Annotated in this window: 39 protein-coding genes; 15 read left to right on the top strand and 24 right to left on the bottom strand. The window is 68.4% G+C overall.

The annotated features are described in order from the left end of the window. Positions 1 to 104: 104 nt before the first annotated feature. Both ASE31_RS01250 and ASE31_RS01245 read right to left on the bottom strand, forming a co-directional pair. Positions 105 to 887 carry an enoyl-CoA hydratase gene (locus ASE31_RS01250; protein ID WP_057199719.1) on the bottom strand — a complete coding sequence of 261 codons (783 nt, stop codon included), beginning with the start codon at positions 885 to 887 and terminating at the stop codon, positions 105 to 107. 23 nt (positions 888 to 910) lie between these two features. Beyond that, a complete protein-coding gene (locus ASE31_RS01245; protein WP_200961057.1) occupies positions 911 to 1,864 on the bottom strand; it encodes a histone deacetylase family protein in 954 nt (317 codons plus the stop codon). 73 nt (positions 1,865 to 1,937) lie between these two features. Between ASE31_RS01245 and ASE31_RS01240 the strand changes: the two genes are divergently transcribed. The 4 genes from ASE31_RS01240 to mltB all read left to right on the top strand — a co-directional run bounded on the left by ASE31_RS01240 (position 1,938) and on the right by mltB (position 7,113). Continuing rightward, entirely contained in the window at positions 1,938 to 2,858 is a 921-nt protein-coding gene (locus tag ASE31_RS01240) for a MoxR family ATPase (protein WP_057199763.1), read from the top strand. Between the two features lie 11 nt (positions 2,859 to 2,869). Continuing rightward, on the top strand, positions 2,870 to 3,910 hold the full coding sequence (locus tag ASE31_RS01235) for a DUF58 domain-containing protein (protein ID WP_057199718.1): 1,041 nt from the start codon (positions 2,870 to 2,872) through the stop codon (positions 3,908 to 3,910). A gap of 70 nt (positions 3,911 to 3,980) precedes the next feature. After that, complete coding sequence (locus tag ASE31_RS01230) at positions 3,981 to 6,017, top strand: DUF3488 and transglutaminase-like domain-containing protein (RefSeq protein WP_057199717.1); 2,037 nt, start codon at positions 3,981 to 3,983, stop codon at positions 6,015 to 6,017. 10 nt (positions 6,018 to 6,027) lie between these two features. Continuing rightward, positions 6,028 to 7,113: a lytic murein transglycosylase B gene (gene mltB, locus ASE31_RS01225; protein WP_057199716.1), complete on the top strand. Its 1,086-nt coding sequence runs from the start codon at positions 6,028 to 6,030 to the stop codon at positions 7,111 to 7,113. A gap of 12 nt (positions 7,114 to 7,125) precedes the next feature. Here mltB and ASE31_RS01220 read toward each other — a convergent pair whose 3' ends face one another. The 9 genes from ASE31_RS01220 to ASE31_RS01175 all read right to left on the bottom strand — a co-directional run bounded on the left by ASE31_RS01220 (position 7,126) and on the right by ASE31_RS01175 (position 17,828). After that, on the bottom strand, positions 7,126 to 8,190 hold the full coding sequence (locus tag ASE31_RS01220; protein WP_057199715.1) for an LLM class flavin-dependent oxidoreductase: 1,065 nt from the start codon (positions 8,188 to 8,190) through the stop codon (positions 7,126 to 7,128). Between the two features lie 2 nt (positions 8,191 to 8,192). Then, positions 8,193 to 9,125, bottom strand: a complete 933-nt coding sequence (locus tag ASE31_RS01215; protein WP_057199714.1) for an ABC transporter substrate-binding protein — start codon at positions 9,123 to 9,125, stop codon at positions 8,193 to 8,195. A gap of 8 nt (positions 9,126 to 9,133) precedes the next feature. Beyond that, positions 9,134 to 10,063: an ABC transporter substrate-binding protein gene (locus tag ASE31_RS01210; RefSeq protein ID WP_057199713.1), complete on the bottom strand. Its 930-nt coding sequence runs from the start codon at positions 10,061 to 10,063 to the stop codon at positions 9,134 to 9,136. A gap of 103 nt (positions 10,064 to 10,166) precedes the next feature. Further along, a complete protein-coding gene (locus ASE31_RS32990; RefSeq protein ID WP_082603974.1) occupies positions 10,167 to 12,020 on the bottom strand; it encodes an amino acid ABC transporter permease/ATP-binding protein in 1,854 nt (617 codons plus the stop codon). A gap of 34 nt (positions 12,021 to 12,054) precedes the next feature. Beyond that, complete coding sequence (locus tag ASE31_RS01195; protein ID WP_057199712.1) at positions 12,055 to 12,597, bottom strand: GNAT family N-acetyltransferase; 543 nt, start codon at positions 12,595 to 12,597, stop codon at positions 12,055 to 12,057. Between the two features lie 33 nt (positions 12,598 to 12,630). Then, positions 12,631 to 13,830, bottom strand: a complete 1,200-nt coding sequence (locus tag ASE31_RS01190; protein ID WP_057199711.1) for a M20 aminoacylase family protein — start codon at positions 13,828 to 13,830, stop codon at positions 12,631 to 12,633. Then, positions 13,830 to 15,179, bottom strand: coding sequence for an LLM class flavin-dependent oxidoreductase (locus tag ASE31_RS01185; RefSeq protein ID WP_057199710.1), 1,350 nt, complete (start codon positions 15,177 to 15,179; stop codon positions 13,830 to 13,832). Before ASE31_RS01185 ends, ASE31_RS01190 begins: the two co-directional genes overlap by 1 nt. A 21-nt stretch (positions 15,180 to 15,200) precedes the next feature. After that, positions 15,201 to 16,202 carry an LLM class flavin-dependent oxidoreductase gene (locus ASE31_RS01180; protein ID WP_057199761.1) on the bottom strand — a complete coding sequence of 334 codons (1,002 nt, stop codon included), beginning with the start codon at positions 16,200 to 16,202 and terminating at the stop codon, positions 15,201 to 15,203. Between the two features lie 279 nt (positions 16,203 to 16,481). Beyond that, positions 16,482 to 17,828 (bottom strand): branched-chain amino acid ABC transporter substrate-binding protein, encoded by a 1,347-nt coding sequence (locus ASE31_RS01175; protein ID WP_057199709.1) that lies wholly within the window; start codon positions 17,826 to 17,828, stop codon positions 16,482 to 16,484. Positions 17,829 to 17,923: 95 nt separating this feature from the next. Between ASE31_RS01175 and ASE31_RS01170 the strand changes: the two genes are divergently transcribed. Next, a complete protein-coding gene (locus tag ASE31_RS01170; protein ID WP_057199708.1) occupies positions 17,924 to 18,313 on the top strand; it encodes an Hsp20/alpha crystallin family protein in 390 nt (129 codons plus the stop codon). A gap of 139 nt (positions 18,314 to 18,452) precedes the next feature. Here ASE31_RS01170 and ASE31_RS01165 read toward each other — a convergent pair whose 3' ends face one another. From ASE31_RS01165 to ASE31_RS01125, 9 genes are all read right to left on the bottom strand, one after another. Further along, entirely contained in the window at positions 18,453 to 20,189 is a 1,737-nt protein-coding gene (locus ASE31_RS01165; RefSeq protein ID WP_057199707.1) for a bifunctional protein-serine/threonine kinase/phosphatase, read from the bottom strand. A 9-nt stretch (positions 20,190 to 20,198) separates the two neighbouring features. Then, positions 20,199 to 21,011, bottom strand: a complete 813-nt coding sequence (locus tag ASE31_RS01160) for a formate/nitrite transporter family protein (protein ID WP_057199706.1) — start codon at positions 21,009 to 21,011, stop codon at positions 20,199 to 20,201. Positions 21,012 to 21,364: 353 nt separating this feature from the next. After that, a complete protein-coding gene (locus ASE31_RS01155; RefSeq protein WP_057199705.1) occupies positions 21,365 to 22,678 on the bottom strand; it encodes a nitrate regulatory protein in 1,314 nt (437 codons plus the stop codon). Between the two features lie 65 nt (positions 22,679 to 22,743). Next, positions 22,744 to 23,103, bottom strand: coding sequence for a nitrite reductase small subunit NirD (nirD, locus tag ASE31_RS01150; RefSeq protein ID WP_200961055.1), 360 nt, complete (start codon positions 23,101 to 23,103; stop codon positions 22,744 to 22,746). 20 nt (positions 23,104 to 23,123) lie between these two features. Further along, entirely contained in the window at positions 23,124 to 25,661 is a 2,538-nt protein-coding gene (nirB, locus tag ASE31_RS01145) for a nitrite reductase large subunit NirB (RefSeq protein ID WP_057199759.1), read from the bottom strand. Positions 25,662 to 26,039: 378 nt separating this feature from the next. Then, positions 26,040 to 27,245 carry an ABC transporter permease gene (locus tag ASE31_RS01140; RefSeq protein ID WP_057199704.1) on the bottom strand — a complete coding sequence of 402 codons (1,206 nt, stop codon included), beginning with the start codon at positions 27,243 to 27,245 and terminating at the stop codon, positions 26,040 to 26,042. Next, positions 27,245 to 28,042, bottom strand: coding sequence for an ABC transporter ATP-binding protein (locus ASE31_RS01135; RefSeq protein ID WP_057199703.1), 798 nt, complete (start codon positions 28,040 to 28,042; stop codon positions 27,245 to 27,247). Before ASE31_RS01135 ends, ASE31_RS01140 begins: the two co-directional genes overlap by 1 nt. Beyond that, entirely contained in the window at positions 28,039 to 29,445 is a 1,407-nt protein-coding gene (locus ASE31_RS01130; RefSeq protein ID WP_057199702.1) for an efflux RND transporter periplasmic adaptor subunit, read from the bottom strand. The genes ASE31_RS01135 and ASE31_RS01130 overlap by 4 nt, the downstream gene beginning before the upstream one ends. A gap of 167 nt (positions 29,446 to 29,612) precedes the next feature. Beyond that, on the bottom strand, positions 29,613 to 31,061 hold the full coding sequence (locus ASE31_RS01125) for an efflux transporter outer membrane subunit (protein ID WP_255357660.1): 1,449 nt from the start codon (positions 31,059 to 31,061) through the stop codon (positions 29,613 to 29,615). 280 nt (positions 31,062 to 31,341) lie between these two features. Between ASE31_RS01125 and ASE31_RS01120 the strand changes: the two genes are divergently transcribed. From ASE31_RS01120 to ASE31_RS01105, 4 genes are read left to right on the top strand one after another with little or no spacing between them, the layout of a single operon-like run. Then, positions 31,342 to 32,931, top strand: coding sequence for an acyl-CoA synthetase (locus ASE31_RS01120; protein WP_057199701.1), 1,590 nt, complete (start codon positions 31,342 to 31,344; stop codon positions 32,929 to 32,931). Positions 32,932 to 32,957: 26 nt separating this feature from the next. Beyond that, complete coding sequence (locus tag ASE31_RS01115; protein WP_057199700.1) at positions 32,958 to 34,097, top strand: MaoC family dehydratase N-terminal domain-containing protein; 1,140 nt, start codon at positions 32,958 to 32,960, stop codon at positions 34,095 to 34,097. Positions 34,098 to 34,103: 6 nt separating this feature from the next. Then, positions 34,104 to 35,306 carry a CaiB/BaiF CoA-transferase family protein gene (locus ASE31_RS01110; protein WP_057199699.1) on the top strand — a complete coding sequence of 401 codons (1,203 nt, stop codon included), beginning with the start codon at positions 34,104 to 34,106 and terminating at the stop codon, positions 35,304 to 35,306. Positions 35,307 to 35,338: 32 nt separating this feature from the next. Next, positions 35,339 to 36,301: a tripartite tricarboxylate transporter substrate binding protein gene (locus ASE31_RS01105; RefSeq protein ID WP_057199698.1), complete on the top strand. Its 963-nt coding sequence runs from the start codon at positions 35,339 to 35,341 to the stop codon at positions 36,299 to 36,301. A 45-nt stretch (positions 36,302 to 36,346) separates the two neighbouring features. On the opposite strand, the gene ASE31_RS01100 is transcribed toward ASE31_RS01105, so the two are convergent. From ASE31_RS01100 to ASE31_RS01085, 4 genes are all read right to left on the bottom strand, one after another. Then, complete coding sequence (locus tag ASE31_RS01100) at positions 36,347 to 36,775, bottom strand: hypothetical protein (RefSeq protein ID WP_057199697.1); 429 nt, start codon at positions 36,773 to 36,775, stop codon at positions 36,347 to 36,349. A gap of 4 nt (positions 36,776 to 36,779) precedes the next feature. Continuing rightward, a complete protein-coding gene (locus ASE31_RS01095) occupies positions 36,780 to 37,598 on the bottom strand; it encodes an IclR family transcriptional regulator (RefSeq protein ID WP_057199696.1) in 819 nt (272 codons plus the stop codon). Positions 37,599 to 37,693: 95 nt separating this feature from the next. After that, positions 37,694 to 38,143 carry a PaaI family thioesterase gene (locus ASE31_RS01090; protein WP_057199757.1) on the bottom strand — a complete coding sequence of 150 codons (450 nt, stop codon included), beginning with the start codon at positions 38,141 to 38,143 and terminating at the stop codon, positions 37,694 to 37,696. 312 nt (positions 38,144 to 38,455) lie between these two features. After that, positions 38,456 to 39,436, bottom strand: coding sequence for a helix-turn-helix domain-containing protein (locus ASE31_RS01085; protein ID WP_057199695.1), 981 nt, complete (start codon positions 39,434 to 39,436; stop codon positions 38,456 to 38,458). A gap of 217 nt (positions 39,437 to 39,653) precedes the next feature. Between ASE31_RS01085 and ASE31_RS01080 the strand changes: the two genes are divergently transcribed. From ASE31_RS01080 to ASE31_RS01055, 6 genes are read left to right on the top strand one after another with little or no spacing between them, the layout of a single operon-like run. After that, positions 39,654 to 40,847 (top strand): amino acid ABC transporter substrate-binding protein, encoded by a 1,194-nt coding sequence (locus tag ASE31_RS01080; protein ID WP_057199694.1) that lies wholly within the window; start codon positions 39,654 to 39,656, stop codon positions 40,845 to 40,847. Positions 40,848 to 40,851: 4 nt separating this feature from the next. Further along, positions 40,852 to 41,730 (top strand): branched-chain amino acid ABC transporter permease, encoded by an 879-nt coding sequence (locus ASE31_RS01075; RefSeq protein WP_057199693.1) that lies wholly within the window; start codon positions 40,852 to 40,854, stop codon positions 41,728 to 41,730. Further along, the gene (locus tag ASE31_RS01070) at positions 41,727 to 42,665 is read left to right on the top strand and encodes a branched-chain amino acid ABC transporter permease (protein ID WP_057199692.1); all 939 of its coding nucleotides are present in this window, start codon (positions 41,727 to 41,729) and stop codon (positions 42,663 to 42,665) included. Before ASE31_RS01075 ends, ASE31_RS01070 begins: the two co-directional genes overlap by 4 nt. Next, positions 42,658 to 43,422 (top strand): ABC transporter ATP-binding protein, encoded by a 765-nt coding sequence (locus tag ASE31_RS01065; protein ID WP_057199691.1) that lies wholly within the window; start codon positions 42,658 to 42,660, stop codon positions 43,420 to 43,422. The genes ASE31_RS01070 and ASE31_RS01065 overlap by 8 nt, the downstream gene beginning before the upstream one ends. Further along, positions 43,419 to 44,129, top strand: coding sequence for an ABC transporter ATP-binding protein (locus tag ASE31_RS01060; RefSeq protein WP_057199690.1), 711 nt, complete (start codon positions 43,419 to 43,421; stop codon positions 44,127 to 44,129). The genes ASE31_RS01065 and ASE31_RS01060 overlap by 4 nt, the downstream gene beginning before the upstream one ends. Positions 44,130 to 44,184: 55 nt before the next feature. Beyond that, positions 44,185 to 45,636 (top strand): aldehyde dehydrogenase, encoded by a 1,452-nt coding sequence (locus tag ASE31_RS01055; protein ID WP_057199689.1) that lies wholly within the window; start codon positions 44,185 to 44,187, stop codon positions 45,634 to 45,636. The last annotated feature ends 167 nt before the right edge of the window (positions 45,637 to 45,803 follow it).

Below are 45,803 nucleotides of genomic sequence, written 5' to 3'. Positions count from 1 at the left end.
TCTTTTGGCGACGCAAAAGAAGGTGGGTGCGCCGCCGGGCGCACATCCCGGCCTCCGCCCTCAGCAAAAGAAAAGAAGCAACCACCACCCATATCGCTAAAAAATCATCTCCAAGACGGAGCACGCTTCTCAACAAACGCCCGAGCCCCTTCTTGAGCAGCCCCATCCACCATGTTCACCGCCATCACCTGCCCAGCCAACTGGTAAGCCGCATCCACTCCCAGTTCCCGCTGCTGGTACACCAGCGCCTTGCCCATGGCCACAGCAACACGCGGCTTTTGCAGGATTGACGCCACGAACTTCTCCACCTCAGCATCGAGCCCATCCACAGACACAACCCGATTCACCAGCCCCTGCTCCAAGGCGGTGGCAGCATCAATGAAATCCCCAGTCAGCAGCATCTCCATCGCCCGCTTGGCAGGCACATTGCGCACCAGCGGCACACTGGGCGTAGCGCAGAACAGGCCGTAATTGATCCCGCTGGTCGCAAACGTCGCGCTGTCAGCCGCCACCGCCAAATCGCACTGCGCGACCAGTTGGCACCCCGCCGCAGTGGCCATGCCCTGCACCCGCGCGATCACCGGCACAGGCAGCTTGTGGATGGCCAGCATCATGCGGCTGCACTGCGCAAACAGCTGCTGGTACCAGGCCAGGTCCGGGTGGGCCGCCATGTCCTTGAGGTTGTGGCCGGCGCAGAAGGCCTTGCCCTCGGCCGCCAGCACCACGACGCGCGCAGTGTCGTCGCGCGCCACGGCATCGAGCGCCTGCTGCAGGTCAGTTAGCATTTCCGAGCCCAGGGCATTGAAGCGCGCAGGGTCGTTGAGCGTGAGGGTCACCACGCCGCGAGCGTCCCGTTCCACGCGCAGAGGCTGTTGAGGTTCCGTCATGGTTGTTCGTTTCAATCCCAAAATCACAGGTCGGCCAGCACGCGCAGATGGGCTTCCACACTGCGTGCCAGGGGCCCCATCACATACCCACCCTCCAGGCAGGACACGATGCGCCCCTTGGAATAGCGCTGCGCGATGTCCTTCACCCGCTGGGTGATCCAGGCGTAATCCGATTCGGTCAGGCCCAGTTGCCCCATGTCGTCCTCGCGGTGGCCGTCGAAGCCCGCGCTCACGAAGATCATCTCGGGCTTGAAGGCCTCCAGCCGGGGGATCCACATCATCTCGATGGTCTCGCGGATGTCCATGCCGCGCGTGTAGGCTGGCACCGGCACGTTGACCATGTTGGGCGCGGGATCGTGGTCGCCGCTATAGGGGTAGAAGGGGTGCTGAAAAATGCTGACCATCAGCGCGCGCGGGTCATGGGCGAGGATGTCCTCGGTGCCGTTGCCGTGGTGCACGTCGAAATCGACCACCGCCACGCGCTGCAGGTTGTGGCGCTGCAGTGCGTACTTGGCGGCCACGGCCACGTTGTTGAAGAAGCAGAACCCCATGGCCTTGCTGCGCGTGGCATGGTGGCCTGGCGGGCGCACGGCGCAGAAGGCGTTCTCCATCTCGCCCGCCATCACCGCATCGGTGGCGGCCAGGGCGGCCCCGGCGGCGCGCAGCGAGGCGTTCCAGGTGTGGGCGTTGATGGAGGTATCAGGATCGAGCTGCGAGTAGCTCGGGCCGCCGGCCAGGATCTCCTCGTTGAGTCGGTCGGACAGGCCGCGCATGGCGGCCACGTGCAGGCGGTCGTGGGCCAGCTCGATGTCGGCCAGGGAGGCCTCGGGCGCCTCGCGGCGGTCCAGCGCATCGCCCACGCCGGTGATCAGCAGCCGGTCTTCGATGGCATCGAGCCGCTCGGGGCACTCGGGGTGCCCGGGGCCCATTTCGTGCTTCCAGCAGTCGCGGTGGGTGAAATAGCCCGTCTTGCTCACAGTCAATCCCCGTGTCTCGTCTTTTTCGGATAACGTCGCGACAAGATTTTTCGGATAACGTCGCGCTATGACCATGAATGCCCAGCACAAAATCAAATCGCTTCTGGACCAGCTTAACACGGTGATCGTGGGCAAACAGGCCCAGGTACAGGACTGCGTGGCCTGCCTGCTGGCCGGCGGCCACCTGCTGATCGAGGATGTTCCGGGCGTGGGCAAGACCACCCTGGCCCACGCCCTGTCGCGCACCTTCGGGCTGCAGTTCTCGCGCGTGCAGTTCACGGCCGACCTGATGCCCAGCGACCTCACGGGCGTCTCGGTGTACGAGCGCGGCAAGGAAGCCTTCGTGTTCCACCCCGGGCCGGTGTTCGCCCAGGTGCTGCTGGCCGATGAAATCAACCGCGCCAGCCCCAAGACGCAGAGCGCGTTGCTCGAGGCCATGGAAGAAAAGCAGGTGTCGGTGGAAGGCGAGACGCGCGCCCTGCCCCACCCCTTCTTCGTGATCGCCACGCAGAACCCGCACGACCAGCTCGGCACCTTTGCGCTGCCCGAGTCGCAGCTGGACCGCTTTCTGATGCGCATCTCCATCGGCTACCCCGACCGGGCGGCCGAGCGCGTGCTGCTGGCCGGTGCAGACCGGCGCGACATGGTGGACTCCATGCTGCCCCAGCTGTCAGATGAAGAACTGGCCGAGCTGCAGCGCCAGGTGCTGGCGGTGCACACGGCCGATCCGCTGCTCAACTACGTGCAGGACCTGATCGCGGCCACGCGCTCGGGCCGCTGGTTCCTGCAGGGGCTGTCGCCGCGCGCCGGCATTGCCCTGGTGCGCGCTGCCAAGGCGCAGGCGCTGATCAGCGGGCGCGACTATGTGGCGCCCGACGACGTGCAGGCCGTGCTGCCCCAGACCATTGCCCACCGCCTGGTGCCGGTGGGCGATGCGGGCCGGGGGGCAGTCGAGCAGGTGCGCGCCATGGCCGAGTCCGTGCCCCTGCCTTGAGCCCGAGGGACATGGCAACCGCCACATCGCCCACGCCATCGCCCGGCCGGCTGCGCGCCGCCCTGGCAGCGCTCAACCCGCTCACGCCCGTGCGCAAACGCTTCGAAAACTGGTGGATGGTGCGCCGGCCGCTGAGCGACACGCTCACGCTGACCCAGCGCAATGTCTACATCCTGCCCACGGGCGCGGGCTGGATGCTGGCGTTGACGCTGCTGATCCTGCTGGTGGCCTCCATCAACTACCAGCTCAACCTGGGCTATCTGCTGACCTTTCTGCTGGCAGGCAGCGCGGTGGTCGGCATGCACATCTGCCACGCCACGCTGCGCGGCATCACGCTGCACCTCAAGGCGCCCGAGCCGCACTTCATGGGGACCAGCGCCACCATCGAGGTCCAGGTGTCCAGCGAACGCAAGACGACGCGCTACGGCATCGGCCTGGCCGTGCATGGCGGCGGTGGCGAAGCGCACCACTGGGCCTGGACCGATGTGCCCGCACAAGGAAGCTCCACCGTGCACGTGGCCTTTGCCCCACCGCGCCGGGGCCTGCACCGCGTGCCCACGCTCACGGCGGAAACGCGTTTTCCGCTGGGCACCTTCCGCGTATGGACCTACTGGCGCCCGGCCGCCCAGGTGCTGGTGTACCCGGCGCCCGAGCTGCCCCCCCCGCCGCTGCCACCCGGCGAGCCGCGCGGCGCGGGAACGGGCAGCGCGCCCTCGCAGGGCATTGGCGAGTTCGATGGCGTGCGTGCCTACCGGCGTGGCGACCCGCTCAAGCTGGTGGTCTGGAAGAAGGCGGCCAAGACGCTGGGCACCGGCACCGACGACCTGGTGAGCCGCGATTCGCAGCAGGCCCAGCGCCACGAGCTGTGGCTCGACCCGGCCCTGGCCGCCCTGCCCGACCCCGAGGCCCGCATCTCGCGCCTGGCGGCCTGGGTGCTGCAGGCCGACCGCCTGGGCCTGGACTATGGACTGCGCCTGCCCGGCGTGGAGATCGAACCCGACACCGGCACCGCCCACCGCCGCCGCTGCCTGGAAGCGCTGGCGCTGTGCTGAACTTCTGCCGGTGACAAGCCATCCAAACGCATTGCCCTTTGCCCCTTTTTCCCCGGAAGCCCGACGCTCCATGAGCCTGCGCCAGACCCTCGCCACCCTGCCACGCGACACGCGGGACACCTTGTTCCTGCTGTTCGCCACGGCCTGGGTGATCGCGCCCCAGGTGGCCAACCTGCCCGCCTGGGCCAGTGCCATGGCCTTCGGCATGCTGCTGTGGCGCGGCTGGATGGCGTGGAAGGGCCGGCCGCTGCCCGGGCGCTGGCTGCTCACGGTGCTGGTCATCGTGGCCGTGGCGGGCACCCTGTTCACGCACCGCACCATCCTCGGGCGCGACGCGGGTGTCACGCTCATGGTGATGATGCTGGCCTTCAAGACCCTGGAGCTGCGCGCACGGCGCGACGCCATGGTGATCTTTTTCCTGGGCTTCTTCACGATGCTCAGCAACTTCTTCTTCTCGCAATCGCTGCTCACGGCTGCCGCCATGCTCGTGGCCTTGCTGGGCCTGCTCACGGCCCTGGTCAACGCCCACATGCCGGTGGGGCGCCCGCCGCTGGCGCAGACCTTCCGCATGGCGGGCACCATGGCCCTGCTGGGCGCGCCCATCATGGTGGCGCTGTTCATGCTGTTTCCGCGCATGTCGCCGCTGTGGGGCATGCCCAGCGACAACCTCACCGGGCGCAGCGGCCTGTCGGGCACCATGAAGATCGGAGACATGGCCGAGATTGCGCTCGATGAACGGGTGGCGATCCGCCTGCGCTTCGAAGGTGCGCCCACCGATGTTCCGCAGCAGTCCATGCTGTATTTCCGCGGCCCCGTCATGTCCGCCTTCGACGGCAGGCAATGGGTGGCCGAGCCGTTCCGGGAAGACAGCGAGTGGGCCGCCCGTGTGGCGGTACGGGCCAATCTGCAGACCAGCGGCCCTGCCGTGCGCTACGAAGTGACGCTGGAACCCCAGCGCCAGCCCTGGCTGATGGTGCTGGAAGCCACGCCCGAGGCACCCCAGGTGCCCAACATGCAGGCCTACATGACGCAGGACCTGCAATGGATGACCACGCGCCCCATCACCGACGTGCTGCGCTACCAGGCCGTGAGCTACCCCGAATTCCGCCACGGCCCTCAGGAGTCCGTACGCCAGCTGCGTGTGTACACCGAGCTGCCGCCCGGCTTCAACCCGCGCACCCTGGAGCTTGCCGCACAGATGCGCGCTGACCCGGCGCTGGCCAATGCCAGCACCGACGCCCTGGTCAACGCCGTGCTGCAGCGCCTGCGCACGGGCGGCTACAACTACTCGCTGGAGCCCGGCGTCTTCGGCGAGCACACGGCCGACGAGTTCTGGTTTGACCGCAAGGAAGGCTTTTGCGAGCACATTTCCTCGGCCTTCGTGATCCTGATGCGCGCGATGGACGTACCCGCGCGCATCGTCACCGGCTACCAGGGGGGCGAGCGCAACCCGGTGGACGGCTACTGGACCGTGCGCAACGCCGACGCCCACGCCTGGGCCGAAGTCTGGATGGAAAACCGTGGCTGGGTGCGCGTGGACCCCACGGGCGCAGTGTCGCCCGGCCGGGTGGGCCAGTTCCAGCGCCTCAGGGCGCCCGAGGGCGCATTTGCCAGCGCCATGGGAACCATCAGCCCCGGAATGGTGCAATCCTTGCGCGCCGTGTGGGAGGCCGTGAACAACAGCTGGAGCCAGTGGGTGCTCAACTACAGCCAGAGCAGCCAGTTCGACCTGCTCAAGGCCCTGGGCTTCGAATCCCCGAGCTGGCAGGACCTGACCACCGTGCTCGGCGCCCTCATCGTGATCGCCGCCAGCGGCGGCGGGCTGTGGACCCTGTGGGAACGCAGCCAGCACGACCCCTGGCTGCGCCTGCTGGCACGCGTACGCCAGCGCCTGGCCAAGGCGGGCCTGGTGCTGCCCGACACCTTGCCGCCCCGCTCCATGGCCCGGCAGGTGACTGCCCACTTCGGTGACAGCGCCAGCGGCCTGGCCGCCTGGCTGCTGCGGCTGGAGCAGGTACGCTATGCCCCTCTACCTGCCCAGCAGTTCGGCGCCCTGCGCCGCGAATTCAACACCCTGCCCTGGCCCCCGTCCGCACGGGGCCGATGACCCGAACGACATGCGCCTCCTGAAATCCGTTGCCATCGCCTGTGTGGCGGTGGCCTGTGCCCTGCCCGCCCTCGCCAGCCCCTCCAAGCCCCCCAAGCAGGCTGCCTCCAAAAAAGCCGCCGCGAACTCCACCGTGCAGGGCGGCGTACCCTACGCCAACCGTCCCGATGCCATGGCCTTTGCCGACGACCTGGCCACCCGGCGCGGCCTGGACCGCGAATGGGTGCGCCAGGCCATCGGCCAAGCGCGCATGCTGTCCCAGGTGCCGCGCCTCATGCTGCCGCCCCCCGTGGGCACGCCCAAGAACTGGCGCGTGTACCGCAGCCGCTTCATCGACCCGGTGCGCATCCGCGCGGGCGTGCGTTTCTGGCAGGAGCACCGGGAGGCGCTGGAACGCGCCGAGGCCGAATACGGCGTGCCGGTGGAGATCATCGTCGGCATCATCGGCGTGGAGACCATCTACGGCCAGCAGATGGGCAACTTCCGCGTGATGGATGCGCTGGCCACGCTGGCCTTCGACTTTCCCAACGCCCACCCGCGTGCCAAGGAGCGCCGCGAGTTCTTCCAGCGCGAGCTGGAGCAGTTTCTGAGCCTCACCAACCGCAGCAACATCGACCCCTTCGAGCCGCGCGGCAGCTACGCGGGCGCCATGGGGCTGGGGCAGTTCATGCCCTCCAGCTGGGTGCGCTATGCGGTGGACTTCGATGGTGATGGCCGGGTCGACCTGTTCAGGAGCCCTGTCGACGCCATAGGCTCTGTGGCCAACTACTTCAAGGGCCACAACTGGACCACGGGCATGCCCACGCACTATGCGGTGCAGTTCGACACGGCGCGGTTGCAGCTCGACACCCTGCTGGCCCCGGACATCCTGCCCACCTTCAGCGCCGCCAGCATGCAGGCCAAGGGCGTGGTGCTCGATGCCGCAGGGGCCCAGCACACGGGTCCCCTGGCGCTGGTGGAACTGCAGAACGGCGGCGACACACCGACCTATGTAGCGGGCACGGAGAACTTCTACGCCATCACGCGCTACAACTGGTCGAGCTACTACGCCATGGCCGTGATCGAGCTGGGGCGCGAGGTGGCGGCGGCGCGATAGCCCGACTGCCCTTCAGGCCATGGCGTACGCTGGCGCTCGTTCAACGCCCCATGCGTCCAGCCCCGGCCGCCACCCCAGTTCCGGCGCGATCAGCCGCGCCGTGTCCTCCAGGATCTGGCGGTACTCGTCGGGCGCGAAGTCGTAGGGCAGCTCCAGCCGCAGCTCCTGCACCAGGGGCACGATGGGGTCGTCGTGCAGCCACTGCAGGATCTGGTCGCTGCTGCCCACCAGGTCGCGCGCGAAGAGCGTGCGTCGCTCGCCCTGGGGAGCCAGGGTGCGCGCCTGCCGTGTGGCAGCCCAGGCCAGGTAGCGTGCGCGGGTGGATGCGTCGGCCCCGTCGAGCGGCACGATCACCCGCCCCAGGGCCACGCGCGGCACGCTGGCCTGCGGCTGCTGTGCACGCCAGCGGGCATGGAACAGGTCGAGTTGCGCACGCTGCGCCTCGAAGAACTGGTCCGTCTGCTCGGCCCGGTTGATGTTGCCGATGAGCAGGTGGTAGCCCTGCTCCCCCGCCCACTGGGCCGAGCGCAGCGAGCCGCCGCCGTACCACAGGCGCTGCGCCAGACCCGGCGCGTACGGCTGCAGGCGTGGCCGCTGGCGGCCTGCGGGGCTTTCGACAAAGGTGTCCTCGTCGCCGAGCAGCTCGCCCTGCAGGTTGCGGTGCAGGCGATCCACCCGGGCGTGCGAGAAGTCGATGCTGCCCGCATCGCCGTCGAACAGGCGCTCGCCCAGCAAGGCGCCAAAGTGCGGCGCACCGGCGCTCAGCCCCACATGCAGGCGCCCGCGCGCGAGCACGTCCACCGTCGCCAGGTCCTCGGCCAGGCGAAACGGGTTCTCATAGCCCATCTGCACCACGGCCGTGCCGAGGGCTATGCGCAGTGTGCGCTGGCTCGCAGCAGCGAGGAAGGTCGCGGCCGAGGACACCCCGCGCTCCAGGTGGCGCTGGCGCACCCAGGCGCTGTTGAAACCCAGGGCCTCGCCGTAGGCGAACAGCTGCAGCGTGTGCTCCAGCCCGTCGAAGGGGTCGGTGTCGGGGAAATTGCCCGGCGACAGAAAGGCAAGGTGGCGGATGGCCATGGTCAGAACTTCGGCAGGCCAGGCGGGTTGGTTTCCGAGCGCGGCAGCGCCTCTTCCGCCAGGCTCCAGCGCGCGAGCGTCTGCGTGTACTTGCCACTCTGGATGATCGCGTTGCCTGCCAGCGTCAGCGCATCGGCCAGGCCGCTGCCCTTGCGCGTGGTGATGGCCACGTCGGACTTGAGCGGCCAGCCCGCGTTCACCGTGCCGACGAGCTTGATCTTGCCGTCCTTGGCCGCATGGTAGGCCTGGGAGGCGTTGGGGTTGAAGTTGGCATCGGCCCGGCCCGAGACCACACCCAGCAGGCGCGCCGCATCGTCGTCGAAGTAGACCAGCTCCGCGGGCTTGAGGCCCGCTGCGATGTTCTTCTTGTTCCATTCGAGCAGGATGCGCTCCTGGTTGGTGCCCGAGCCGGTGATGACCTTGAGGCCGGCCACGTCCTTGGGCTCCTTGATCGACGCGATCTTGCTGTCGGCACGCACGTAGAAGCCGTGCAGGCCCAGGCGGTAGGTGGAGAAGTCGAACTTCTCCTTGCGCTGCTCGGTCACGCCCACGTTGGAAATTACCGCGTCGTACTTGCCCGAGGACAGGCCCAGCGGCCAGTCGGCCCAGGCGATGGGCACCAGCTCGAGCTTCAGGCCCAGGGCATCGGCGATGAGCTGCGCGTAGTCGGGATCGAAACCCACCACGGTCTTCGCATCGGTGGCGTAGGTGGAGATGGGCGGCGCGAACGGTGCGATCGCGACGGTGAGCACGCCTTCCTTCACGAACTTGTAGTCCTTGGGGATGGCGGCGATGGCCGCAGCGTTGCGCTCGGTGCGCGGCCGCGCCTTCTGCTCGGGGCTGAAATCGAAGGTCTGCGCCAAGGCGCCACCGCCGAATGCAGCCAATGCCAGAGCGGCCAGCCAGCGCCGAAGGGATGGGGAGGGGATGGTCATGGCGCGCCTCACTTCTTGGGCAGGCCGGGCGGGTTGGTGCGCGCAACCTGGATGGCCTCGGACTGCAGGTTCCAACGCTCCAGTGACTTGGAGTAGTTGCCGTTCTGGATCTGCGCGTTGAGTGCGGCAGTCACCGCCTCGGCAATGCCCGATCCCTTGCGCGAGGTCACGGCGATCTCGGCGTTCTGTGGCCAGCCGCCCGAGAAGGCGCCCACCAGCTTGGTCCGGCCGTCGCGCGCGTTGTGCGCGGCGATGCCGTTGGGCGCGAGGTAGGCGTCCGCCCGGCCCGAGAGGATGGCCAGGTACAGCACCACATCGTCGTCGTAGTACTGGATCTCCACGGGTTTCAGGCCCGCGGCCACGTTCTGCTGGTTCCAGCGCAGCAGGATCTGCTCCTGGTTGGTGCTGGCGCCGACGATGATCTTCAGGCCCGCCACGTCCTTGGGCTCCTTGATCGCGGTGATCTTGCTGTCGGCCTTGACGTAGATACCGAGCTGGTCGTTGCGGTAGGTGGAGAAGTCGAATTTCTCCTTGCGCTCCTCGGTCACCGTGACGTTGGAGATCACCACGTCGAACTTGCCCGACTGCAGGCCCAGCGGCCAGTCGGCCCAGGCCACGGACACCAGTTCGAGCTTGCGCCCCAGGCTGTCGGCGACCAGTTGCGCCACGTCGGGCGCATTGCCCACGGGGGTCTTGTTGTCGGTGGCATAGGCGCCGAACGGCAGGCGTCCGGTGGTGGTGCCCACGGTGAGCACGCCCTCCTTGGCGAACTTGAAGTCCTTGGCCACGAGCTTGAGCGCCTCGTCGACCTTGGCCGAGCGCGGGCGCCCCGGCTGTTCGGGGCTCAGGTCCACGGCCTGGGCCGTGGCCTGCAGCGGGGCCATGGTCGCGGCGGCCAGCGCCAGGGCAAGAAAGGTGGAGCGGCGGGTGAAGTTCATCGGATGGTTCCTGAAAAAAGCCATGAAGAAAAGACAATGCGGGCACGCTGGCGCCCAGCCGGGCGCTGCGCGTGCGAGGGAGCGAAAGAACTGCGGCGGGCTGCTAGAGCACCTTGGCCAGGAACTCTGCGGTGCGTGGGTGCGCAGGGCGGTTGAACACCTGGTCCGGCGTGCCGGTCTCCAGGATCTGCCCCTGCTCCATGAAGACCACGGTGTCGGCCACCTCGCGGGCGAAACCGATCTCGTGCGTGACAATGACCAGCGTGGTGCCCGAACGCGCCAGTTCCTTGATCACGTCGAGCACCTCGCCCACCAGCTCCGGGTCGAGCGCCGAAGTGGGCTCGTCGAACAGCAGCACCTTGGGGCGCAAGGCCAGCGCCCGCGCGATCGCCACGCGCTGCTGCTGGCCGCCCGAGAGCTGGCGCGGGTAGCTGTGCGCCTTGTCGCTCAGGCCCACCCGGGCCAGCAGCTCCTGCGCCAGGGCCTCGGCCTCGGGGCGCAGCACGCCGCGCACGCTGATGGGGGCCTCGATGATGTTTTCCAGCACCGTGAGGTGGGGGAACAGGTTGAAGTTCTGGAACACCATGCCCACGTCCACGCGGCGCGTTAGGATGTCCTTCTCGCCCAGTTCGTACAGGGTGTCAGCATCCTGGCGGTAGCCGATCAGCTCGCCATCGATGGCGATGAAGCCGCCGTCCACCCGCTCCAGGTGGTTGATGGTGCGCAGCAGCGTGGACTTGCCCGAGCCCGACTGGCCCAGCACCACCGTCACGCTGCCGGGTGGCACGGTGAGCGTCACGTCCTTGAGCACCTGCAGCGCGCCATAGTGCTTGGAGACGCCGTGGATGGTGACCTCGCCGCCGCGCGTGAGGCCGCCACTCCAGCGCGGCACGGTGCCGGCGGGCGCGGCCTGCGGTGCGGCAGCGGGCTCGGCAGACTGCGGCAAGGCCTTGGGAGCGAACCCCAGGCGCCGTACGATGGCCGTGAACAGCGAGGGCGGCGGGTTGCGCAGGGCGCCCTTGGCAAAATGCCGCTCGATGTAGTGCTGCACGATGGACAGCACGGTGAGGATCACCAGGTACCAGACGGTAGCGACCATCAGCAGCGGGATCACCTCCAGGTTGCGCCGGTAGATGATCTGGATGGTGTAGAACAGCTCGGGCAGCGCCAGGATGTAGACGTTGGACGTGCCCTTGGCCAGCCCGATGATGTCGTTGAAGCCGCTGGGCAAAATGGAGCGCATGGCCTGCGGCAGCACGATGCGAAAGGCCTGGCGCCGGCGCGGCAGGCCGAGCGCAGCGGCCGCCTCCAACTGCCCCTGGTCCACCGACAGGATGCCCCCGCGCACGATTTCCGAGGCAAAGGCCGCTTGGTTGAGCGTGAGCCCGATCAGCGCCGCCACGAAGGGGCTGATGAGCTGCGTGGTGGGGTAGGAGAAGAAGGTCCAACCCGTGAACGGCACGCCCAGGCTCACCGTCTCGTAGAGGTACCCGAGGTTGTTGATGATGAGCAGCAGCACGATCACCGGGATGGAGCGGAAGATCCAGACGAAGGTCCACGACAGCCCCGCCAGCAGCGGCGAGCGCGACACCCGGGCCAGCGCCAGCGCCGTGCCCAGTGTGAAGCCGAACAGCGCGCCCAGCGCCGTGAGCAGCAAGGTGCGGCCCAGGCCCACGAGCACCGGCTCGGCAAAGAACCATTCGGCGAATATCGCCCAGCCCCAGCGCGGGTTGGTGAGCACCGAGTACAGCACCAGCGCGATGACCACGGCGGCAAACGCCGTGCCCACGGCCCGTGCGCGGTAGCGCGCAGGCACCACTTTGTAGTGCGAGTAATCGCCCTTCACGGGGGGCACGGCAGTTGGCGCCGCTGCCGGGGGCGCGGGGTGGTGCTGCACGGCAGGCGCCGGGCCCGAAGGCAGCGCGTGCGACGCATCAAGCGTGGTGGTGGTGGACATGTGGTTCTTGTGGGGTGAAGCGAGGAAGGACGGCTCAGGCCGCTCGGGCCAGAGGTTCGATAAAAGCCGAGGCAAAGGCGGACGAGGCGGGCACAAGGGTTTTCTCGAACGGCAGCGAGCGGTAAGTGCCCTCGGGCGCCGACGGGTCGAACAAGGCCGCATAGCCCTGGCCCAGGTACAGCGCCACGGCCTCGGGCTGGCGAAAGCCCGTGGTCAGGTAGATGCGCGTGTAGCCCTGGCGCAGCGCCTGGGCCTCGAGCTCCTGCACCACCCGGCGTGCCAGGCCCTGGCGGCGCTGGGCCGAGTGCGTCCACACGCGCTTGACCTCGGCCGTGCCGGGGTCCGGGTGGCGCTTGAAGGCGCCACCGCCGATGGCCACGCCATCGCGCAGCAGCAGCACGAAGTTGCCCCCCTCGGGCGGCGAGAACAGCTCGGCCGGGTACTTCTCCATCTCGCGCGGGCCGCCCTCGCGCTCGTAGAAGTCGCCATAGCGGCTCTGGTACTCGTGGCTGAGTTCCTCCACCAGCGGGCGTGCCAGAGGGTCCAGGGGGGTGGTGTAGACGAATCGTTCGCTCATGGTGTCGCGTCCATCAAGGCAACAGAAAAGGGGTCATGCGGGCGCCAGGAAGCGCTCGGCCAGGCGCACCCAGTAAGTGGCCGAGGGCGCGAGGATGGCGTCGTTGAAGTCGTAGTGCGGGCTGTGCAGCGAGGCGCCGTCGCCATTGCCCACGAAGACATAGCTGCCGGGCCGCTGGAGCAGCATGAAGGCGAAGTCCTCGCTGGCCGTGCGCGGGCGAAAGCCGGCGTCCACGCGCGCAGCGCCGAAGGTGTCCACGGCCACACTGCGCGCCAGCGCCGTCTCGGCATCGTGGTTCAGCACCGCGGGGTAGCCCGGGCGGTACTGCACCTCGGCCGTGGCGCCGAAGCTCTCGGCCTGGGCCCGCGCGATGGCCGGAATGCGCTCTTGCAGAACGGCGCGCACCTCGGGCTTGAAGGCACGGGCGGTGAGCTTGAGTTCCACGCTTTCGGGAATCACATTCGGGGCGGCACCGCCGTGGATCGAGCCCACGGTGACCACGCCCATGTCCAGCGGGTCGACGTTGCGCGAGACCACCGTCTGCAGTGCCGTGATGATGTGCGCTGCGGCCACCACCGGGTCCACCGTCTCGTGCGGCGCAGCGCCATGGCCGCCCTTGCCGCGCACGGTGATGGTGATCTGGTCCACCGAGGCCATGGCCGGCCCGGTGACGCAGCCGAAGTGCCCCGCGCCCACGCAGGGCCAGTTGTGCAGGCCGAACACCGCATCGCAGGGAAAGCGCTCGAACAGACCCTCGGCGATCATGCGGTTGGCGCCGCCGCCGTTCTCCTCGGCGGGCTGGAAGATCAGGTTCAGCGTGCCGTCGAAGCGGCCCGACTCGGCCAGGAAGCGCGCCGCAGCCAGCAGCACGGTGGTGTGCCCGTCGTGCCCGCACGCATGCATCACGCCGGCGTTTTCGCTGGCATAGGACAGGCCCGTGGCCTCGGTGATGGGCAATGCGTCCATGTCGGCGCGGATGCCCAGGGACTTGCCGCCATTGCCACGCACCAGCCGCCCCACCACGCCCGTGCCGGCAATGCCGGGGGTCACCTCGTAGCCCCAGGCCGCCAGGCGCTCGGCCACGATGGCGGCGGTGCGGTGCTCCTGGAAGGACAGCTCGGGGTGGCGGTGCAGGTCCTGGCGCAGGGCCTTGAACTCTCCGATGAAGGCAGCGATGCCCTCCTCCACGCGCGCCACATCTTCAGCGCCGACCGCAGGCAGTGCGGCGCCCATCAGGCCGCCTTCCTGTCAGTGGCGCCCAGCCCATCCACAGCCGCATACCGGCTGGCCTTGCGCGGCAGGCCCAGGTGGTCGCGCAGCGTGGCGCCGGGCAAGGTGCGCTCGTAGCGGCCACGCGCCTCCAGCACGGGGATGACATGGGTCACGAAGTCGTCGAGCCCCTGGGCCAGCACCGGGAAGCCGAGGATGAAGCCATCGGCCGCGCCCTCGTCCACCCAGCGGATGATCTCGTCGGCCACCCGCTCGCCTGTGCCCACGAACTGCGAGCGCGGCGTGGCCGCCTCCAGTGCCACCTGGCGCAGCGTAAGGCCACGCTCCCTGGCGTCGGCCTTGATGCGGTCGGTGGTGGAGCGAAAGCTGTTGCGCCCGATCTCGCCCAGTTCCGGGAAGGGCTCGTCCAGCGGGTACTGGCTGAAATCGTGGTGGTCGAAGTAGCGGCCCAGGTAGGCCAGCGCTTCCTGCACCGTGAGCAGTTCGCGGATGGCCTGGTACTTGGCCTCGGCCTCCTCCTGCGTGGCACCCACCACCGGGCCGATGCCCGGGAAGATCTTCACGTCGCTGCCCTGGCGGCCCTGCGCCACCGCGCTGGCCTTGACCTGGCGCAGGAAGGCGCGCGTGCCCTCGAGGTTGGGCGAATGCGTGAACACCGCGTCGGCGTACTTGCCCGCCAGGCCTACGCCCGCATCGGACGAGCCCGCCTGAAAGATCACCGGCTGGCCCTGGGCCGAGCGGCCGATGTTCAGCGGCCCGGCCACCTGGAAGAAGCGGCCCTTGTGGTTGAGCGTGTGCAGCTTGGCGGGGTCGAAGAACTGGCCGGTGGCGCGGTTGCGCACCACGGCGTCCTCGTCCCAGCTGTCCCACAGGCCTTGGGTGACCTCCAGGTACTCGTCGGCGATCTCGTAGCGCAGCGCGTGGTCGGGGTGTTGGCGGCTGTAGTTGCTGGCCGTGCCTTCGAGCGGCGTGGTCACCACGTTCCAGCCCGCGCGGCCCTGGCTGATGAGGTCGAGCGAGGCGAACTGGCGCGCCACCGTGAACGGGTCGCTGTACGAGGTGGAGATGGTGCCCGCCAGGCCGATCTTCGACGTGGCCACGGCCAGTGCCGAGAGGATGGAGATGGGCTCGAAGCGGTTCAAAAAGTGCGGGATGGACTTCTCGTTGATGAACAGGCCATCGGCCACGAACGCAAAGGCGATGCCATTGGCCTCGGCCTTGCGCGCGGTGTCGATGTAGAACTGCAGGTTCACGCTCGCATCGGCCGGGCCGGCGGGGTGCTTCCATGAATTCATGTGGCCGCCTGCGCCGTGCAGCATCAGGCCGAAGCGGATGGGTGTCTTGTTGCTCATGGTTTTTTCCTTCCTGGGGGATCAGGCTTCGGCGGTCTGCAGGGCCCCGGCGAGCAACTCGACCGAGGCGAGGCGCTCGGCAAAGCCGGTGACGGGCGTGTCGACCACGAACTCCTCGATGCCGTAGCGCTCTGCCAGTGCATCGAGCGCATGGCGCACGAAGGCCTGCGAGCCCGCGATCACGTGCGGGCGGGTTTCTTCGAGGCGGTAGTCGCTCACGCCGGCCTGGCGCGCGAACTCGGCGGCGGCCTTTTCATTGGGCAGGTTCACGCTCTGGCCGGTGGACAGGTGCAGCTTGAACACGCGCAGCGCGCCCACCAGGCGCTCGGCCTCCTCCTGCGTGTCTGCGACCAGGGCATACAGCGCGAGCAGCGGCGCACGGCCTGCGGCCTCGCGGTAGACCTGCAGCGAGCGCTCGATGTTCACGGGGTCGCCATTGAAATGCCCGGCGTAGACGAACTGCCAGCCGTGGCGTGCGGCCAGCGCGGCGCTGTCGGGGCTGCCGCCGAGCAGAAAGCGCTCGGGCAGGCTCGGTGGCTCGGGCAGGGCCACGGCGCCGGCCAGGGGGTGGTCGGCCGCGAGGGTGTTGGAAACAAAGGCGTCGAGCTCGGCCAGTTGCGCTGCGAAGTCGGCCTTGCGTGCGGGGTCGCGTGCCGCCTGCAGCGCGCGGGTGGACAGCGGCAGGCCGCCCGGCGCCTTGCCCACGCCCAGGTCCACGCGGCCCGGTGCCAGCGCGGCCAAGAGCTTGAAGGCCTCGGCCACCTTGAAGGGACTGTAGTGCTGCAGCATGACGCCGCCCGAGCCCACGCGGATGCGCGCGGTGCGCGCCAGCAGGTGCGCGACCAGCACCTCGGGCGCCGAGCCCGCCAGGCCCGGGTTGCCATGGTGCTCGGCCACCCAGAAGCGGCGGTAGCCCAGTTGCTCGGCGCGCTGCGCCAGCGCTACGGTGCGCTGCAGCGCCTGGGCCGCAGTGGCGCCTTCAGGAACAGGGCTCTTGTCGAGCAGGGACAGGGCATAGGACACGGTGGGGGCGATTCGCGCATGGATGAACAATGCTGCAAATTCTGTGGCCCCGGGCCGGCGCGCGTTGCGCTAACTTGTCATATCGATATGCGGACAAAAGGCGCCCCCACCCTTTGCCCGTAAGGGCTCTCGGCTGGCCCGCTCACCCCGAGGTGATGGGCGCGCGCAGCGGTCGACACTGGCGCGCGCAAAGCAAGGGCACCCGCGCAAGGGCCGCCCCGCCGCGCTGGGTGCGTCCCCCCGGGGGGATGGCGCGAAGCGACTCAGGGGGGCTTCTGATCAGGGGCGCTGCATGGTGCAGCTGTGGGGCTGCTGGGCCTTGGCAGGCGTGATCTGGCGCACCACGCGAAAGCCGTAGCCCGAGCCTTCGACGTCGAACTTGACGCCGGGCGCGCCCTTCTTGTCCATCACGCCCACCACCAGCGCCTGCTGGAACTGGTGGTCCGCCGCGCGCATGCTGCCGCCCTGGCCCGAGAGCTGCACGCTGGCCTTTTCCATCTGCCGCGCCACGGCCACCGGGTCGGTGCTGCCCGCACGCTCGATGGACTGGGCGAGTGCCTCCACCATGAGCTGCATGCGCATGTGCACGTAGTCGTCCTGGGGCTTGGGAAAGCGCTCGCGAAAGGACTGGTAGAAGGCCTCACTGGGCGCGCCCGGCACGTTGGGCAGCCAGTCGGCCACGGCCACCACCTTGCCGATGCCCGCGTCGCCGATGGCGGCCGGCGCACCCAGCGCGTTGCCGTAGAAGGTGTAGAAGCTGCCCTCGTAGCCCACCTCGCGCGCGGCCTTCACCAGCAGGGTGAGGTCATTGCCCCAGTTGCCGGTGACCACGGCCTGCGCACCGCTGGTCTTGATCTTCACCGCGTAGGGCGCAAAGTCCTTCACGCGGCCCACGGGGTGCAGCTCTTCGCCGACCACGGCCACGTCGGGGCGCTGGGCCGTCAGCTGCTTCTTGGCCTCGCGCAGCACGGCCTGGCCGAAGCTGTAGTCCTGGCCGATCAGGTAGACGCTTTTGAGAGCCTTGTCGTCGCGCATGACGTCCATCAGAGCCGCCATGCGCATGTCGGCATGCGCGTCGAAGCGGAAGTGCCAGAAGCTGCACTTCTCGTTGGTCAGAATCGGGTCCACCGCCGAGTAATTGAGGAAAATCACGCGCTTGTTCGGCTCGCGCTCGTTGTGTTTGTTGATGGCCTCGATCAGCACTGCGGCCGTGGCCGAGGAGTTGCCCTGCAGGATGACCTGCGCGCCGTCATCGATGGCCGCGCGCAGGGCCGACAGGGCTTCCTCGTTCTGGCCCTTGCTGTCGTAGCGCTCCAGCGCCAGCGGGCGCGGGCCGCCGGCACTGGCCGGCAGTGCCACGCCGCCGCGCGCGTTGACGCGCTCCATGGCCCAGTAGATGTTGCGGTAGACGGCTTCGCCGGTGTTGGCAAAGGAGCCCGAGAGGCTTTCGATCAGCGCCATCTTCACGGGCTTGGCGAGTGCCGTTGCAGCAGCGGGTGCTGTGCCCTGCGCCCAGCTGCTGAAGGCGGGTGCCAGCGTGCAGGCCAGCGTGGCCGCAACGGCCAAAACGGAATGACGTAATGCCGCAGCGCCTGATTTCAAGCCCGCGAACCGCAATTTATTCATGCTCTTTTTCCCCTTGAAAACCCGCGCGGCCGTACACAAGTTCTGTCCATGCGGCGACCACGTCGAGAGCCGCGCAGTGTATAGGAGTCCTTTTCATGATCTTCGCCCCCGTCGCCCGCCGTTCCGCCTTCAACAACGCCCCCCGTTCCGCCGACCTCGCGCTGCAGCGCTTCCTGCTCGGCAGCTTTGCCAATGCAGCCCCTGCCCGCTCTGCCGGCGTGACCGTCACGCAGGACGACAAGGCCACCACCTTGCAGCTGGATGTGCCCGGCGTGACCCGTGAGCAACTGCAGATCGCCATCGAAGGCAATGTGGTGCGCCTGTCCAGCGTGGAAGGTGCCCCCCGCCAGGTGCAGCGCGCCTGGGAGCTGGCCACCGACATCGATGCCGCAGCCAGCAGCGCCAAGCTCGAAAACGGCGTGCTCACACTCACCCTGGTGCGTGTGGAACCCGTCAGCAAGGCCACCACGCTGAGCATCCAGTAAGTACACGGCGCAGTGGAGCGCGGCCTGAATGCCGCGCTCTGCCTGCCCGTGCCGGTTGTCCCCACGCGGCAAAGGCCTTCACGGCCACAGGGCTGCATCGCTCCTCTCCTTTCTCGCGCGCCGAACCGCAAGGGTTCATTCAGTTTCCGTAAGCGCGCATTCCCAACAGCAGCAGCACCGCCAGCCCCAAAAGGCACGACACCGCCTGCCAGAACAGCACCGGATTGCGCTCCACCAGGGGTGGCGCGCGCAGGCGCTGGAATTGCGTGCCGGGCGATTGCAGGTCATACAGGAACTCGGACACCGCCTCCTGGCGTTTGGATGCCTCGGGTTGCAGGGCTTTTTGCAGCACGCCATCAAGCCAGGCCGGCAACTCGGGCCGCAGATGGCGCACGGGCACATAGCGCAATTGCCTGAGCTCTGCCGGTGAGCGCAGGCGCACCACCTGCAGGCCATAGGGCAACTGGCCGGTGAGCATCTGGTAGGTCAGCACCGCCAGCGAGAACAGGTCCGAGCGGGCATCGCCCTCGCCGCCCACGAAGTACTCGGGCGCGGTGTACTGCAGCGTGCCGGCAATGGCATCCGCGCGCGCAGCGCTCGTCCCCTCGGCGAGGCCCGCCACATGCACCGACCCGAAATCGATGAGCTTCACCGTGCCGTTGCGGTCGATCAGCAGGTTCTCGGGCCGGAGGTCCTGGTGCAGCATTTCGCGCGCATGGAAGGCCTGCAGGCCCTTGCCGATCTGGGCGACGAGGCTGCGCACGGCATCCAGGTCCGGCAAGGGGTGGTCGGTCATCCACTGGGCAAGGGTCTGCCCGTCCACGAACTCCATGGCCACATGGACATGCTGGCGTGGTCGCTCGCTGCCGGCCACCCGCAGCACGTGCGGGCTGTGGATGCGCCGCGCCACCCACTCCTCCAGCAGAAAGCGGTCCAGGTAGTCCTTCTCCGCAGCCAGGTCCACCGAAGGGGTCTTGATCACCACCTGCTCGCCCGTGGTGTCGTCCACGGCCAGGTGCACGTGGCTGCGCGAACTCGCATGCAGTTCGCGCACGATGGTGTAGCCCTCGAAGCCCATGCGCGGCGAGAGCGGCGGCGGCAGGGACAGCCCCTCGCGCTGCGGCGGCAGGTGTGCCAATGCCCGGTCCTCGGGCAGCGCGTCGATGCGCAGCAACTGCACCGTCAGGTCGTCGGTGGCCCCGCGCGCCTGGGCAGCGGCGACCAGCACCCGCGCCGCCGCATCGAAGTCACCTGCGCACTGCGCAATGGCCGCGTGCACAGCGGTCGCATCCAGGTGCATGTACGCCCCGTCGGTCGCCAGCAGGTAGACATCACCCACCTCGGCCGGCAGGCTGCGGTAGTCGATCTCCACGTTGGGCCCCATGCCGAGCGCCCGGCCCAGGAAGGATTCGACCGAGGACAGGTGCACGCGGTGGTCCTCGGTCAGTTGCTCCAGGGCCGTGGCGTGCACGCGGTAGATGCGCGCATCGCCGACGTGCAGCAGATGCACCTCGCGGCCCTTGAGGATGAGGGCGCTGAAGGTGGTGACATAGCCCCGGTCCTTGTCGAAGCGCGCATGGCTGCGCAGGGTCTGCGCATGCAGCCAGGCATTGGTGGCGCCCAGCACGCGCTGGGCCGAGCGGCGCACCGACCAGGCCTCGGACGTGGCGTAGTAGTCGTCGAGAAAGCCGCGCACCGCCGCCGCGCTGGCCTCCTGGCTCACGGCGCTGGAGCCTATGCCATCGGCCAGCGCCAGCGCGATGCCCTTGGTGCCGCGCTGCGGTCCCACGGGCAGCATTGCACCGTGGAAGTCCTGGTTGACTCCCTTGTGACCGGCCTCGGAATGCTGACCAAGCGTGACGCGCAAGGCGTGCATGGGTAACGCTCAGGCGATCTTGCGCTTGGGCGCGGTCTTGTAGTGCGTGGAGTACAGCATGGCGCCCACAAAGGTCAGGCCGCCCACCAGGTTGCCGATCACGGTGGGGATTTCATTCCAGACCAGGTAGTCCATGACCGTGAAGTTGCCACCCAGCAGCAGGCCCGAGGGGAACAGGAACATGTTGACGATGCTGTGCTCGAAACCCATGTAGAAGAACAGGGCGATGGGGATCCACATGCCGATGGCCTTGCCCGACACCGAGGTGGACATCATGGCCGCCACCACGCCGGTGGACACCATCCAGTTGCACATCACGCCACGGATGAACAGGGTCAGCATGCCGGCGGCGCCGTGCGCGGAGTAACCCACCGTGCGGCCCTCGCCAATGTGGCCGATTTTTATGCCGACTGCGTTGGGCGCCTCGCTGAATCCGAAGGTGAAGATGATGGCCATGAACACCGCCACCATGAAGGCCCCTGCGAAGTTGCCGCAGAACACCAGCGTCCAGTTGCGAAAGACGCCACGCCAGGTGGCGCCAGGACGCTTGTCGAGCACGGCCAGCGGGGCCAGCGTGAATACACCGGTCAGCAGGTCATAGCCCAGCAGGTACAGGAGGATGAAGCAGCCTGGGAAGAGCATTGCGCCCAGCAGCGCGTTGCCGGTGTTCACCGTGACGGTGACGGCGAAGGCGGCGCCCAGTGCCAGCATGGCACCGGCCATGAAGGAGCGGATCAGCGTGTCGCGGGTGGACATCAGGAGCTTGGATTCACCGGAATCGACCATCTTGGTCACGAACTCGGCGGGGGCGAGGTAGGCCATTGCATTTCCTTTGGGACGGGGAGACTGGCATGCTTCCCCAAGGGGTCCACCCGGGGAAGCGCGCAAGAAGAAGAGGATGAGGGGAAAAAAGAAAACGGCGTCCGCTGCGCCCCCATGCAGATGGGGAACGCAATGGACGCCGTTATCCTCGGATGCGCGATTCCTGGGCCTGCGGGCAACCGCAGGCAGATGGCTGGCAGGCCGCCTTTAGCCCGTCAACCACTTCTCTCCTTGCAAGTTCCGTACCCTCGTTGGGGCAGCCGACGGTCCTTTGTGTCCCGCATTCCGTGCATACGGCAAGCGTTCGGCGCAGGAATGGCTTCAAGGCGGTGCACGCAAGGCACCAGCATGGATCAGAAGGGCTTATCGCCCTTGCGGTCGGGGTGGGCGAACGCCAGATCGGGCAGGGACAGCGTGGCCTCGGCCACGTCGAGCAGGCGGCGGTTCTGGTCCATGGAGGTCTTTTGCAGCACGCGGAAGGCCACTTCCTCGTTCATGCCCAGGCGGGCCATCAGCACGCCCTTGGCGCGCTCGATCACCTTGCGCTCGTTGAGCGTGCGGCGCGCCGCTTCAAGCTCGGCCTCCATGCTGGCCATGCGCGCCGACTGGGCCTGCAGCAGCTCCAGCAGCGATGCCGATTCACCGGCATGCGCGCTGGCGGCCTGCTCGGGCACGGCCTCGGGTGCGATGGCGATGTCGAAGAAGCGGTCCACCGCGTGCGTGCGCTGCGGCGGGTTGTCGCGCAGGCCGCGCAGCAGGCCTCGGGAATCCTGCAGGTCCTGCTGGGCTTCGAGGATGCGGGCTGCGCAATCTTCGCGCAGGCGCTGCACCAGCTCGACCTGCAGCTGCCACAGCGCGTTGATGCGCTCGGTGGACACGTCGAACCAGGCGTCGCTCAGGTTGCTGTCCAGCGCCGCACCGGGGCGGGCCACGCACAGCGTGCGCCGCAGGCGCTCCAGCTGGGCCATGCCCGGGGCCAGTTGCTGCTGCTCCCAGCGCGTGCGCAAGGCCGGGTCGGCAAACTCGGAAAACACGCGCAGGCTGCGCTCCTGCGCATCGATCAGGTGCAGCACGCGCTGCTGGTGCGCGTCGCTGCCCTGGCCGGACGCGAAGAGCAGCGCGCCCATGGCCCGCTCCTGGCCTGCTTCTTCCTGCGCCTGCACCAGGTGCAGCAGGGCCACGAGCTGGCGCGAGACACTGGGCAAAGCGGCCGCGTCGGCCACGTGGAAGACCAGTTCGATCAGCCCGGCGATCAGGTGGCTGAACGCGGCAATCGAGTCGTGCGCCGCCATCGCCTGCTTGTCGATCTGGCTGCGCAGCGCGGGCAGCGAATCGAGCCCCAGCAGCGCCCACGCCATCAGCGACAAGGCCTTGGCCGTGGCGCCCTGGGCGGGCTCGACATGCTGGGCAAACTCCGCGCGCAGCTTGGCTTCGAGCAACACCACCTCCTGCACGATGCGGCCACGCAGGTCGGCAAAGCGCTGTGCCTTGGAGGCCAGGTACACGCCCGATGCACCGCGCTCGCGCTGCAGGCCCTCGATCAGCTGGCCGACCACGTCCACCAGCGCGGCCCGGCTGGCCAGGTGGTGCACCGCATCGATCTCAAGCTGGCGCGAGCGCAGCACGAGGCTGGAAACGGACAGGGGCGCTGCGGCCAGGTCGGGCATGCGGTATCTCCAGGGTTCAGGATACGCAGATGCTAACCCCGCCAGCATGCCCGCACGGCCAATCCTCAGGCCACTGCGACGCTGATGCGGCCGCCTTCGCTGCGCACGCCATGCGCCTGCACCGAATGCTCTGGCGCCTCCAGGCATTCGCCGGTGCGCAGGTCGAAATGGTTCTTGTACAGCGGCGAGGCGACCACGACGCGCTCGCCCAGGTTGCCGATGAGCCCGCGCGAGAGCACGCTGGCACCCGACTTGGGGTCCACGTTGTCGATGGCGAAGAACTGGTCGCTGCCGGTACGGAACACCGCCACATGGCGGTCGGCCACCAGCGCGCAGACGCCGGTGCTGGGCAGGATGTCGTCGACCGCGCAGATGTCGGTCCAGGCAAGGGAGTCGGTGCGGCTGTTCATGGGAAGTGCGCTCATGGTGTTCTCGTCCTTCTTCTTCAAGCGGCCTGGCGGATAGGGATGATCTTGGCGGGGCTGCGTTCGTCGGCGCGCGCCGGGCGGATCTGGCCGCGTTCCTCGACGAAGAGCACGTTCTCGTCGGCCTTGTCGCTGTTCACGAACGAGCGAAAGCGCTTGCGCGTCTCGGGGTCGGTCACGGCCGTCTTCCACTCGCACTGGTAGGTGTCCGCCACGTGCTGCATCTGGGCTTCGAGCTCGGCGCACAGCCCGAGGCTGTCCTTGATCAGCACGTCCGTGAGGTAGCCGAGGCCGCCTTCGAGGTTCTCGCGCCAGGTGCTGGTGCGCTGCAGCCGGTCGGCCGTGCGCACGTAGAACATCAGCACCCGGTCGATCATGCGCACCAGGTCTTCCTTGGACAGGTCGGACGCGAACAGCTCGGCGTGGCGCGGCTTCATGCCGCCGTTGCCGCAGATGTAGAGGTTCCAGCCCTTTTCGGTGGCGATGATGCCGATGTCCTTGCCCTGCGCCTCGGCGCATTCGCGCGTGCAGCCCGACACGCCGAACTTGATCTTGTGCGGCGAGCGCAGGCCCTTGTAGCGGTGCTCCAGCTCCACGGCCAGGCCCACGCTGTCGCCCACGCCATAGCGGCACCAGGTCGAACCCACGCAGCTCTTGACCGTGCGCAGCGATTTGCCGTAAGCATGGCCCGACTCGAAACCGGCGGCGATCAGCTCTTCCCAGATGGTGGGCAGTTGCTCCACGCGCGCGCCGAACAGGTCCACGCGCTGGCCGCCCGTGACCTTGGTGTACAGGCCGTACTTCTTGGCCACCTGGCCCACGGCGATCAGTCCGTCGGGCGTGACCTCGCCGCCGGGCATCCGCGGCACCACCGAGTAGGTGCCGTCTTTCTGGATGTTGCCCAGGTAGTAGTCGTTGCTGTCCTGCAGCCCGGCCAACTCCTTCTTGAGCACGAACTCGTTCCAGCACGAGGCGAACACGCTGGCCGCCACGGGCTTGCAGATATCGCAGCCCATGCCCTTGCCGTGCTTTGCCATCAGGTCCTCAAAGTTCTTGATGTTGCCCACGCGCACCAAGTGGTATATCTCCTGGCGCGAGTACGCGAAGTGCTCGCAGATGTGGTTGTTCACGGCCATGCCGCGGCGCGCCATCTCGGCCTTCATGACCTGGGTGACCAGGGGCACGCAGCCGCCGCAGGTGGCGCCGGCCTTGGTGCAGGCCTTCATCTCGGCGATGGTGCAGGCGCCATTGCCCACGGCTTCGCAGATGCCGCCCTTGGTGACGTTGTTGCACGAGCAGATCTGCGCCGTGTCGGGCAGCGCGTCCACGCCCAGGCCGGGCTTGGCCTTGCCGTCGCTGGACGGGAAGATCAGGAACTCGGGGTCCTCCGGCAGCGCGATGCCGTTCAGGGCCATCTGCAGCAGCGTGCCGTACTCGGTGGCGTCGCCGATCAGCACGGCGCCCAGCAACTGCTTGCCGTCTTCGCTGATGACGATCTTCTTGTAGATCTGGCGGCGCTCGTCCACGTACTGGCAGGTGCGGCTGTGCGGCGTTTTCGCATGCGCGTCGCCGATGCTGGCCACGTCCACGCCCATGAGCTTGAGCTTGGTGCTCATGTCCGCGCCGACGAAGGCGGCGTCGGCATCGCCTGCGATGTGGCGGGCGGCCACACGGGCCATGTCGTAGCCGGGCGCCACCAGGCCGAAGGTCTGCTCGTTCCACGACGCGCATTCGCCGATGGCATACACGTCGTGGTCGCTGGTGCGGCAGGCGCTGTCGATGGCCACGCCGCCGCGCGGGCCGACGGCCAGCAGGGACTGGCGCGCCAGGTCGTCGCGGGGGCGGATGCCGGCGGAGAAGACGATCATGTCGGTCTCCAGCCAGGTGCCGTCGGCGAACACCATGCGGTGGCGCGCGCGGGCGCCATCGGTGATCTCCTGGGTGTTGCGGCCGGTGTGCACCTGCACGCCCAGTTCCTCGATCTTGGCGCGCAGCACACGGCCACCGCCTTCGTCGACCTGCACGGCCATGAGCCGCGGGGCGAACTCGACCACGTGGGTTTCAAGACCCATGTCGCTCAAGGCCTTGGCGCATTCCAGGCCCAGCAAGCCACCGCCCACGACCACGCCGGTCTTCGACTTGGCGCCCGAGGCCTGCATGGCCTCCAGGTCTTCGATGGTGCGGTAGACGAAGCAGTGGTCGCGGTCGCGCCCCGGCACCTGGGGCACAAAGGGGTTGGAGCCCGTGGCCAGCACCAGCTTGTCGTAGGGCAGCACCTCGCCATCGGCCGTGGTCACGGTGCGGGTGCGGCGATCCACCGCTGCGGCCCGCGCGGCCAGGCGCAGCGTGAAACCGGTGCGCTCGAAAAAACCGGGCTCGACCAGGGAGAGCTCATCGGCCGAGGTGCCGCTGAAGAAGGCCGACAGATGCACGCGGTCGTAGGCGGCGCGCGGCTCCTCGCACAGCACGGTGACTTCGACGCCGGTGATGCCGGTCTCGGCCAGGCTTTCGAGGAACTTGTGGCCGACCATGCCGTGGCCAATGAGAACGATTTTCATCATGCTTGCGCATCCTGCAAGAACCCGGGGATCCGTATCGAGGGGTACAGGATGTGCCATGCCTTGCGGCACAACGCAACCTCCGCGGAACCACGGGCGTGGGTTGGAACTACCAAGCAGCCGGCTACGAAAGCCGCAGCTCGCTCGGGTGTTCCGCCATCATTAGCGGAGGGGTTGTTATCAGTGCGCGGGCAGCTTTACCGGCGTACAGCCTGTTCTCAGCAATAAGCGTGCCGGCTCTTTTTGCGGGTGCAACACTGCCGCAGCGCTAGGGCGGCGCCGCCGGGCGCCTCGCTGCGGTGCAGCATGTCACCAACTTGGGGCGAAAATGGAGCGACTACCCGCCCTGCCCCGGTGCCACGGCACCGGGGAGGCACATCACTCGTGGCGCAGGGCGTCTATGGGGTCCATGCGCGCAGCACGTCGTGCGGGGAAGTAGCCGAACACCACGCCGATGCCGGCCGAGAACACGAAGGACAGCAGGTTCACGCCCGGGTTGAACAGGTAGGGCACGCCCATCAGCACCGACAGCCCCAGCGAGGCCGCCGTGGCCAGCACGATGCCGATGAGCCCGCCCAGCGCCGCCAGCACCACGGCCTCGATCAGGAACTGCAGCAGCACCTCGCGCTCGAGCGCGCCGATGGCCAGGCGCAGCCCGATCTCGCGGGTGCGCTCGGTCACGCTGACCAGCATGATGTTCATGATGCCGATGCCGCCCACCAGCAGGCTCACGGCAGCCACCGCACCGAGCAGCGTGGTCAGTACCCTGGTGGTGCCCGAGAGCGCCTCGCCCAGCTGCTTGGTGTCGAGCACGTTGAAGTTGTCCTCGTCCGAGTCCGAGAGCTTGCGCAACTCACGCAGCAGCTGCGTCAGGCTGGCCTTCACGCGCTCGGGTTCGCTGGCGTCCTTCATCGACACCAAGAGGGTGTTCACGCGGGTGTTGCCCGTCACCCGGCGCTGCAAGGTGCGCAGGGGCACCAGCACGGTGTCGTCCTGGTCGTTGCCGAAGGCGCCCTGCCCCTTGGAGGCCAGCACGCCCACCACCTCGCACGAGAACGCCTTCACGCGCAGCTGCTCGCCCACCGCGTCGCGCGTGCCATACAGCTCACGCCGCACGGTCTCGCCGATCACGCAGACCGCAGCGCCGGCGCGCAACTCGTCGTCGGTGAATTCGCGGCCGATGCGCAGCGTCCAGTTGCCCGTCTGCAGCCAGGCATTGGTGCTGCCGATGATGCTGGTGGACCAGTTGCGCCCGCCCGCCACCACGGTGGCGGACGCACGCGACTCGGGCGCCACGGCCAGGATGCCGCCGATCTGCTGCGCAATGGCATCGGCATCGGTGTCCTTGAAAGCCGCCCCGCCCACGCCGCCGCCCGGCCCCATGCGCTGGCCGGGGCGCACCTGCAGCAGGTTGGTGCCCAGGCCCGAGATCTGGTTCTGGATGGACACCGTGGCGCCATTGCCCAGCGTGACCATGGTGATCACCGCGCTCACGCCGATCACGATGCCCAGGATGGTCAGGAACGAGCGCATGAGGTTGCGCCGTATGGAGCGCAGCGCCAGAAGAATGGTGCTCAGAAACATCAGCGCACCTCCACCAGCGGCTGCGCCACGCCGGGCTCGGCGGCCTCCCCCTGCCCGGCCTGCTCACGCAGCAGGCCGCGCGGGTGCGGGTTGGGGACATCACTGTCCACCACGCCATCGACGAAGCGCACGATGCGCCGCGCGTACTCGGCCATGTCGCTCTCGTGCGTGACCATGAGCACGGTGATGCCCTGGTCCGCGTTCAGGCGCCACAGCAGCTCCATGATCTCGTGGCTGCGCTGCGTATCCAGGTTGCCGGTGGGCTCGTCGGCCAGCAGCACGGCGGGCTCGGTGACGATGGCGCGCGCAATCGCCACGCGCTGCTGCTGCCCGCCCGACAGCTCGGCCGGCGTGTGGTGCTCCCAGCCCTTGAGGCCCACGGCGGCCAGCGCCTTGGCCGCCGCCGCATGGCGCGCCGCTGCGGGCTCGCCGCGGTACAGCAGGGGCAACTCCACGTTCTCCTGCGCCGAGGTACGCGCCAGCAGGTTGAAGCCCTGGAAGACGAAGCCGAAGAAGCGCCGGCGCAGGCGCGCGCGCTCGTCGCGCTGCAGCGCCTCCACGTGCACGCCCTTGAACAGGTAGTCGCCCGTGGTGGGCCGGTCCAGGCACCCGAGGGTGTTCATGGCCGTGGATTTGCCCGAACCGCTCGGCCCCATGATGGCCACGAAGTCGCCCTGGGCGATGTCCAGGTCCACGCCCTTGAGCGCCTGGAAGGCGAGCGCGCCTTCGCCGTACACCTTGGTCACCGAGCGCAGTCGTATCAGCGGCACGCCGCCATCCTGCAGCGCGCCCGTCATCGCGCGGCCCCGTTGCTGCGCTGGTCGGTGATCACCGCCATGCCGGCGGCGATGCCCTCGCCCGTCACCTCGGTCATGCGGCCGTCGCTGATGCCCGCGCGCACCTTCAGGGCCTGCGGCGTGCCGTCCTTGAGCACCCAGACCTGCTTCATCTTCGACGCAGCGTCCTCACCCGGCGCACCGTCGGCGCCAGGGCGGCGCCCGCCCTGGCCACCCGCACCACCCGGACGGGGCATGCGCGGCATGAGCTGCCCCATGATGCCCCCACCTTGCTGCGCCGCCGGGGGTTTGCCACCGGCAGCGCCCGACGCACCGGCCGCGCCCGCAGCCTGCGCCGGCGTGAAGCGCAGCGCCGTGTTGGGCACCAGCAGCACGTCCTTGCGCTCGGTGGAGGTGATGGTGGACGCCGCCGTCATGCCGGGGCGCAGGCTCATGTCGCTGTTGTCCACCTCCAGCCAGGTGACGTAGGTGACGACGTTGTCGGTCTTGGTGGAGCCGAAGGAGACGCGCGTGACCGCGGCCGGGTAGCGCCGCGAGGGGAAGGCGCTGACCGTGAAGCTGGCCTTCTGCCCCACCTGCAGCGAGCCTACGTCGGCCTCGTCCACGCTCACGTCCAGGCGCAGCCGCGTGAGGTCCTCGGCCACGGTGAACAGGGTCACGGCCTGCAGCGATGCGGCCACGGCGTTGCCCGGCTCCACCGTGCGGGTGAGCACCACGCCGTCGATGGGCGAACGGATGGAGGCCTTGGACAGGCTGGTCTCGTCGGTGGACAGGGCCGCACGCGCGTCGTCCACCGTGGCGCGGGCGCTGGCCTCGTCGGCGCGCGCACGGTCCAGCGTGGCGCGGCCGGTGTCCAACTCGGCGGCCGAGGGCACCTTGCCGCCCGACAGGCGCGCCACTTCCTCCAGGCGGCCCAGGCCCGCAAGCGCCTCCTTGGTGGTGGCCGCGGCCTGTGCCTGCCGCGCCTGCGCGGAGGCCAGCGAGGCGCGTGAGCGCAGCACCTGCGCGTCGAGCTTGGCGGTATCGAGCTCCACCAGCACCTGGCCCTTCTTGACCTTCTCGTTCACGTCCACCATCACCTGGCGCACCGTGCCCGACAGCTCGCTGCCAATGGTCACCAGCCGCGTGGGCTGCAGCGTGCCGTTGGCCGACACGGAGAGCGTGAGGTCACCTGTCTTCACCTCTTCGGTCACGTAGACCGGCGCGGCACTGGCCTGCTTTTGCAGCTGCCAGGCGTAGATGCCGCCGCCTGCCAACGCCAGGGCTGCCACGCCCAGCCACAGCGAGGTGCGCCGGTACCAGCGGCGCGGCGGCTCGCCGCCCAGCAGGGCCTGCAGGTCGGCCGGGGCGCTGGCCCCGGGGGCGGCAGCACTGGGCTGCGATGGCTTGGTGTTGTCGGTCATGGCGATGGACTCGGAATAGACAAAAAGAGAGGGGCTGAACGGCCCGCGCACGGGCCGTGCGCGGGTTCAGTGGCCTTTGGCTGCCAGGTGTCCGTGCGCCGTGTGCGCGGGACCTCCAGGTGGCTGCGAAGAGAGAAGAAACTGCGTGCAGTGCGTGCGCTCGGCGGCTACTGCGGCTGCCAGCCGCCGCCGAGCGCCTTGTACAGGCGCACATGGTCGGCGGACAGGCTGGCCACCGTGGTGGCCACGCCCTCCTGCGTGGACAGCAGCGTGCGCTGGGTCTCCAGCACCGACTGGAAGTCGATCAGCCCGCTGCTGTAGCGCTGGCGCGCCAGCAGTTCGGCATTGCCGGCGGCATCGGCGGCAGAGCGCAGGCGCACCAGGCGCTCGCGGTTGCCGCGCAGGGACACCAGCGCGTCCTCCACATCCTTGAGTGCGGTGAGCACAGCCGCCTGGTAGGCGATGCGCGCCTGCTCCAGGCTGGCCTCCTGCGCCCGCACCTGGGCGCGCGCGGCACCGCCGTCGAGCAGCGGCACCGAAATGCTGCCCAGCAGCGACGCGGCCACAGCACTGCCGCCACTCAGGGCACCCAGCGTGAGGGCGCGCAGGCCTACCGAGCCGCTGATGCCGAAGTCGGGGTAGCGCGCCGCATCGGCCTGCGAGACTCGGGCCAGGGCGGCGGTGATGCGCTGCTCGGCGGCGCGCACGTCGGGCCGCTGGCGCAGGGTTTCGGCGGGGATGGCCATGGCCAGTTCATCGCCGGGCTGGGGCACGGCCACGCTGGCGGCCAGTTGCGCATCGAGCGCGGCCGGCGCCTGGCCCGTCAGCACGGCCAGGCTGTGGCGCGACTGGGCCAGGCTGGCTTCGAGCGCGGGGATCTGGGCGGCAGTCTGCTCCGACGCCGCACGCGCCTGCTCGGCTACGAGCGAGGTGGTCAGGCCCGCCTGCAGGCGCCACTGCGTGATCTGCAAGGTCTCGCTCTGGCTGGCCAGGTTGCTGCGCGCGATCACCAGGCGCTGCTGCAGGCCGCGCAGCTCGATGTAGTTCACGGCCACCTCGGCCGCCAGCGACACCTGCACGTCGGCCAGGCTGGCCTCGGCGGCGCGGGCATCCGCCTCGCTGGCGTTGACCCCGGCGCGCACGCGGCCAAACACGTCGGGCTCCCAGCTCGCATCGAAGCCCAGCTGGAAGTTGTTGCCCGCGCCGCTGTTGCCCGAGCGACTGCGCTGTGCCGAGGCCGAAGCGCCCACCTGGGGCGCCAGCCCGGCGGCCTGCACATCCACCTGGGCGCGCGCCTGCCGCAACGCGGCCTGGGCCGTGCGCACGCTGGTGTTGGCCGTGAGGGACTGTTCGACCAGCGCGGTCAGCTGCGGGTCACCCAGGCGCTGCCACCACTGGGCCAGCGAGGTGGCGGCGCTGCCGGGCGCAGCGGTGGTGCCTGCGGCCCATGCCGTGGGCACGGGGGTGTCTGGCAGAGCGGCGTCCCGCGGGGCCATGCCGGCGCAGCCGGACAGGGCTGCAGCCAGCGCCAGCAGGGCAAGCGGAATGCCCCGGGCCAGAAGCCGCGACGGGGCCCGGCCGGCGGTTGCGGGGGAAAGGATGGACAGAAGGTTCATGGATGCTCAGGGTGCGCTCTCGCTGGTGCTGCCATTGTGCAAAACCGATCCGTCGCAATGACTGCCAACGTGTGAACCCCAGGTAAAGAATCGACACAAACCGGCGCCGCATGCCTGCGCGCCCCGACCTTCCACCCCCTGTCAACCATCCCGTCGAAGCGTGCTTTTTGCACACAGCGGCGCACCCATAATTTTTGTACATAGACAATCGATGCACTCATTTGACAAAAAAAGGCGAAATCAAGAAACTGAATCACCTCAATGAACGACCTCTGAAGCCATGCAGCGACTCACCGACTACACGCTTTACGCGGATGCCCAGGCCCACTTCTCGCCGGACCGGCTGTGGGAGCTTTTCGATGGACATCGCGAGCGGTTCAATATCGCCCATGAGTGCGTGGACCGGCATGCGGCCAGCGGCCGCGATGCGCTGGTGGTGGTGCATGCGGGCGGGGAAGACGAGGTCATCACCTATGCAGACCTTGCTGCGGACTCGTCGGCATTTGCCCACTACCTGGAGTCCCGCGGCATACAGGCCGGGGACCGCGTGGCCATCATGCTGGAGCCCTCGCGCGCCTTCTACACGGCCATGTTCGGGGTGATCAAGCGCGGGGCCATCGCCGTGCCGCTGTTCACGCTGTTCGGCCCCGACGGCGTGCGCCTGCGCGTCAACGACTGCAAGCCGGCCCTGCTCGTCACCAACGAGCACAAGGAAGAAGTCGCACGCTCCATCGATGGCTTGCAGGTGCTGGTCTTCGATGCAGGCTTCTTCAAGCGCCTGGCCGACTTTCCCATGGTGTACGAGGCCACCTCCCGGGCGGACGACCTGGCCGTCTTCCAGTACACATCGGGTACCACGCGGGAGCTGCCCGAGGCCGTCAGGCACACGCACAAGGCGCTCGTGACGCTGATGGTCGCGGCCCTCTATGGCACCGGCCTTCGGCCCGGGGACCGCTTCTTCTGCCCCTCGTCACCGGCCTGGGGCCATGGCCTGTGGCATGGCACGCTCGCGCCGCTGGCGCTGGGCCTCACGGTGGGGGCCTACAGCGGGCGCTTCAACCCCGAACGGCTGCTGCAGGCCCTGTCGCAGCACCGCTTCACCAACATGTCGGCCGCCGCCACGCACTACCGCATGCTCAAGAACTGCGGCAAGGCGGAGCAGTACGCCTTCCATTTCGAGAAGCTGTCCTTCACGGGCGAGCCCATCGACGACGACACGGCCGACTACGTGCACCAGAAGTTCGGCCTGGAGGTCTGCAGCATGTACGGCACCACCGAGATCGGGGTCGTGCTGGCGAGCTACCCCGGCGCGGCGGACTTTCCGGTCAAGCGCGGCGCGCTGGGCAAGGCCGTTCCCGGTACCCGGGTCGAGGTGCATGACGCACAGGGCCAGGTCTGCCCGGTTGATGTGACCGGCCAGCTGATGGTGCTGCGCCGGGGCGAATGGGTGCCCACCAAGGACCTCGGCCGCATGGACGGCGATGGCTACTTCCACCACGGCGGGCGTGCGGACGACGTGATCATCTCGGCCGGCTGGACCATGAGCGCGGTGGAGATCGAAAACGTGATCCTCATGCACGGCGATGTGCTGGAGGCTGCCGCCATCGGTGTGCCCGACGCCGTGCGCGGCCAGGTGGTCAAGGCCTTCGTGGTCAGCGGGCGGCCGGCCAGCGAGGCCTTTGCCCAGGAAATCCAGGAGCTCGTGAAGACCAAGCTGAGCCAGCACGAGTACCCGCGCCACGTCGAGTTCTCCCCCGAGCTACCCAAGACCCCCGCCGGCAAGGTGCACCGCAAGGTGCTGCGCGAGCGCGAGGCGGCAGCCATCGCCACGGCTGCGGCATCCACGGCATCCCTTTCCACAGCCCTTTAATTTTTTACCACCCCAAGGAGACAACCATGAGCAGTTCCAACCCCCGCAGCTTTCCCAAGATCACGGAGAGCGGCCTTGACGACCTGCGCCAGCGCATCGGCGTGAAGATCGGCCAGATGGCCGAGCCCTGGTGCTTCGAGGCCACGCGCGACAATATCCGCCACTATGCCCATGGCATCGGCGACGACAACCCGCTGTGGTGCGACCCCGAGTACGCGGCAAAGTCCCACTACGGCGGCATCGTGGCCCCGCCCAGCTTCCTGTTCTCCACCAGCCGCATCGTCTCGGGCTATGTCGGCGGGCTGCCTGGCGTGCATGCCATGTGGTCGGGTTCGGACTGGACCTGGCACAAGCCCCTGCACCGCAACGACGAGATCCGCACCGAGGCCTACCTCAAGGACCTGGTGGAGCACCAGACGCGCTTTGCCGGCCGCGCCGTGCAGCAGATCTACCACGTCGATTTCTTCAACCAGCAGGGCGACAAGGTGGCCGAGGCGGACAGCTGGTGCTTTCGCACCGAGCGCGACCATGCACGCGAGCAGGGCACCAAGTACAAGGAGGTGCGCGCACGCGAGCCGCGCCGCTACACCGACGAGGAACTGGCCGAGGCCTTCAAGCTCTACCGCAACGAAGAGATCCGCGGTGCCACGCCCCGCTACTGGGAGGACGTGAAGGAAGGCGAAGACCTGCCAGTGCTCTTCAAGGGCCCGATGACCGTGACGGGCTTCATCGCCTATGCCCAGGGCTGGGGCGGCCTGTACATCCGCGCCAACAAGCTCGCCTGGAAGCTCATCGACTCGCACCCCGGCGTGGGCATCAAGAACCGCTTCGGCATCCCTGACGTGCCAGAGCGCGTGCACTGGGAAGAAGACTTCGCCCTGGAAGTGGGTGCACCGGGCGCCTATGACTACGGTCCGGAGCGCACCTCCTGGCTCACCCACCAGCTGACCAACTGGATGGGCGATACCGGCTTTCTGCAAAAGGCGAGCTGCAAGATCCGCCGCCACAACCCCGAGGGCGACCTGCTGTTCATCAAGGGCAAGGTCAAGCGCAAGTACACCGAGAACGGCCAGCACCTGATCGAGATCGAGCAGGAAGCGCACAACCAGGACGGCGAACTCTCGGTGGTCGGAAGCGGCGTGGTGGCGCTGCCATCGCGGGGATGACACCCGATGCGCACGACCAGTAGCGGCGCACTGCGGGGGCTGAAGGTCATCGACCTGACGCGTGTGCTCGCCGGGCCGCTGTGCACCCAGGTCCTCGCGGACCAGGGGGCGGACGTGGTGAAGATCGAGCCGCCCGCGGGCGATGAGACACGCAGGCTCGGGCCACCCTTCGACAGCGCGGGCAGTGCGGCCTACTTTTCCGCACTCAACCGGGGCAAGCGGGCCATGAGCCTGGACCTGTCGATGCCGCAGGCGCAGGACGTGCTGCACCGGCTGCTCGGCGACGCCGACGTGCTGGTGGAGAACTTCCTGCCGGGCACCATGGAGCGCTGGGGCCTGGGCTACGAACAGGCCCTGGCCGACAGGTACCCGCGCCTGGTCTACTGCAACATCACGGGCTTCGGGGCGGACGGACCGCTCGGCGGGCTGCCCGGGTACGACGCGGTGCTGCAGGCCCTGTGCGGGCTGATGAGCGTCAACGGCGACGAATCCTGCGGGGCCACGCGCATCGGGATTCCCGTGGTCGACCACCTGACCGGCTACGTGGCGCTCTCGGGCATCCTGATGGCGCTGCATGCACGGGGTGCGGATGGGCGCGGCCAGCGCGTGGAGGCGGCGCTGTACGACACAGCGCTGAGCCTGCTGCTGCCGCACGCCTCGAACTGGCTGGCGTCGCAAAAAGACCCCGAGCTGCTGGGCAGCGCGCATCCCAACATTGCGCCCTACGACAAGTTCAGGGCCAGCGACGGGGAGCTGTTCATCGGGATCATGACCGACGTCCAGTTCCAGCGCTTTTGCAGCCACGTCGGCCTGCAGGGCCTGATCGCGGACGAGCGTTTCACCTCCAACGCCCAGCGGCTGGTGCACCGGGACGCGCTCAAGCAAGCCATCGAGACGGCCATTGCGTCCATGGCCTGCGAGCCGCTGTGCGAGTCGCTGATGCGCGCTGGCGTGCCGGCCGGTGCGGTGAACTCGATCCCGCGGGCCTTGGCCCATGCGCACTGCGAGCACCGGCAGATGCTGGTGCAGCGGGACGGCTACACCGGCCTGCGCTCTCCCATGCGGCTGATGGGCACGCCGGGCGTGGCCGGGGCGAGCCCACCCCGATTTGCGCAGGACGCGGCGCAGATATTGGAAAGCCTGGGTTTCAGCCCAGAGGAGCGAGACCAACTGCAGGGCAGCGGCGCAGCCCCCGCAACACGGCGATAGCGTTTCGATCAAGAATACACAAGGAGACAACAATGCGACTGATTGCTGCAGTGATGGCGGCCGCCTGTGCCATGGCGAGCCCGGCACCGGTGGGCGCCCAGACCTACCCCGCCAAGCCGATCAAGATCATCGTGGCCTACCCTGCCGGGCAGGGCACGGACATCGCCACCCGGTACCTGGCCGAGCAGATGTCCCGGGACCTGGGGCAGGCCATCGTGATCGACAACCGGCCCGGCGCCGGAGGCAACCTGGGCACGGAGATCGCGGCCCAGGCCGCGCCCGACGGCTACACCCTGACCATGGGGACGAATGCAACCCATGCGCTCAACCAGTACCTGTATGCGCGGGTGCCGTTTGATGCGGAGCGGGACTTCGAGCCCATTGTCCTGGTGGGCACCTTTCCCATGGTCGTGGCCGTCAACAGCCAGTCGCCCTTCCACACCCCCAAGGAACTGGTGGACACCGCCGCCCGCAGCACGCGGTCTGCCGACATCGCCATGCCCAGCACCAGTGCCCGCCTGGTGGTGGAGCTGCTCAAGCAGCGCTCGGGGGCACCGGTGTTTGGCGTGCCCTACAAGGGCTCGGGCAATGCCATGACCGACGTGCTGGGCGGGCAGTTGCCGGTGATCGTGGACACCCCCACCAGCCTCAGGCCCCACCTGGCCTCGGGAAAGATCCGCGCCATTGCCGTCACGTCGAGCAAGCCCAGCAGCCTGGTGCCGGGCGTCAAGACCATGGACGAGCAGGGCTACGCCGGCTTCGAGGTGATCGCCTGGAACGCCTTGTACGCGCCCAGGAACACCCCTGCAACCGTGATCGCCACGCTCAACGCCGCCATGAACAAGGTGCTGCAGCGCCCCGAGGCACGGCACAAGCTGCTGGAGCTGGGCTTCGAGCCGGCGGGCGGCACCGCCGTCCAGCTCCGGGAGTTCGCCCTGTCCGAGCGCAACAAGTGGCAGCCCGTGATCCAGGCGGCAGACATGAAGGTGGACTGAGCCCGGCCGCCCGGCAAAGGCGCTCATGCCAGGCGCCCGCAAAAGTTAGTCGGGCGTGCTGTCTTCGGCGGGCAGCGGCACATACACCAGGCAGGTGCGCAGGATCTGCTCCTGCTCCTGCTCCTGCTCCTGCTCCTGCTCCAGCCCCTGCTCCTGTCCTTGCCCGCCGCGCGAGGTTCTCAGGGCCTGCACCTCCACCCTCGCGTGTTCGGTGCCTGCGTCCAGCAGGCGGGCACGGAAGGTGACGAAATCCCCCAGCCTGGGCATCGCCTCGATCTCGATGGCATCGATCTGCACCAGCGCCACGTTGCGACTGAAATGACCACCCGGCAGCACGGCGCCCGCCTGGTCCAGCTGCGCCAGCACCCAGCCGATGGGGATCTGCCCACCGATCCCCAGGTCTGCAGGCATGGGAATGGTGCGAAGAACTGTCTGCAGACCGTCGCCTGGCGCGGGGATGTTCTCGGTGTCCATCGCTTTAGCTTCTGGCCACCAGCAGATTGCCGATGGCCTGGGCTTCGCGCAGCATCATCGCGGCCAGCTCGGTGGTTTCGGCGGCATTGAGCTGGCTGGACATGCCAGCCGCCACCAGGGTGTGCGTGAGGCTTCCGCCGGGCGAACAAATGGGCACGGCGACCACGGTGAGGCCACTCATGAAGTTGTCGCGGTCCAGGCTCCAGCCCTGCGCGCGGGCCAGCTCCACCTCGCGCTTCCAGGTGTCGAAGGCGGGCTTCTTGTCCCATTGCGTGGCATTGAACTTCTGGCGCAGCTGGGTCCAGTTCTCTCCGCTGTAGGCGGCGATCAGCCGGCCGGTGGCACTGGCCAGGTGGGAGAACTGGCTGCCCACGTCGGTGTGCAGGCGAAACGGCTGGTTCGAGCGCGACAGGGCCAGCACCACGACGGATTGCTTGGGTGTGATCTCCACGCCCATGGCCGTGACCCCGCGGGTGGACGCCAGCCGGTCGAGCGCGGGCTGCACGAGCTGCGCGAAGCCGCTGCTCTCCAGCACGCTGCGGGCCAGGCTGATCATGCCGCTGCCCAGCAAGTAGCGCTTGGTCGCCGGGTCCACGCTGACCAGTTCCTCGCTGACCAGCACGCGCAGGATGTGCAGGCAGGTACTGGGCACCAGGCCCAGCTCATCGGCGATGGCCTTGACACCCAGGCCCTGCTTGGCGTTTCCGAGGAAGCGCAGGATGGCAATGGACCGGCTGACGGCTGGCACGGGCCGCACGCGCACGGCGGGCTTTTGGGGGGTCGGCGGCGCCGGCTCGGACGTCGGTGTGCGCTTTGGAGGCATGAAAAGGGGCGAGGGCCAAATTTGCATGATAGTGCAGGGCTGCTGGGGCGAGCCCTTGGAACCCCGCGCCGTCCCTGGTGCCGGGAGGCCGGCCCTCATGCGAGTCGCTCCGCGGGCAGCACTTTCACGATCGCCTGCGCGCGCAGGACCATCTGGCCGTCCACCGCGACACTGCCCTGCATGAAGAGCATCTGGTGGGTGCGGTGCGTGATCTGCGCCCGCGCCTGTGCAAACTGCCCCTGCCGCACGGCGGTCAGAAACTGCGAATCGAGCTGCAGCGTGACACACGGCACCCGGCCGCAGGCCTCCCACGCCACGGTGCTGATCGCATGGTCCACCAGCGTGAGCAGCGCGCCGCCATGCACCACCCCGGCAGGATTGAGGTGCGCCGGTGCCATCTGGAAGCCATAGGCCCATCCGTCCCCTTCTCGCCGGGTCCACAGCGGCCCGGCCGTGCCGGCGAAACCCGCCAGGGATCGCACCTTCCAACCACCCTCCTCCGGGGACGGGGGCGCTCTACCCGGTACTGCCTGCGCATCGGTCATGGCGATCACTCCATAGTTTGTACAAAACACCATTCAATTGTCTCCAGACAATTTTATGCCAAAGGTACAAGCAATGAAAGGCATTGCGCCATGCGCCATGCGACCCGCACTGTGGACGGCGCCTTGCGAAAAAGGTTTTGACGAAAGAAGACGAAGTGCCGGGGATGGGAGGCGCTGCGCGCGGGGTCCCGGGTCAGCAATGCAGCGCGGTACGAGGGAGCAGCCCGGCAAGGTCGCCGGCAAGGCCCGGGAAGGCCAGGCGCACCAACGGAGCACGGCGTTGCGCCGCGCCCTCAGACCGAGTTCAACTGCTCAGTGCGTGTGCAGCGCGGGCGCTGACAGCGATGCCCGCCCGCGGTATTCGCTCGGGCTGTAGCCCGTGTGGGCCTTGAACACGCGGCTGAAGTGGCCGCTGTTGCGAAAGCCCCAGGAGATGGCGATGTCCGTCACCGAGCGGTGGGCATGCGCGGGGTGGCGCAGCTCGCGCAGGCAGGCTTCGAGCCGGCGCTGCTGGATGGTGGCGGCCAGGGTGTCGCCATCGTCGGCCATGGCGTTGTACAGATGGCGCCGGCTGCAGTTGAGCGCCTGGGCGATGCGGTCAATGGTGAGTTCGGGGTCGGCCAGGTGGCGGTCGATGTACTGGCCGATGCGGTCGCGCAGGGCCTCGCGCTGCGACACGGCACTGTGCTGGCCGTTGCGCTCGAGCAGCGACAGCTGCACCAGGTGCGTGATCACATCGGCCACGCCATCGGCTGCCGCGTCGGACATACTGGGCAGCTCGGTGAAGGCAGCGCGCATGGTGTCCCAGGCCAGGCGCGAAACACCACTGGTGCCCGAAAAGCGCTGCACCATGAGGTCGTCGAGCTTGAGCTTGCGCTCGGGCATCTGCTCCTTGGGGATCATCAGCACCATCTGGCGCACGGCCTCGGGGTTGCTCACCGCGTAGGCGCGGGTGGTGTCGTACACGCTCCACTCGCCGGGCGACAGCCACACCTGGCGGCCGTTCTGCTCGAAGCAGGCGCGCCCTTCGAGCTGCGCCACCACCTTGATGTAGGCCCGGTCGCTGCCGCGGATGAGGCTGGGGGTGCGCACCACGCGGTGGCGGCTCACGTCGAGCTGGCAAAGGTTGACATAGCCGGCCTGGCCCGAGGTGATGTGGCCGGCAAAGGCCTCGTCGCCGAAGGCATCCGACTCCAGCCCGCCAATGAGCCTCCACACCGCGTCGCCCCACAGGTGCAGGCGGTCGCGCGGTGCCACGGTATCGGTGGATACCTCGGTCAGGGGGTGGGCCATGGCGTCTCCAGTGCAGCGGCTGGCGCCGCCGGTATGCCCGGATTATCCGGCGCAGGCCTATTCCCCGGCGCAGCACGGAAATCCGGGTAAACCCGCTGCGCCGTGCACGCTGGGACCAGTGTTTTGTGCACGCTCAGCGCAGCGCCCCAAAGCCCTCCTGCCTACGATCGGTCAACGGCCCGCACCATGCGCGCCGCCCATTCCAGGAGACACGAAAATGGTTCAACAATCCAAACGCCAATGGATCAAGGGCGTGGCCGCCACGGTGGGTGCCATGTCGGTCGCCCCGCACCTGCTGGCCCAGTCCGGCCCCGTGCGCGTGGGCTATGCCATCGCCCGCACGGGCCCCTGGGCGGCTGGCGCCCAGGTCAGCCAGGAGCCCAACTACCTGCTCTGGGCCGAGCAGGTGAACGCGGCGGGCGGCCTGGCCATCAAGGGCGCGAAGCGCCCCATCGAGCTCATCGGCTACGACGACCGCAGCGAGACCGAGACCTGCGTACGCACCTTCGAAAAGCTCATGGGCAGCGACAAGGTGGACCTGATCCTGCCGCCCTGGGGCTCGGGCGCCAACTTCGCCATCGCGCCGCTGGCCAACCGCTTCGGCTACCCGCTGCTGGCGCCCACGGCGCTGTCGCGCAAGCTGATCGACATGAATCTGCCCTACTTCTTCTCGCTGCTGCAGCAGCCCGACAAGATGATGGGTGCACTGGTGGACATGCTGGTGGCCAACGGCGTGAAATCGGTGGCCATCGTCTACATGGACGACCTGTTCGGCCTGGAAAACTTCGCGGCGCTGAACAGCGCGCTCAAGAAGACCAGCATCCAGGTGGTGGAGAGGAAGAGCTACCCCCTGGGCGTGAAGGACCTGGCACCCGTGCTGCGCGGCATCAAGGACCTGACCCCCGACGCCTTCATCGGCATCACCTACCCGCCCGACACCATCCTGGCCAGCCGCCAGGCGCGCGAGGTGGGGCTGAACCCCAAGTTCTTCTACGCCTCGGTGGGCACGGCCTTCCAGCTGTACAAGAACGTGATGCAGGCCAACACCGAGGGCGTGATCGGCATGGGCTCGTGGAGCGTGAAGACCAGCCCCGAGGCCAAGGCCTATTTCGACGCGCATGTGAAGAAGTTCAACAAGGAGCCCGACCGCTGGGCCAGCGGCCATGCCTGGGCAGGCCTGCAGATCCTGCAGCAGGCCGTGGAGAAGGTGGGCCTGGACCGCAAGGCGCTGCGCGAGCACATCGCCAAGAACGAGTTCAAGACCATTCTGGGCGGCATCCGCTTTGCGGGCAGCGAGAACGCGTCCATCCCCGGCACGGTGAGCCAGTGGCAGGGCAGCGACTTCGAGGTGGTGTGGCCCAAGGACCGCGCCACGGCGCAGCTGAACACGGCCAAGCCTGTCTGGAAATAACAAAGTGTCTTTCACTTCCTGGGCCGAACTGGTCGCCAGTGGCCTGATTACCGGCGGCATCTATGCGCTGGTGGCCATGGGCCTGAATCTGCAGTACGGGCTGATGCGCATCATGAACATCTCGCATGGCGAGTTCCTGATGCTCGGCGCCTTCCTGACCTGGTGGGCGCACACCGCCTGGGGCTGGTCGCCGCTGGCGCTGATGCCGCTGGCCTTCATCGCGCTGTTCGTGCTGGGCGTGGCGGTGCATGCGCTGTGCTTCAAGCGCCTTGCGGCGCGTGCGCCGAACGTGGACGTGTTCGAGGCGCGCAGCCTGATGGTGGGCTTTGGCCTGATGTTCCTGGTGCAGAACACGGCCCTCTTGATCTGGGGCGGCGACCTGCGCGGCTACGAGTACCTGGCCGACCCGGTGCAGATCGCGGGCATGCGCTTCACCGAGAACAAGCTGGTGCTGTTCGGCGTGGCGCTGGCGCTGTCGGCCGCGCTGATCGCGTTGCTCAAGCTCACCTTGCTGGGCAAGGCCGTGCGGGCGCTGATGCAGTCGCCCACCGGGGCACAGCTGGTGGGCATCAACACCCGGCGTCTGCACCCGATGATGTTCGGCATCGGCCTGGGCCTGTCGGGCGTGGCAGGGGCCCTGCTGTCGATGACCTACGAGATCTCCCCGTCGATGGGCGAGCCCTACACCGTGACCGCGCTGATCGTGATCACGCTGGGCGGCTTCGGCAGCCTGGCAGGCAGCCTGGCCGGCGGCCTGCTGCTCGGTGTGGTCGAAGCCCTGGGCATGCATTTCAGCAGCCCGTCTCTCAAGATGCTGCTGAGCTATGCGGTGTTCATCGGTGTCCTCATCTGGCGGCCTAACGGCCTCTTCTCCAAAAAATGAAGTTCCATTCCAACAAGCCCTGGCTCGCGCTTGCCGCGGGCACGGCCGTGGTCGGCACCCTGCCCTGGCTGGTGTCCGAGTTCATGGCCTCGGTGCTGCTCAGCTGCCTGATGTACATCGCGCTGGCCACCAGCTGGTCGCTGTTCTGCGGCGCCACACGCTATCTGTCGCTGGCGACGTCGGCCTTCTTCGGCATCGGGGCCTATGCCAGCGCCACGCTGCTGAATGTGCTGCCCTGGCCGCTGGTGATACTGGCCGGTGCGCTCATCGCGGCGGTGGTGGCCATCGTGATGGGTGCGGCCGTGCTGCACCTCAGGGGCACCTATTTCGCGGTGCTCACCTTCGGCATGACGGAGCTGATTCGCCACGCGGTGACCTTCGTTGAAAAGCAGGTCTCCGGTACCGTAGGCCGCGTGCTCACCGTGGTGCCCAGCAACGAGACGGTGTACCTCACGGTGCTGCTGATCGCGGCGGCGGCGATTGCCACGTCGATTGCGGTAAAGCGCAGCCGCTTTGGCCTGGCGCTCTCGGGCATCGGCGCGGACGAGCAGCGCGCACAGACGCTGGGGGTGGATACGCGCCTGGCCAAGATCGCGGGCTTCGGCATCACAGCGGCCTTTGCGGGCGCCGTGGGTGCGGCCATGGCCGTGCGCTGGACCTACATCGAGCCGGCGGCGGTGTTCAGCCCCTTCATCGGCTTCCAGACGGTGCTGATCGCACTGATCGGCGGCGCGGCCAGCATCGGCGGCCCGGTGCTGGCGGCCATCGTCTTCAGCCTGCTGGCCGAGACGCTGCGCCTGCAGCTGCCCTATGGCTACATGATGGTGCTGGGCCTGCTGCTCATCCTGTGCGTGATGTACCTGCCCAACGGACTGGCCACGCTGTGGCAGCGCAAGCGGGCGGCCACGCCTGCAGCGGAGGCCGGCCATGTCTGAGGCACTGTTGACCATCGACAGCGTGACCGTGCGCTTTGGCGGCCTGACCGCCGTGGACGGCGTGAGCGCCACGCTGCATGCCGGTGAGCTCATCGGCATCATCGGGCCCAACGGCGCGGGCAAGACCACCTTCTTCAACGCCATCTCGGGGGTGCAGCCCCCCACCTCGGGCACATTGCACTGCGGGGGCGACGACCTCACGGGCAAGGGCCCGCACCACTATGCGGCGCACGGCATTGCGCGCACCTTCCAGACGCCGCGCGTGTTTGCCGACATGACGGTGCGAGACAACGTGCGATTCGGCATGCAGTTCGCGGGGCGCCACCGCCAGGGCCCCGTGGGCCTGCGCAATGAGGACGAGATCTTGGCCATGCTGGGCCTGTCGGCCCTGGCCGAGCGCCCTGCCGCCGACGTGACGCCTTCGCAGCAGCGCCTGCTGGAGATCGGCATGGCCCTGGGCACGCGCCCGCGCCTGCTGCTGCTCGACGAGGTGGCCGCCGGCCTGACCGAGGCCGAGGTGGACGCCATGGCCCAGCGCATCCGCCGCCTGCGCGACGACTGGGGGCTGACTGTGGTGTGGATCGAGCATGCGGTGACCACCCTGCTCAAGTACGTGGAGCGCGTGCTGGTGCTGCACCAGGGCCGCAAGATCGCCGACGGCACACCGGCCGAGGTGGTGCGCGACCCGCAGGTGATCGAAGCCTATCTGGGAGATGAAATGGCCGCACCGGCAACGCCCGAAGGAGCCACGGCGTGAGCGGCGCACACCTCACGGTACAGGGACTGAGCGCAGGCTACGCAGGCTTTCAGGTGCTGCAGGACCTGTCGCTGGAGGCCCAGCCCGGCATCACGGTGATCGTCGGCCCCAACGGCGCGGGCAAGACCACGCTGCTCAAGGCGCTGGCCGGCCTGCTGCCGCGCCAGGGCACGGTGCAGCTCGATGGCCAGCCGGTGCCCGCGATGAATGCCACGGCCTGCGTGCAGCGCGGCCTGGCCCTGGTGGCCGAGGGGCGCCAGCTGTTTCCGCAGATGACGGTGACCGAGAACCTGGAGCTCGGCGGCTGGCTGGTGCCCTCGCGCATGCGCGCCGTGCGCCTGGCCCAGGCCTTCGAGGACTTTCCTCGCCTCAAGGAGCGCGCGCAGCAACTGGCCGGCACCATGAGCGGCGGCGAGCAGCAAATGGTGGCCGTGGCCCGCGCCATGATGAGCGGGCCGCGCCTCTTGATGCTGGACGAGCCCTCGCTCGGCCTGGCGCCGCGCATGGTCGACGAACTGCTGGCCATCGTGCAGCGCATCGCAGCGCAGGGCGTCACCGTGCTCATGGTGGAGCAGAACGTGCGCAAGGCGCTGCAGGTAGCGCAGCGCGGCTATGTGCTGGAGCGCGGGCGCATCGTCGCCTCGGGCGATGCTGCCACGCTGCTGCAGTCCGACGCGGTGCGCCAAGCCTATCTCGGCGTGGCCTGAATCTTTTTCACTCTTTCTTATCCGACTTTCTTTTCTTGTCGTTCAGGAGATATCCATGACTGCCATTTCCATGCTGATCAACGGCGAGCGCGTGCAGGCCGCCGGCGGCGCCACCTTCGAGCGCCGCAACCCGCTCGACGGGTCCGTGGCCACCACGGCACCTGCCGCCACGGTGGCCGATGCCAAGGCCGCCGCAGACGCCGCCGCCAAGGCCTTCCCCGCCTGGTCGGCCCTGGGGCCCAATGCGCGCCGTGCGCTGCTGCTCAAGGCCGCGCATGCCCTCGAAGCCAAGGGCGAGGCTTTCGCCGCCGCCATGGCCGCCGAGACCGGTGCATCGGGCCTGTGGGCCGGCTTCAACGTGCACCTGGCCGCCGGCCTGCTGCAGGAGGCGGCAGCGCTGACCACGCAGATCGCGGGCGAGGTGATCCCGTCGGACGTGCCCGGCAGCCTGGCCATGGGCGTGCGCCAGGCCGCGGGCGTGGTGCTGGGCATCGCGCCGTGGAACGCGCCCATCATCCTCGGCGTGCGCGCCATTGCCACACCGCTGGCCTGCGGCAACACCGTGATCTTGAAGGGCTCGGAGCTGAGCCCCGCCACGCACGGCCTGATCATCGAAGCGCTGCAGGAGGCCGGCCTGCCCCCGGGGGTGGTGAACTTCGTGACCAATGCACCGGCCGACGCGGGTGCGGTCGTCGAGGCCATCGTGGCCCACCCGGCCGTGCGCCGCGTGAACTTCACGGGCTCGACCAAGGTCGGGCGCATCGTGGCGCAGACCTGCGCCAAGTACCTCAAGCCCACGGTGCTGGAGCTCGGCGGCAAGGCCCCTCTGGTGGTGCTGGACGATGCGGACGTGGACGCTGCGGTGGACGCCGCCGTGTTCGGCTCGTTCGCCAACTCGGGGCAAATCTGCATGTCCACCGAGCGCATCGTGGTGGACGCCTCCATCGCCAACGACTTTGTGGCCCGCTTCGCGGCACGCGCCCAGGCCCTGCCCCTGGGCGACCCGCGCAAGGGCCCGGTGGTGCTGGGCTCGGTGGTGGACATGGCCACCGTGCGGCGCTGCAACGCGCTGATCGACGACGCCCTGGCCAAGGGCGCCAAGCTGGTGTGCGGCGGCAAGAGCGAGACAACGCTGATGGCCGCCACCATCATTGACCACGTAACGCCCGAGATGGACATCTACCGCGAGGAGTCCTTCGGCCCGCTCAAGCCCATCGTGCGCGTGAACGGCGTAGAGGAAGCGATTGCCTGCGCCAACGACAACGTGTTCGGCCTGTCAGCCGCCGTCTTCGGCCGCGACATCGCTCGTGCCTGGAACGTGGCTGCGCGCATCGAATCGGGGATCTGCCATGTCAACGGGCCTACCGTGCATGACGAAGGGCAGATGCCGTTTGGCGGGGTGAAGAACTCGGGGTGGGGGCGGTTTGGGGGGATGGCGGGGGTGCGGGAGTTCACGGAGCTGCGCTGGATCACGGTGCAGACTACGGCGCGGCACTATCCGTTCTGAGCCTTCTTTGCATGGTTGCTGCGGTGACTGTGTGGAGGGCGGAGGCCGGGTCTTGGCCCGTCCCGTGCTGGGGCTCGTTGCCTGTGGTTGTGGTTGCTGCGTGCCTGCGTGAAAGGCGGAGGCCGGGGTGTGCGCCCGGCGGCGCACCTACCTTCTTTTGCTTCGTC

Source organism: Acidovorax sp. Root217 (assembly GCF_001428645.1).
GTDB lineage: Bacteria > Pseudomonadota > Gammaproteobacteria > Burkholderiales > Burkholderiaceae_C > Acidovorax.
Note: the sequence above shows the minus strand (reverse complement) of the source record. Positions and strands in the feature narration are given on the sequence as shown.

Coding starts and splice junctions, on each gene's coding strand:
- ASE31_RS01250 (WP_057199719.1), bottom strand. CDS start 887: ATGACGGAACCTCAACAGCCTCTGCGCGTGGAACGGGACGCTCGCGGC.
- ASE31_RS01240 (WP_057199763.1), top strand. CDS start 1,938: ATGAATGCCCAGCACAAAATCAAATCGCTTCTGGACCAGCTTAACACG.
- ASE31_RS01235 (WP_057199718.1), top strand. CDS start 2,870: ATGGCAACCGCCACATCGCCCACGCCATCGCCCGGCCGGCTGCGCGCC.
- ASE31_RS01230 (WP_057199717.1), top strand. CDS start 3,981: ATGAGCCTGCGCCAGACCCTCGCCACCCTGCCACGCGACACGCGGGAC.
- mltB (WP_057199716.1), top strand. CDS start 6,028: ATGCGCCTCCTGAAATCCGTTGCCATCGCCTGTGTGGCGGTGGCCTGT.
- ASE31_RS01220 (WP_057199715.1), bottom strand. CDS start 8,190: ATGGCCATCCGCCACCTTGCCTTTCTGTCGCCGGGCAATTTCCCCGAC.
- ASE31_RS01215 (WP_057199714.1), bottom strand. CDS start 9,125: ATGACCATCCCCTCCCCATCCCTTCGGCGCTGGCTGGCCGCTCTGGCA.
- ASE31_RS01210 (WP_057199713.1), bottom strand. CDS start 10,063: ATGAACTTCACCCGCCGCTCCACCTTTCTTGCCCTGGCGCTGGCCGCC.
- ASE31_RS32990 (WP_082603974.1), bottom strand. CDS start 12,020: ATGTCCACCACCACCACGCTTGATGCGTCGCACGCGCTGCCTTCGGGC.
- ASE31_RS01195 (WP_057199712.1), bottom strand. CDS start 12,597: ATGAGCGAACGATTCGTCTACACCACCCCCCTGGACCCTCTGGCACGC.
- ASE31_RS01190 (WP_057199711.1), bottom strand. CDS start 13,830: ATGGGCGCCGCACTGCCTGCGGTCGGCGCTGAAGATGTGGCGCGCGTG.
- ASE31_RS01185 (WP_057199710.1), bottom strand. CDS start 15,179: ATGAGCAACAAGACACCCATCCGCTTCGGCCTGATGCTGCACGGCGCA.
- ASE31_RS01175 (WP_057199709.1), bottom strand. CDS start 17,828: ATGAATAAATTGCGGTTCGCGGGCTTGAAATCAGGCGCTGCGGCATTA.
- ASE31_RS01170 (WP_057199708.1), top strand. CDS start 17,924: ATGATCTTCGCCCCCGTCGCCCGCCGTTCCGCCTTCAACAACGCCCCC.
- ASE31_RS01165 (WP_057199707.1), bottom strand. CDS start 20,189: ATGCACGCCTTGCGCGTCACGCTTGGTCAGCATTCCGAGGCCGGTCAC.
- ASE31_RS01160 (WP_057199706.1), bottom strand. CDS start 21,011: ATGGCCTACCTCGCCCCCGCCGAGTTCGTGACCAAGATGGTCGATTCC.
- ASE31_RS01155 (WP_057199705.1), bottom strand. CDS start 22,678: ATGCCCGACCTGGCCGCAGCGCCCCTGTCCGTTTCCAGCCTCGTGCTG.
- nirD (WP_200961055.1), bottom strand. CDS start 23,103: ATGAGCGCACTTCCCATGAACAGCCGCACCGACTCCCTTGCCTGGACC.
- nirB (WP_057199759.1), bottom strand. CDS start 25,661: ATGAAAATCGTTCTCATTGGCCACGGCATGGTCGGCCACAAGTTCCTC.
- ASE31_RS01140 (WP_057199704.1), bottom strand. CDS start 27,245: ATGTTTCTGAGCACCATTCTTCTGGCGCTGCGCTCCATACGGCGCAAC.
- ASE31_RS01135 (WP_057199703.1), bottom strand. CDS start 28,042: ATGACGGGCGCGCTGCAGGATGGCGGCGTGCCGCTGATACGACTGCGC.
- ASE31_RS01130 (WP_057199702.1), bottom strand. CDS start 29,445: ATGACCGACAACACCAAGCCATCGCAGCCCAGTGCTGCCGCCCCCGGG.
- ASE31_RS01125 (WP_255357660.1), bottom strand. CDS start 31,061: ATGAACCTTCTGTCCATCCTTTCCCCCGCAACCGCCGGCCGGGCCCCG.
- ASE31_RS01120 (WP_057199701.1), top strand. CDS start 31,342: ATGCAGCGACTCACCGACTACACGCTTTACGCGGATGCCCAGGCCCAC.
- ASE31_RS01115 (WP_057199700.1), top strand. CDS start 32,958: ATGAGCAGTTCCAACCCCCGCAGCTTTCCCAAGATCACGGAGAGCGGC.
- ASE31_RS01110 (WP_057199699.1), top strand. CDS start 34,104: ATGCGCACGACCAGTAGCGGCGCACTGCGGGGGCTGAAGGTCATCGAC.
- ASE31_RS01105 (WP_057199698.1), top strand. CDS start 35,339: ATGCGACTGATTGCTGCAGTGATGGCGGCCGCCTGTGCCATGGCGAGC.
- ASE31_RS01100 (WP_057199697.1), bottom strand. CDS start 36,775: ATGGACACCGAGAACATCCCCGCGCCAGGCGACGGTCTGCAGACAGTT.
- ASE31_RS01095 (WP_057199696.1), bottom strand. CDS start 37,598: ATGCCTCCAAAGCGCACACCGACGTCCGAGCCGGCGCCGCCGACCCCC.
- ASE31_RS01090 (WP_057199757.1), bottom strand. CDS start 38,143: ATGACCGATGCGCAGGCAGTACCGGGTAGAGCGCCCCCGTCCCCGGAG.
- ASE31_RS01085 (WP_057199695.1), bottom strand. CDS start 39,436: ATGGCCCACCCCCTGACCGAGGTATCCACCGATACCGTGGCACCGCGC.
- ASE31_RS01080 (WP_057199694.1), top strand. CDS start 39,654: ATGGTTCAACAATCCAAACGCCAATGGATCAAGGGCGTGGCCGCCACG.
- ASE31_RS01070 (WP_057199692.1), top strand. CDS start 41,727: ATGAAGTTCCATTCCAACAAGCCCTGGCTCGCGCTTGCCGCGGGCACG.
- ASE31_RS01065 (WP_057199691.1), top strand. CDS start 42,658: ATGTCTGAGGCACTGTTGACCATCGACAGCGTGACCGTGCGCTTTGGC.
- ASE31_RS01055 (WP_057199689.1), top strand. CDS start 44,185: ATGACTGCCATTTCCATGCTGATCAACGGCGAGCGCGTGCAGGCCGCC.